Genomic DNA, 57,671 nt, shown 5'->3' with positions numbered 1-57,671 from the left:
AGCAGAACGCAGCACTCGTGGAAGAGGCGTCGGCGGCGAGCAAGGCGTTGGAGCAGCAGGCGCAGGGCCTGGTGGCGCAGGTCGGCCAGTTCCGTACTCGCGAATCCTCAGGTGCGCAGGTCAAGCAGGGCGTTCACACCGTCAAGCCTGCTGTTACGCCGTTGCGCCGGCCGGCGAAACCATCGCGTTCGACCGGGAGCCAACCCAGTGCGCCGCTCGCGAAGGCGAGCGGTCACGACGCTGCCTGGCAGGAGTTCTGAAGCACTGCCGCTTGTCGACAAATCAAACGCGTGACATTGGGACGTGTCACGCGGCGCGAACTAACATCGATCATGCCCAGTTGACAGCGGCAAGCGAGGCGTGCTGAATCGCGCGTGACCTACATCCTCAATGTTTACTCACGGAAGGAGTTGCATCATGAACCGATGCCGAGGATTCACCGTCGCGTCGCTGTCAGTCGCTTGCGGCCTGTCCTGGCTCTCGCCGGCAAGCGCTCAAGAAATATCGCCGACGCAGGATGCCGAACGTCACTTCGACGCGCGGCTCGATCTCAACCGGGGCTTCACCGCGGGTCGATCCACCGACGCCATTCAGCCTGAATCGATTCAGGGACTGATAGCCAATGTGGAAGAGCTCACCGTGGAATCCAATGACACCACCGGCGCAGTGAGCTCGCTGTCCAGCCAGCGCGGCTATCTCACGGGCAAGGCGAGTGGCCGGCACATGGATCTGGCGATGGCGTTCATTCGCAGCAACGTCGCTGCGCTGGGACTCGAGCCGTCCGACCTGCAGGGATATGCGGTGTCGGACGTCGTGTACTCGCGAGTGACCGGCGCCACGCACATTTATTTGCAGCAGCGTCACGCCGGCATCCCGGTGTACAACGCGCAGCTGCAGATCAATGTGAATCGCGACGGCCGCATCATCAGCGTGAACAATTCATTTTTGCCGGGATTGGCGCAGTCGGTGCGTTCGCTGCGTCCGAGGATGCAGCTCGCCGAAGCAGTGAGTGCGGCAGCGAAGTTCTCGAGCATGAGCGGCGTCCCGGTGAAGCCGCCGAAGGGCCGCCTGATGTTGTTGCCGATCCGACGAGGCGAGGCGCGCCTGGTGTGGAATTTCCAGATCGATACGCCGGATCAGCAGCACACCTGGGACTTTACCGTCGACGCCGACACGGGTCAGGTTTGGACGCGCTTCGATGGAACGGTCGCCGACCAATATCGGGTGTATGCACAGCCGGTGGAGAGTCCGACGCACACGAGCCCGCTGCCTCCGTCCGATGGCCGAACGCTCGTAGTGAATCCCGCGAACAGCCTCGCGTCGCCGTTCGGATGGCACGACACGAATGGAGCGGCGGGCGCGGAGTTCACCACGACCGAAGGCAACAACGTCTCGGCCTACACCGATACGGATAACAACAATTCGCCAGACGCAGGCTCCAGTCCGAGCGGCGGTGCGGCGCTCAACTTCGACTTCGCGATCAATCTCTCGGGAGCGCCGAGCACGTATCGTCCGAGTGCGGTGACCAATTTGTTCTACTGGAACAACATCATTCACGATGTTCAGTATCAGTACGGCTTCGACGAGGCGGCCGGTAACTTTCAGGTCAACAACTATGGCCGCGGTGGGGCGGGCAACGATTCCGTGAGAGCCGAAGCTCAAGACGGCGGCGGCACCAACAACGCCAACTTCGCCACACCGGCCGACGGCTCGCGGCCGCGCATGCAGATGTATGTCTGGACCAGTCCCAATCCGGATCGCGATGGCGACCTGGATGCGGGCATCGTGGTGCACGAGTATGGCCACGGCATTTCCAATCGTCTGGTCGGCGGACCGTCGAACGTCAACTGCCTCACGAATCGTCAGCAGCCCGGCGAAGGTCTGTCGGATTGGTGGGCGCTTGCATACACCGCGCGAGCCAGCGACACGGGAGCCACTCCGCGTGGCATGGGCACGTATGCGCTAGGCCAGGCGACCAGCGGAGCGGGCATTCGCACGCAGCGTTACAGCACCGATCCGGCCGTCAACACCTGGACGTATGCGAGCATCAACGGCATGGCGGTTCCACACGGCGTCGGCTCAGTGTGGGCGCAAGCAGCGTGGGAGGTGTATTGGAAGCTCGTCGATCAATGGGGCTTCAGTTCCAATCTCTACAACGCTGCCGGCGGCGCGGGCAATCAGCGCATGATGTTGTACGTGAACGAGGGATTGAAGAACACGGCGTGCAATCCGACCTTCACTCAAGTGCGCGACGGCATCATCCAGGCGGCAATGGATAACCACGGCGGCGAAGATGTTTGTCGTGTGTGGGAAGCCTTCGCGGCATTCGGTCTCGGCGCGAACGCAGTCAGCGGCGGTTCGGGCAGCACCGCTCCGACCAATGGCTTCAACGTTCCGGCTTCGTGCCAGGGCGGCGGCGGCACGGTCGTGTTCGAGGATACCTTCGAGACCAGCTTGGGTTGGCAGACGAATCCGAACGGCACGGATACCGCCATCTCTGGAGCGTGGGAACGCGGCGATCCTGAAGCGACCGATTCCAGCGGCGCCAAACAACTCGGCACGACGACCAGCGGCAGTAACGATCTCGTCACTGCTCGGCTGGCAGGGGCAAGCGCAGGGGTGAACGACATCGATGGCGGCGTCACTTCGATTCGTTCACCGGCCATTGCCTTGCCGGCAACGGGGACGCTGACGCTGACGTTCAGCCAGTACCTTGCTCATGGCAGTAACGCGACCAGCGCGGACTTCCTGCGGGTCAGCGTCGTTGGCACATCGACGACCAGCGTGGTGTTTCAGCGGCTCGCATCGGCGACCGATGTCGATGGCGCATGGTCCACGGCGTCGGCCAGTCTCAATGCGTTTGCCGGGCAGACCGTGCGCTTGTTGATCGAAGCAGCGGATGCAGGCACGGCGAGCCTGGTCGAAGCGGGCATCGACGACGTGCGCATCACGCAACAGTAACCATTGTCGACCCACAGCGCGGGCCCATCCGGGCCCGCGCTGCTATTCTCACGCTATGAAATACCATCACGCTCTTGTTCCGCTGCTGCTGGCCGTCGCGCTCGTCGCCTGCAAGTCGGGCGGTGCCGCTGCCTCTCATGCAGCGAGTCTCGATCAGGAAGTTCAGTTGGCGCCGAAAGAGCAGGCTGTGTTCGATCCGCACGGACTCACCGTGCAGTTCGTGCGCGTCGTTGAGGATTCGCGCTGTCCGACCGATGTGACTTGCGTCTGGGCGGGCGAGGTCAAGGTGCAACTGTCGACCCGGATCGATGCGGCCGCAGCCGACCAACATGAGATCACGGCTGGACAGCATGCGACGGTTGGCGATTTCCAGTTGTTCGTAGTGAAGGTCGAGCCCGAACGCATCTCGACGCGCGAAATTTCCGCCGACGAGTACCGCGTTACTTTGAAAGTGGCGCATTCGAGATAAACGGCAGAATCTTTGGATCCAAGTCGCTCGGCTTGGATCAATACTTGCGAGATATATGTGCTCCAATTTGTAGCGCTCGTTGCAGCCACGCATCGCGCACGCGTCGTTGACTAACAATATCCATACAACGACTTAGTGGCTCTGCTCGAAAAAAATCCTGTCTACGCACCGACTTCGCGCGTCGGTTCCGGTTTTCTGCAGCTCGTATACAGCCGAATCGCCGCGGCAATTTAGCTTTTAACGACCAAATTGCAGTTGTATGCTCGCGACAAGACCGAGCCAATAACGATGGGGGAGTTCAAAACAACAGCTCTCAGGAGGAGATCATGTTGAGCAGAAACACACTCGCGATAGCGGTGAGGCATGCGCTTGCGGTCAGTGCCACTGCACTGATGGCGAGCAGTCCGGCGTTGGCCCAGAGCACGGGCGGCAGCGTGTTCGGACAGGCAGCCTCGGGAGACACTGTCATAGTCGAGGGTGAGGGGACAGGATTCCGCCGAGAAATTTCCGTGGGGGCCGATGGTTCTTATCGCGTGCCCGCCTTATCGCCCGGCAGATACCGGATCACGCTGCGTCATGCAGACGGTACGACGGTGGTCCGCGACAGCGTGCTGGTCAGCGCTGGCACGGGGACGCCGGTGACTTTCGTCACCGCCTCCGATGGCGCCCTGACGTTGGAAAACATCGTGGTCACCGGAGTGCGCGTCAATCCGATCGATGTTTCTTCGGTGGAGTCGGTCACCATCCTGTCCGCCGATCAACTGTCGAAGATTCCTGTGCTGCGCGATCTCACGTCGGCGGCGTTACTGGCTCCCGGCGCCGTGCGCGGCGACTTCGCGTTCGCGGACGGAAAGTTGCCGTCGTTCGGCGGTTCGTCGGTCGCCGAGAATCAGTACTACGTGAACGGCTTCAATGTGACGAACTCGTTCCGCGGCCTGAACTTCTCCAAGATTCCGTTCGAAGCGATTGCCGAGCAGCAGGTGAAAACGGGCGGTTATGGCGCAGAATTCGGCCGCTCGCTGGGCGGCGTCGTCAGTCAGACGACCAAGCGCGGCACCAACGAGTTCCAATCGGGTTCCAGCATCTACTGGACGCCGGGTTCGCTGCGCGCCAAGACCAGAAATGCCATCTACTCCAACCCACTCGAGCCGAGCAGCCTGGGCACGGTGCGCTCCATCAACGCCGAAGAGGAGACCGGAGAGTGGACTGCCAATGTCTGGGCGAGCGGCGCGCTGGTGAAGGACAAGCTGTTCGCCTTTGCGTTGATCGGCTACAGCGAGCACGAAGAAGACCGCTGGGGCAACGTCACGCAGGCCAACAACACCAACGACAAGACCGAGCGGCCGAGCTGGCTGGTGAAGCTCGACTGGCACATCAACGATGCGAATTCGTTCGAGCTGACCGGCTTTTCCGACCAGGAAGAGACCACCAGCAAGGTTTATCTCAATACGCTCGGTGCGGCCAATCGGCTCGGCTTGATCGGCACGCAGTACGAGGAGAATGGCGGCACGAATGTGGTCGGCAAGTACACGAGCTACATCACCGATTCGTTCACGGTGTCCGCCCTGTATGGCTATGGCGAGTACTCGCGAGGCTTGCACCTCACGACGGCCGACGGCCGGCGCGTCGCTTACAGCGGCGATCTCAACACGCCAGCCAGCGGCTGTCCGGTCATCGTCGATGCTCGCGCAGCAGATCGACGCGCGGCCACCGGCACATATGCGAGTACGTGCAACATCACGGCGACGTTCCCGAACCTGGGAAACATCGAGCGCGAGGACGCCAGGGACGAGCGCAATCAGTTGCGCATCGATGCCGAATGGGAGCTCGGTGCGCATCTGCTGCGCTTCGGATACGACCTCGATGACTTCGAGTCGGTCGCGGGCGAATCGATCGAAGGCGGGCGCCAGTGGCGATACTCGACGGCCACCATTGGTGGAGTACGCCGGGACACGGTGCGCGAGCAGATCGTCAATCAGGGCGCGACTGTCGAGGTCAAGCAACGCGCGTTCTACATCGAGGACAATTGGAACATCACCGAGAATTTCCTGCTCTCGGCCGGCCTGCGCTGGGACAGTTTCGAGAACTTGAACGGTCAGGGCGAGACCTATGTCGAGATCGACAACCAGTTCGGGCCGCGCCTCGGCTTCTCCTGGGACGTGAAGGGCGACTCATCGATGAAGGTCTATGGCAACGCAGGCCGCTATGCGCTGCCGCTGACGGCGAGTGTTGCCATTCGCGGCGCGAGCGCGTCGTTGTTCACGCGCGAGGATTACTTTTTCACGGGAGTCGATCCGGTGACGGGGACGCCCCTCGGCCTCGTGTCGCGAAACAACTTCCGGTACGTGAACGGCGAGTTCGGCGAGCCGAAGAACGCGCAGACGATCGCGTCGAAGAACCTGGACCCGATGTATCAGGATGAATTCATCCTCGGTGTGCAGATGCGCATCACCAATCATCAGAACATCGGCGCGCGCGCCATCTATCGCGAGCTGAAAGCCGCCATCGACGACAATTGCGACTACACCGCGATCCTGACGACCGAGGGCTTCACGCTCGATGAGGAGGAGGGCGTCTGGTTCGACGCCAACGGCCGCGCGGCCGATCTGCCGAATGCCGGCTTTCCGTTCTGCCGGATGTTCAACCCCGGCGAGGACGCGATCTTCCTGACCGACCTCTATGGCGATGGCACGCTGAAGCAGACGACGGTCGACGGCGATCTGCTCTCGCCGAAGGCACGGCGCACCTACAAGGCGCTCGAGCTGTTCTGGGACGGCAACTGGGACCGCACGTTCATGCAAGCCACCTACACGCTGGCTTACAGCAAGGGCAATACCGAGGGCGGCGTCAAATCCGACATCGGCCAGGATGACACCAACGTCACCCAGGACTTCGATTACAAGGAGCTCGCCGTGGATTCGTACGGCTATCTGCCGAACGATCGCCGTCACTCGCTGAAGCTGTTCGGCAGCTACTCATTCACCGACGAGTTCGCGGTGGGCACCAACCTGCTGGTGCAGTCGGGACGACCGAAGAACTGTCTGGGCGTGCTGTATCCCTATCACGGCGATATTCACCCCTACGGTTCTTCCTTCTTCCGCTGTGGCACGACGTTGGCAGGCGGACAGGCCGGCCCATCGGAGCCGCGGCCGCGGGGCACGGCGGGCCGATTGCCCTGGACTTATCAGGTCGACCTGAGCGTTGCTTACACTCCGACCTGGGCCGAAGGATTGACGGCGAAGATGGATGTATTCAACGTCTTCAACAAGCAGGAAGCCATCGCTGTGGACGACCGCGCGGAGGATGGCGCCACGGGCGCGCCGGTGAGCACCTATCTCGTGCCTCGAGCATTCCAGTCGCCGCGCGAGTTTCAGTTCTCGTTGGTTTATCACTTTTGAGCGAAAGGAGCGAATCTGCTTCATACGGCCGCCAGCAGGCGGCCGTTTCTCATGAGGTCCAGTCGATACTGGCGAGCGCGGAGGCGCTGGCTGTCAGGCGGGAGTGGGACGCAGCCATCGCAGCGTACGAAAAGGCTCTTGCGCTGACGCCGGACGATCCTTATACGCTCGTGCAACTGTCGTACATGCATTCGCTGCGAGGAAATTATCGTCGCGCCGAAGGTTTCGCGCTCGCCGCTGCGCGAACTGGGACGACGGATGCAAAGATCCTTGCCGAGCTGCTGCCGCGCCTGCGGACGTTCAACAGGGCGCCGGAGCTGTTGGCGTGCATCGAACGGGCAGGGCCGCCCGACAGAATGTCCATTCCGCTGCTGATCGCCGCCGGGGCGCAGCTGAGTTATCTCAATCTTCCGGAGCGCGCCATCGAGTATCTCGACGAGGCGCGGCGGGCCGATCCCGACTATCCGACGACGCTGCTGGCTCGCACGCAGGTTCTCACCTACCTCGGACGATTCGACGAGGCGGAACAGGATGTGGATCGTGCCATCCGCCGTGCTCCGGAAATCGCGCAGGGTTATTGGCTGCGAGCTGGGCTCCGGCGCCAGACGCCCGAGCGCAATCATGTCGATGCAATCAGGCGGGAGCTTGCGCGTTCGGGACGATCTACGGAGGACATAGCGTTGCTGTCGTTCGCGCTCCACAAGGAGCTCGACGACCTGCAGCGATATGACGAGGCGTGGCATGCATTGATGCAGGGCTGTCGTGCGAAACGATCGCGTCTGAATTACGACCCGCGCATAGCGAAGCATCTGTTCGATGTGTTGCCGACATTCGAGGGGAGCGGCACGGTCCATGACGATCGGGGGCCGACGCCGATCTTCATAGTAGGGATGCATCGCTCCGGCACGACATTGTTGGAACAGATGCTCGCCGGGCATCCGCAAGTCGCTGCGCTGGGCGAACTGTATGATTTCACCAGCGCGATGCGATACACGACGGATCGTCATTGCAAGGGAGTGATCGATGCGACGCTGGTCGAGCGGGCGCGAGGCGTCGACCTCAGTATTGCTGGCGAGCGCTATATCGATGGCGTTCGATGGCGGCTGGGCGAGGCGCCATTCTTCACCGACAAGCTTCCTTCCAATTTCCTCAACATCGGCTTCATCGCGCATGCTCTGCCGCAGGCAAAGATTCTGCACATGGTCCGCGATCCGGTGGAGACTTGCTTCTCCAATCTGCGCGAGCTCTTCTCCGATGCGAACCCGTACAGCTATGACCTTCGCGAGCTGGCGGACTACTACCGGTGGTACGCCGGCTTGATGAAGCACTGGCACGCGCGGTTTGCCGGTCGAATACTCGACGTGGAATATGCGCAGCTCCTGACGGATCCGGAGTCACAACTGCGGCGCGTGACAGAGTTCTGCGGTCTGTCGTTTGATCCGGCGATGCTGGAACTCGGCTCGCGACGCCGTGGCGTCGTCACCGCCAGCGCCGTGCAGGTACGCGACGGCATTCAACTCCGCGATCGCCCCAAGTGGACGCCCTACGAACGCTGGTTGTCGCCGATCGCTTTGATGGCGCGGACGATCGGTTCGATGAAGGGACGAAACGCGTAACGCAGTATCCATCCGGGCAGAAACTGGCCACGCTCTTCCTGTGCTACCCGGGCGCGCGGGTGATCCAGCAGGCGCACCTTCGCACGATAACCATGCTCGTCCGCTCGCAGCTCGAGGCGGCTGAGATGTTTGGCATTCTTGTATCCATAGTGCGCTGGGGCAACGAGCCGGATCGGCGCACCGTGTTCCACCGTGAGCGGTTGACCGTTCAGTCGATCGGCTAGCAATACGTCGGCGGCGATCAGATCGGCCAGCGGCAGCGCCGTCCGGTAGCGGTCCTGGCAGCGAAGCACGATCAACTTGATCTGCGTGGTAGGGCGCGCCTTGGGCAGAATCAACTGCTCCCAAACATCCTTGAATCGAACGCCACTCCATTCGAGGGCCCGATGACTCCAGCCGGCGGCGCAATGAAAGTCGGCCCGCTGTGTCACGCGGGGTAGCGTGGCGAGCTCGGAGGCTGTGAGGACGATCGGTTGCTCGATGGCGCCAACAACTTCGATCCGAACTTCGGTCGCCAGCAGCGGTTGCCTGGCATAGGCAACGATGCCGAACCGAGGAAAATCAGGGCGGACCCGTTGGCCCGGCGGGAGGGCAAAGTCATCGGAGGTCGGCTGCATGGTTGAATACTGCGTGCGCAGTGTTCATTCCTCAACCTGCAGAAATCGGTGAAAGAATCGACGGGGCAGAACGCCCGCTCAAGCCGATTTTGCGAAAGCCAGCTTGATGCCGAGCGCGACGAACAGGCCGCCGATGCAGCGGTTCATCCATGCAGCCGCTCCGCTGTTGCGCAGCTTGCCGCTGGCTTGCGCCGCCGACCAGGCGACGAGCAGGTTCCATAGCATGCTGTTGAAATTGAAGACGGCGCCCAGGAACAGGAACGCGGCCGCTTTGTCGGTGGCGCCGCTATTGATGAACTGAGGTACGAAGGCCAGAAAGAACAGAGCGACCTTCGGGTTCAGGGCGTTGGTCAGGAAACCCTGCAGAAACACCTTCCGGCGTCGGGTCGGTACAGCTGCGGGGCTGGCAGCCGCCGCTGGCCGTTGGACCATCAGCGAGACTCCCACATAGATCAGATAGGCGGCGCCGCAGACTTTCAGAACGGCGAAAGAGGTTGCGGAGGCCATCAAGAGCGCGGACAAGCCGAACGCCGCGGCCGTGATGTGTATGAAGCAGCCGGCGCTGATGCCCAAAGCAGCGACCGCGCCCGACTTCCAACCCTGTCGCATGCTGCAGCTCGCGATGTACAGCACGTCGGGTCCCGGGGTCACGTTGAGTAGCAGCCCGGCGACGACGAACACCATGAGATCGTGCGTTTCAAACATGCGCGCAGGATAGGGTAAGCCGAGTCGTAGCGACAGGGCCTTGCCCGAATTCGGTCACAGGGTGAGTTTTGTGAGTGTTTGGAGTCTTGGGATCCAACAGGGTATTCAGTTGCCGCGCCGACTGCCGCACAATGCGCGGGCCCTTCGGACAGACAGGCCCGCCGCATGAAGCTGCAAGCTCGATGTTTTGTATTTATTTTCACCCTGATCGTCGCGCCGTTGTGCTCGGGCGCCGGCATGCAGCCCGAGCGGGCCGACCATGGCATGGTCGCGAGCGTACATGAACTTGCATCGCAGGCCGGCGTCGACATGATGAAAGCGGGCGGTAACGCGATCGACGCGGCTGTCGCGACCGGATTCGCGCTCGCGGTCGTGCATCCGGCCGCGGGCAATCTCGGCGGCGGCGGCTTCATGCTCGTTCGCATGAGCTCGGGCGAAACGCACTTTCTCGACTTCCGCGAGAAGGCGCCCGGCAAGGCCACCTCGACCATGTATCAGGATGAGCAGGGCAATGTGGTTCCGATGCTGAGCCGTGTCGGCTACAAGGCCGTCGGCGTGCCCGGCTCGGTGAAAGGCATGGTCCACGCGCAAAAGAAGTACGGCAAGCTGACGCTGCAGCAGGTCGTCGCGCCGGCGATCAAGCTGGCGCGCGAAGGGTTCGAGCTCGATTGGGCCGAGGCGCGTGCGCTCACCAACGACAAGCACATGCCAAATTTCCCGGATTCCAAGCGCATTTTCCAGAACGACGGTAAAGGCTGGCGTCAGGGCGATGTGCTGAAACAGCCGGAGCTGGCGCGCACGCTGGAGCGCATCGTTGCCAATCCCGATGAGTTCTACACCGGCAAGATGGCGCGCGAGATCGCCGAGTTCATGCAGCAGGGCGGCGGTCTGATCACGGTGCAGGATCTGAAAAACTACGAGGTCGTCGACCGCGAGCCGGTGCGCGGCACGTATCGGGGTCTGGAGGTGATCAGTGCGCCGCCGCCGTCCTCCGGCGGCATCGCGCTGGTCGAGACGCTCAACATCCTCGAAGGGTTCGATCTCACGAAGGCGGGCTTCGGCTCGGCGGAGGCGATTCACTTGATCGCAGAGAGCTACCGTCGCGCGTTCTACGATCGTGCGCAGTATCTGGGCGATCCGGAATTCAGCACGCTGCCGGTCATCGAGCTGGCGGATAAAAAATATGCCGTCGATTGGCGCGCATCCATCGACCCGCAGCGTGCCAGCGCGTCGACGCGCCTCGAGCGGCCGCAAGTGTCGAAAGCACTCGCCGAGTACGCGAAGAAGAAGCCGGTGAAGACGGCGCCCGAGTCGACCCAGACGACTCACTATTCGGTCGTCGACAAAGATGGCAACGCAGTCGCCGTGACCACCACACTCAACGGCAGCTACGGCTCGAAAGTGACCATCGGCTCGCTGGGCTTTCTGCTCAACAACGAGATGGACGATTTTTCAGCGAAGGCCGGCGTGCCCAACATGTTCGGCCTGATCCAAAGCGATGCCAACCTGGTCGGGCCGAACAAGCGGCCGCTGTCGGCCATGACGCCGACCATCGTGCTCAAAGACGGCAAGCTCTGGCTGGTGCTGGGCTCGCCCGGCGGCCCGACCATCATCACGACGGTGGCGAACATCCTGATCGGCGTCGCCGACTTCGGGCTCGATATCCAGCAGGCAGTCAACGCGCCGCGCTTCCATCATCAATGGCTGCCCGATCGGATCATCATGGAGCGCAATCGCTTCTCGCCCGACACAGTCAAGCTGCTCGAAGCTCGCGGCCACACGGTCAGCTTCGGCCTCGGCGGCGACGGCGAATGCATTCAAATCGATCTCGCCACCGGCCAACGGCTCGGCGCGAGCGATGGGCGCAACGAGCGAGGCAGGGCGGTCGGATATTGATCCCGTGACTACTGAGGCAGGCAACCGCTTTGTCCTCGAGGTCGTCGATCCGGCGACGGGGTGCATTGTCTATGATGCGGAAGTTCATGACCTGTTGAAGCTGTGCAAAGTTCTCGATCTTGATCCCGCCGAGATGGAGCCCGGGGCAGACTATGAGTTTGATGCGGCTCAGATGGCCCTGATCATAGGTGCCCTCGGCCTGGAGCACGCGGCGCTTGGGATAACCGGTGTTCTGCGACCCTGGGGCCGTTTAGACCAGTTGCCATACAAGGTGCATACAAACAGGGAGCTGCTGATGATGCTGGCGGGCACAAAACCGCTTGCTGTTTTCCACGACTGCCACCCAAGTCGCCGGCCTCCCTTTGAAGTCATTCCAGAAAACTTCTATGCGCCTTACGTGGAGTCGGGGCGCTTCATCATGCGTGAGGTGATCGCACCTTCGACCGATCCGAGGACGACCTTGGGGGTGCGTACCGTCCTCTATGCGCTACCGACAGAACAATGGCGGATAGATGCCTATCTGTTGCTCCGCCAAACGGGTTTCAAGTATGGATGGAGTGAGACGTGCGAACGGATGGAAGGCTCATTGCTCGGGTACACCGACGAGCAGAATGATATTTTCATCGAAAGGATCTACCGAACGAAGGTCTGATCCAGAGCGACGCCTACCTGGCCGGCCCGAGGTCATGTATTCGTTGCGCGTGCCGGCGGCAGCATCCGGTCTCTGATCAACAAGAATGGCCGCTCGACTGCTGCCCAGAGCACCGCCCCGACCGCGATGCTGCTTACAAAGTAGAGCGCAAAGCCACCGACGCCGTTCATCGACTCCTTGCCGAACAGGAGCTCGGTGGCGTGCGAGCTCAGCTTGTGTGTGAGATAGATGCTGTACGACAGGATCGCGATCGTTCCAGCGCCGGGCACACGCCAGGCGCCGAAGGCGCGCTCCCACTCGAGCGATGCGGCCAACACGCACGCACAGCCAAGCGCGAGCAGAGGATAGCCAAAGACCGCTCCGACCAGCGTCAATGTCGGGCCACGAAAGCCGGGCGTGGCGGGATAATGAAAGACGAGGACGGCGAGCGCTATCGCGACCATCCCCGCGACCAGCGTCCAGCGCGGGTCGGCGTAGCGTCGCCATAGATCGGGTTTGAAAGCCTTGAACGCAGCGAGCAGCGCTCCGAACAGCAAGCCATCGAGCCGACAATACGTCGGATAGTAGATCGCTTCGAGATAAGCGGGGGCGAGGCTGGCGGTCGCATTGTCAGCCAAGGGCGCCGACATGGCGTCCTCCCACAACGCTGCCCGCAGCAACATTCCTCCGAGCAGCACGCCGCACGCCAACACCAGCGTCCACCCACCCCAGCGCAGCCGGCTCAGGAGCAGCACCAGCACTGGGAAGACCAGGTAGAAATGTTCCTCGACGCAGAGTGACCAGGCTTGGGTGAATCCGCCAGTCGCCCGATAGTCCAGCCCGAAGTTCATCGTGAAAGTCAGAAACCGCCACGGCGCTTGCATCGTCGGGTTTTCCCGGAGCGCCGGCAGAAAGACGTACACGGCCAGCACGACGAAGAACGCCGGCAGGATGCGAAGCGCGCGTTTCAGATAGAAATCCCGGAAGTTCACTTTCTGCCCACGCGCTACCTTTGCGAGCAGCTGAGTGCCAATCAAATATCCGCTCAGGACGAAGAAAAGGTCGACGCCGGTCCAGCCGTACTGCTTCAGCCCTTCCAGCATCGCTGGAGTGGCGGGCCGGGGAAGATGCCAAAGCATCACGAGCAGGATGGCGAGCGCACGCAGGAAATCGGGCCCAGCGGCTCTGGACGAGACAAGTCCGGAAAGTGTGGTTGACGCAGCCTGGCGAACCCAAGCCACTCCTGCCGCGCGCACCGACATTTCCATAGTGAGCCGTCCGTGATGTGGCTGTGATCAGGCGATCATAAGCCACATCACGGTGCGCGTAACGTTTCGTCTTGCGCTGGCCCGACTAGTCGCGCGCAAGAGCGGCCGCCGCCTCCTTGTCCATGTCGACGTACGACTCCTTGCTGATGTCGATGCCGACGCCGAGGATGGTGCCGCCAGTGAACCGGGCGGGGTTCTTGTACTCCTGGCTGACGTTGTCGCCGCTGTCGTAGCCGACGCAAAGTCCATCGCCCGATAACGTGAACTTGCCTACTTGCGCACGCATGGGGCCCTCGGCCACGACCTGGCCGTCGACGTAAAGCCTGGCCTTGCCGACCGACTCGTGATTCTCGCCGGCGGATTCGCGCACGAATTCCACACCGAGCGAATGTTTGCCGCTCGGCAACTCCGGCGAGACGAACTTCTGCTCCGGCTTGATGCCGAGGAAGTTGTAGACGTAGCAGAGCTTTCGATCCTTGATGAACAGCGAGTGCCCGCCGAAACGCGAGCCGTGCGCGAAGATCACGCCGGCCGCCTTGTCGGTGAGGTCGACATCGGCAATCACCTTGTATGAGCGGCCGCGAATATTCACGGCGACGCCTTCGGGAATCGGGGCAGTGCCTGGGAAATACACGTAACGCGTTCGCGGCACTTCGGCCTGCGGGCGCTCGATGGTCAGCAGCTCGGTAGCATTGCGATCGTCCAGCGGCAGGACGAAATTTTTCTCGGCCTCTTCGAACCAGGCATCGACCAGTGCCGCCAGCTTCTCGGGATGTTGGGCGGCGACATTGTCGGCCTCGGCCCGATCCTCGTCGACGTGATACAGCTCCCACTGATCCTTGTCGAAGTGGCCGACACCGCTGAGCGGCGCGTGCATCGCAGACGCCTTCCAGCCGTTTTCCCAGATGCCGCGGGTGCCGAGCATCGCATAATACTGACGTTTCTTTTGCGTCGGCGCATTGGCCTGGTCGAAGCTGTAGCGCATCGACACGCCGTTCAGCGGATACTGCTCGACGCCGCGATAGGTTTCCGGCATCTCCAGTCCGGTGACGTCGAGAATGGTCGGGACGATGTCGGTGCAGTGGTGATATTGGTCGCGGATCTCGCCCTTGGCCTGGATGCCTTTGGGCCAGTGAATGACCAGCGGACAGCACGTGCCGCCGCAGTATTGCGAGTAGCGCTTGAACATTTGATAGGGCGTGCTGAAGGCCACGGCCCAGCCGGTCGGATAATGGTTGTAGGTGTCGGGGCCGCCGAGCGTCTTCAGATATTTCAGATTCTCGGCGAGCTCGTCGGGATAGCCGTTGAAGAACTTGTTCTCGTTGACCGAGCCGTTCGGGCTGCCCTCGCCGGACGCGCCGTTGTCGGAACAGTAGAAGATGATGGTGTTGTCCAGCTGCCCGCTGCGCTCGAGGTATTCGACGATGCGGCCGACCTGAGCGTCGGTGTACTCGGAAAAGCCCGCGTACACTTCGGCCATCCGGGCGAAAAGTTTCTTCTCGTCCGCGTTGAGAGTGTTCCAGGGACGCACGGCGTCGCCGGGCACGGAATTCTGCACGTCCTCGGGCATGGGATTGAGCGGCGTCAGCTTCGTGCCCTTTGGCAAGATGCCTTTCTCGATCATGCGCGGCAGCGCCCATTCGCGATATGCCTCGTAGCCATCGTCGAACTTGCCTTTGTACTTGTCGGCGTACGCTTTGGGGCTGTGATGAGGCGCGTGGTTCGCGCCGGGACAGAACCACATGTACCAAGGCTTGGACGGATTGCTTGCCTGCTGGTCGCGCAACATCTTGAGCGCCTGATCCGCGAGATCTTCCGAGAGGTGATAACCCTTCTCCGGACCGTACGGTTGATCGATGAAATGATTGTCTTCGACCAGATCCGGATACCAGTTGTTGGTCTCGCCGCCGAGGAAGCCGTAGAAGCGATCGAAGCCCTTGGCCAGCGGCCATTCGGAGCGGCTGCCGCCGCCCGCGATGTCCTCTTCGGGCACGTTGTGATTCTTGCCGAGCCAGAAGGTGCTGTAGCCATTCTCCTGTAACACCTGGCCAATGGTCGCGCACTCGGCCGGCAAGCGGCCCGCAGCGCCCGGAAATCCGTTCGATGCTTCGGTGATGCAGGCACTGCGGTTCACGTGATGATTGCGGCCGGTGAGAAAGGTCGAGCGCGTGGGCGAGCACAGCGCGGTCGTATGCCACTGCGAATAGAGCAGACCGTTGTCGGCGAGCCGCTGCAGCGTCGGCATATTGATGCGTCCACCGAACGGCGACCACGCGGCCTGGCCAGTATCGTCGTAGAGGACGACCAGAATGTTCGGCGCGCCTTTCGGCGCACGTTTCAACTCGTAAGGTGTCCAGTCCGCTTTGGAGTCACGTACATCGAGTTTGATGACGCCCTGAAACTGCTCGGCCATGGTTGCTCCTCGTCGACAGCGGCAACGGTGATGCTGCAAGGAAGGATTCGAGTAGACGCATCCCTCGAACGCCGGGCATCGTGGCAACGGGCAGGGGCTATCGCCTCATGCCTCAGCCATCGTCCATTCATCCAACCGAGCGCTGAGTCGTTCAAGAGATGGCCGGGCGGATTCTTCAAGACTGGCGCCATGAACTCGAACATTGTCGCCGGCCCTCGACGCTCGCGCGCCACGATCATGGAAGAAGTGGCGAAGGTGCTGCGCGCTACCGATGCGAGTACAAACATCGAGGCGGCGATCTCGAGGTCGAGAGTTTCGATGCAGGAAGTCGCCGACACATTCGGCGGCAAGCGCGAATTGCTGCTCGCGATGGTCTCAGAGCTGTCGGATGCCATGTCCGCCAGTCTCAGCACCGATCCGACACAGCCAGAGTTGAGAACGCGGCTGATCGAGTACGGTCAGTGCGTCGCGGATATCTATGCCACCTCGCACTTGCGCAGCCTGTATCGGATCGCCATCACGGAATCGATTCGGCATACGGGCCTGGGCCGTGATTTTTATGACGTCGGCCCGGGCCGCCTGACGCAGCGCCTTGCGGATTTCTTCAAAGCCGCGCAAGCCAGCGGCGAGCTGCGTCGAGCGGATCCGCAGTTGTTGGCAAGCCATTTCCTGTCATTGCTTCGGGCCAACGTGGACATGGTGGAATTCTGTCCGCGCGAGCTTGCGGCCGATGTTTTCGCCGTGGTCGATGTGTTTTGCGACGGCGTCAATGGGGAGCATCGCCATGTCGAGCCTGCTTAGCCGCGCAAGATTGGGCGGCGGTATTCCGAGGGGAACGCGGGACGGCCGGTCTCATGTCGAAGGCGTTCCCGACGAACTGGCCATCGAGATCGATGCGGACGGCTCGCCGGTGAGCTTTCCCGCCGCCGACTGGTTCATTTGTTTCGTGCCCGGCCTGCAGAAGCAATGGTGGCATCGTTTTGTTCCGGGAAACTATCAGCACGTGTTCGCGATGCGCATGGTGGACGACAGCAGTTGGATTCTGGTCGAGCCGTGGTGGACCCGAATGCTCATCAACGTGCTGACGCTGGATGAAGCGGTCAAGTTTCTGCGCTGGGGAGCGGCAGGAAACATTCTGCAGATTCGCGAGTCCATTCCCGGCTGTGGCAATCAAGCGCGCGGGTGGTCCAATTGCGCGGTCCTGACTTCGTTCCTGTTGGGCCGGCGTTATTGGACGTGGACACCGCATGGTTTGTATCGTCGCCTGGCAGCCGAGCCGGGCGCGCGTCCCATCGATTTCGCCCACTGGCTCGCCAACCATATTCGTGAAGTGGCCAGTCGCAATGTCGATCGGGCCCTGGCAGGAATCGAGCGCGGCGGAGGCCAGCCGGTGCAGGCCGCTCTGATCCAACTCGGCAATGCAATCATGGGCGCCTTGATGTCGCGGTCGGGACTCGGCCTCTACAAAGTGGCCATCTCGGAATCGAGCCGCTTCGGTGCTGCGGCTGATGCGTATTGGGAATATGCGCCCGAGCGGGCCATCGAAGCCGTTCGCAAAGTATTGGAGCAGGCCCAGTTGCGAGGTGAGATCAACATCGAAGAGCCTGCGGATGCCGCACGGCAATTCTTCTCGATGCTCCGTGGAGATATCCACCTGCAGATGCTATTTGGCCTGAGAGAGCGCCCCGATCCGACCGAGATTCACGCTCGCGTCACTTCGGCGGTCGATCTCATCTTGAATGGCGCCTTGGCTGCGCCCAGCCAATATGCATACCCGCAAGCGGCGCGTCGTCCTCAAGGCGTCCAGGCGCCGCCGAGTGCTTTATAGACCGCGACCCACTGAGTTCCCAGCTGAGTGTTGCTTTGACTGTAGGCGCGTTCGGTTTGCAATAACGTACGACGCGCATCGAGCTCGGCGAGGTAGTTGATCATGCCGTGGTTGTAGCGGACTCGGGCGATTTCATACGCGTCGCGGCTTTGAGCGAGCGCGGTCGCGAGCTCGCTATTGCGCTCCCGCTCGGCACTGTAGCCGCTCAAGGCATTCTCGATCTCATGCCACGCACGCAACACCGTTTGCTGATAGGTCACAGCGGCCTGCTGTTGATCGAGCTTGCGAAGCTCGACCGACGCGCGCCGACGGCCGCCATCGAAAATCGGCAAGCTCAGGTTCGGCCCGATGGACCACTGTCGAGAGCCCCATTCGGTGAGATCCGAGCCGTGCAGCGACTGTTGGACGAAGCTGCCGGTCAGCGTGAAGCGTGGATATAAATCCGCTACCGCGACACCGATCTCAGCCGTGGCCGCCTGCAGCTGTGCTTCGGCCCGTTGAATGTCCGGACGGCGTCTGGCGATTTCCGAGGGCACGCCACCAGCGAGCGCGGAGGGCACGGTGAAAGTCGGCGGCGTCGCTACGAGTTGCGCATCGAGAGCACCGGGCTGCACGTTGAGTAGCACCGCCAGCGCACTCACGAGTTGCGTTTCCTGCTGTCTCAATTGCGGGAGGTTCGAGCGCGCTTCGGCAAGACGTGCGCGCTGGGTGGTGAGATCGAGCTCATCGACCAGGCCGCCTTTGACGCGATACTGCGTAAGTTCCACCAGATCCGCGCTGGCGGCCACATCCGCATTCGCGATGCGCAGCTGGTCTTGAACACCCCGCAACTCGAGATAGCCGCGCACCACTTCGCCAACCAGAGAAAGTTGAGCGTCGCGCAAATCTTCTTCGCTCAGCCGCGCATTCGCGTCGGCCGCTTCGACCGAGCGGCGCACGCGTCCCCACAAGTCCAGTTCCCAGCCGACGTCGAAACCGCCTTGGAAGACACTGAAGGGTTCGCTGAGCAGCGAGACGATCTGGTCGCGACCGCCTGCCGGCGCGATCAGGTCGATCATTCGGGTGGCGGTGCCGTTCTCGCTGGTTCGTTCGCGCGAGTAGGCGGCGTTGGCATTGACGACTGGCCAACGCGCGCCGGCCTCGACACGACGGACTAAGCGGCTCTGCGCCACCCGCAGCGTCGCGATCTGCACCTGAGCGTTATTCGCCAGCGCGCGTGTGACGAGATCATCGAGCGTCGGATCCTGAAATTGTTTCCACCACTCGCGCTCGACCGCATCGTTCGTCGCCGTGGGGGCTCGCCACTGTTGCGGCAGGTCGGGTTGCGGCTCCTTGAAGTCGGGGCCGACGGCGCACGCGCTCAACAGCGCCGAACTGACGATGATCCAGATCTTGCTTCGCATGACGCACCTAAACGAGCCGGTGTCTGAACAACCACACCGCGGCCGGCAGGGTCACCAACGCGATGATCACCAGCGGCCACATGTCGTGGAGCAGATAACCGAAGCTTGCTCCTTCGAGATACACACGCCGCACCAGGTCGATGGCATAGCGCAGCGGATTGGCATAAGTGAGGTATTGCATGGCCGACGGCATGTTGCTGATTGCCGAGGTCAGGCCCGACAGCAGCATCATCGGCATCAGCAGAACGAATGTGTACAGCATCGCCTGCTGCATGGTCTTCGAGAACGCCGAGAGCGCGAGGCCAATGCCGACCGCCGCGGTCGTGAACAGCAGCAGGCCGGAATACAGCGTGAACAGCGATCCTTGAAAAGGAATGCCGAACCAGAAACGCGCGATCAGGAAAATGATGGACGACTGCACCAGCCCGATCAGAATCGGCGGCACCGCTTTGCCGACCATGATTTCCGTCGGGCGCAGCGGCGTGACGAGCAACTGATCGAACGTGCCCTGTTCGCGTTCCCGCGCCACCGACAGCGCCGACAGCATCAGCACCTGAAGCATGCTCAGCGCGCCGATCAGGCTGGGAATCATGGCCCAGCGCGTTTCCAGGTTCGGGTTGTACCAGGCGCGCGTTTCAATCCGCAGCGCCGGTGTCGGGCCGCCGCGCAGCTCGTTCCACTGCGAGTTGAAACGATCGACTGCGGCTGTGACATATGAGGCGGCGACGTTGCCGGTGTTCGAGTTACGGCCGTCCGCGATGACTTGCACGACCCCGCCGCGTCCCGAAACGATGTTGCGCTCGAAGTCCGCGGGCAGATGAATGACGATCAGCGCGCGCTTCTTGCCGATCGTCTCGCCGATCTGTTGTGCGCTGCTCAGGTTCGCGACCCGATCGAACACGCCCGAGCCGTCGAGCAGGGTCACGAACTGGGTCGAGGCATTGCTGCGATCGGTATCGAGCAGCGCATAGGGCACCTCGTTCAGATCGAAGGTGGCTGCATAGCCGAACAGCAGCGATTGCAGCACCACGGGCATGATCAGCACCAGGCGGCTGCGCGGATCTTTCAAGATGGCGATCAGCTCCTTGCGGATCAGAATCGCGATCCGATGTAGTGTCGCGTTCATACCAATTGTTTCCGTGTGTTGATCCGGATGAGCACGAACAGCACGACGGCCGCCGTCAGCAGCACGGCCGTGTCTTTGATCAGCAGGCCGGGCACGTTGCCGGCGAGAAATAGCGTCTGCAGCGCTTCGACGTAGTAGGTCGGCGGCAGCACGGTGCTGATGGCGCGGACGATCGCGGGCACGCTGCGCAGATCGAAAATGAATCCCGACAGCATCAGCGCCGGCAGAAAGCTGGTGATCAGGGCGATCTGCGAGGCGAGGAATTGATTCTTGGTGGCGGCGGAGATCAGCAAGCCCAGGCTCAACGACACCAGCAGGTAAAGCATCGAGATCAGCACGATCAGCAGCAGCGAGCCGCGGATGGGGACAAAGAACATGAACTTGCCCGCGAGCAGGCACATCGTGAGGCCTGCCAGGCCCACGCCGAAGTAGGGAATGAGCTTCGAGGCGATCAGCTCGCCGGTATTGATCGGCGTGACGAACAACGACTCCAGCGTGCCTCGTTCCCATTCACGCGCCATGACCAGCGACGTCAAGAGCGCGCCGTTCAGCGTCATGATCAGCACGATGAGCCCGGGAACCAGAAAGTGCGTGCTGGTGTTCGCCTCGTTGAACCACAAGCGGGTTTCCAGTCTGACCGCAGGCGCCGGAGCGATGCTGGCGCCGGACACCGCACGTTTGTTGCTCCACTGCGCGATCGCGCCTTGCGCGAAGCCTTCCAGCACACGTGCGCGGTTGGCGTCGACGCCGTTGACGAGCACTTGGATGGTTGCGTCGCTCGCGGCCAGTCGACGGGAAAAATCGGATTGCAGATAGACGATCGCCTCGACCTCGCCCGCGCGCATCAAGCGCTGCGCCTCCTCCATGGAGTGCAACCGGGTCACGGTGAAGTAGGGCGACAAATAAAATCCGGCGACGACATCCTGGGCGGTGGGCGAGGTGTCCTGCGAAACGATGGCGACGGGCGCGTTCTTGATGTCGAACGACAAGCCATAGCCGAACACCAGAATCAGCACGAACGGCAGAAACAGGCCGACCATCAGGTTGCTCTTATCACGCAGCAACTGACGGGTTTCTTTCAGGGTGAGCGCGCGCAAGCGCCGCCAGGACAGACGAGATGTGTGAACGTCGCTCATGCCGCGTGCTCCTGTCGCTGCGCCCGTTCCCGGCCTTGTTCGACGATGCCAATGAAGGCGTCTTCCATGGAGTGCGCGGGTTCGCCGCCCGAGCCGGCCTGCCTGCGTACTTCTTCCGGCGTGCCGATCGCCAGCATCGTGCCCGCGTCCTGAATCATGATCCGATCGCAGTACTCGGCTTCTTCCATGAAGTGGGTGGTGACCACGATGGTCGTGCCGTGATCGGCCAGCGAGCCGATACGCCGCCAGAATTCTCGTCTTGCCAAAGGATCCGCGCCGCTCGTCGGCTCGTCGAGAAACACGATGGCGGGCTCGTGCAGCAGGGCGGCGGCCATTGCGAGGCGGCGTTGAAAGCCGCCGGGCAGCGAACCGGCCGTCGACGACGCGCGCTGCTTGAGCTCGAAATTATCGAGCGCCCATTCGATGCGCTGTGCCGCTCGCGAATTACGCAAACCGTAGGCGCCGGCGAAGAACTGCAAGTTCTCGAGCACGCTGATATCGCCATAGAGCGAGAATTTCTGCGCGACGTAGCCGATGTTCTGTCGCGCCTCGGCGCGTGCACGCCGCAGGTCGGCGCCAGCGACTTTCAACGTTCCCGAGGTTGCGGGCAGCAGACCACACAGCATGCGAAAGGTGGTCGTCTTGCCGGCGCCATTCGGGCCGAGCAGCCCAAACACTTCGCCGCGCTTCACTTCGAAGCTGGTGCGGTTCACCGCCGTGAAGTCGCCGAACTTGCGCACCAGATCGTGCACTTCGATGACGACCTCGGAGTGATCCAGCGAATCCTTCCTGGTCAGCTCCAGCGCTGCGTTTGCGGCCGGCTGCTCGTCCGTCTTATGACGCAACAGCATCATCAAGCTGTCTTCGAGGATGGGCGACGTCGGTTCGAACGTCACGTCCTGTAGCGACAAGGGCTCGCGATCGCCCAGGACCACCCGCACCTGGCCGCCGTGAGGCACGGCGTCGATCACGTCGGGGCGATCGATGAGATCTGCTTGCAGTTTGCGCGCTGGAGTTCCCCGCTGTGACATCGCCAGGAAAGAATGACCGCTCGCGCGCGACATCAACTCTTGCGGGGTACCGCTCGCCAACACGTGGCCTTCGTGCAGAACGACGACGTGTGCGCAACGTTCCGCCTCGTCCATGTAGGAGGTGCTGACGATCACGGAGAGACCTTCGTTTTCCACGAGCCCGCTGACGATGTCCCACAGCTCGCGTCGCGAGAGGGGATCCACGCCGACCGTCGGTTCATCCAGCAACAACAGCTCCGGTGAGCGCACCAGCGTGCAGGCGAGACCGAGCTTCTGTTTCATGCCGCCGGAGAGTTTGCCGGCGAGCCGGTCGAGAAACGGCGCCAGTGCCGTCATTTCCATGAGTCGCGGATAACGCTCGGCGCGCTGCTCCGGGGTGACGCCATGGAGGTCCGCATACAGATCGAGATTTTCCTGCACGCTCAGGTCCTCGTAGAGACCGAAGCGCTGAGGCATGTAGCTGATGCGATCTTGAATCGCTTGCGGCTGTTTCGCCGCGTCCAGGCCGAGCACGGTGAGCGAGCCCTCATCGGCTCGCATGAGCCCCGCAGCGAGACGCAGCAGGGTCGTTTTGCCTGCGCCGTCCGGACCGACCAACGCAGTCAATGCGCCCGGCCGTGCGCCAAACGACACACGGTCGAGCGCCGTAATAGTGTCGAGCTTCTGACGTTCGAATCGTTTGGTGAGGTTGTCACCGCGAACGATGAAGTCGTCGGCGGCGTTCATCTTCCGGACTCGCGCACGTTCGCTTGCTGCTGAGTCGGCGTGATCGTCACCGTCGCGGGCATGCCGAGCCGCAGCCGGTCTTCGGGATCGTCGACGAATACGCGAATCTCATAGACCAGGCTGGTGCGTAGCTCCTCGGTCTGCACGGTTTTCGGCGTGAACTCCGCGGTGGAGGAGATGAAACCCACTTTGCCCTCCAGCGGATTATTCGGCGCACTGTCCATCGTCACGCGTGCCGGTGCGCCCAATGCGACTCGGCTCAACTCGACTTCGGACAGATATGCGCGAACCCACTTCGGCGTCGTGATTGCAATCGCGAACACCGGGCGCTGCGGAGTGGCCAGCTCGCCCGGTTCCATGAGCCGATTGCGAATCACGCCGTCGGTCGGCGCGAGCAAGTCCGCATCGGCGAGTTGTCGCTTCAGCAGGGCGAGATCGGCTTCGGCCGCATCGAGTTGCGCTTTGGCTTGATCGATCTCTTCCTGGCGTGGGCCGGCGAGCGTCAGTTCGAGCGCCTTGCGCGAGCTTTCGGCCTGGGCTTCGCTCATGCGGGCCGCCGCGATAGCTGCTTCGAGATCTTGCGGGCTGATGGCGCGTCCTTTGGATTCGTCGCTGATACTGCGAAGACGCTGCAATTGGCTGGTGGCATTCGCTGCCTCCGCTTGCGCCGCTGCCAGCGCCGCTCTGGCTTGAGCAACTTCTTCCGGACGCGCGCCATTACGAAGTTTCCTGAGCACTTCGCGTTGCGCGGCGGCGCGAGCTTCGGCCTGCGCGACGCGGGGCAGGAGTCGGCCGGTATCGAGTCGCGCCAGCACCTGACCGGCTTTCACCGTGGAGCCTTCCTCCACCAGCACTTCGGCAATGCGCTCGCTGTCGTTGAAGGGCAGCTCGATCTGGCGCAGGTCGACATTCCCCTGCAGAACGATGTGCGAATCGTCGTCGTTGCCGCCGAACACCCAATAGCCGAGCGCGGCGAGTGCCAGCAGAGCGACGACGGCGAGTGCGATACTTCTTTTTGACACGGCCAGTCCCCGAGCAGGGTTGCAAACTGCCGTCAGTCTATTCAAAATCAAATTTGAATTTCAACTCCACATGAGCCCGCGCATGCGTCCCCGCAAGACCGACAGGACCGCCTCGAAGCCACGGCGCGCAGCCAAGCGTCCGCCGGCACGAGCGGCGGCGCGCGAGGACGGCGCGCAGACGAGGCAACAATTGCTGGAAGTCGCGGGACGCGTGTTTGCTGAACGGGGCTATGTCTACGCGACCAGCAAGGAGATCTGCGAGCGAGCCAATGCCAACATTGCCGCTGTGAATTATCACTTTGGCGGCAAGGACGGTTTGTATGCCGCCGTGCTCGAGGAGGCGCATGCAAGGTTGGTCAGCATAGACATCGTCACGGAGATCACGCAAAGCGCCGCCAGCGGGGCGGACAAGCTGCGGTTGTTGCTACGGAAGATCGTCGGCGAGGTCGCCAAGCGTGACGAGGGCGCGTGGGAATTGCGAGTGTTGAGCCGGGAGTTGATGGCGCCCACTTCGCTCATGGACAACATGATGAAGAATCAGGTCATGCCCAAGGCCCGGCTGGTGACCGGAATGATAGGTGACATTCTCGGCGTGCCACCCACTCATCCCGCGGTGAGCCGCTCGACCGTGAGCATCGTGGGCCCGTGCCTGTTCATGTTGATCGCGAGCCCGGAGTGGCAAAAGAAAATATTTCCAGCGCTGCTGGTCGACACCGACTCGCTGATCGATCACATGGTCGCCTTCGCCCTCGGCGGCTTGCAGTCCATCGCGGCTCAATTACGCGGCGCATCGCGCAAGTAAGAAATATATGTAGTGGGCGGGGGCGCCGACTATTTCGCACATTGTAGGGAGTTCGCGGGCTGAGCTTGGGGATTCTCTGCAGTATTTTGTTGCCTCCGCACCTAAGAACGTGCGGGGAGGGGACATGCAGAACGCCTCGAAGCAGACGTCGCTGTGCCGCGCATTCATTCCGATTGTCGTTCTATGCATGGCTGGATGCGGTGGTGGTGGGGGCGGAGGTCGTACCTCCGGTCGCGCTTCGAATTCACCCCCCGTGCTTGGGGCAGCCGATTTCTCGACCAAGCTGAATACCGATCTGCAAGGCCAGGTGTCTGCGACCGACCCGACGGGCGATGCGCTCACGTTCTCGGTGGCCGCCAATCCTGCGAGCGGCGCTCTCGTCAGCTTCAGTCCCAGTGGCGCATTCGTTTATCGTCCCGCTTCGGGATTCCTCGGCGACGATAGCTTTCGTGTTCAGGTAAACGACAGCGCCGGCAACTCTGTCCCGGGAACCGTCAACATCAACGTGCATCCAAATCGCGCGCCGGTCGCGGCAAACGACGCCTTGCGTGCGGACGGCTCGGCGCTAGCAAACATCGCGGTGCTGGCGAACGATACAGATGCCGATTCCGATCCGCTCACCGTGACGATCGAAGAGGGGCCGCTCGCGGGCAGTGCCGCCGTCAACACGGACTCCTCGATCGGCATCAGTGGACTGCCGGGCGGATTCAAGGGAGTGACCCGCTTCAAATATCGCGTCACCGATTCGAGCTCCGAATCGGCCATCGGGACTGCCGCCGTCTTTGTGGGTGTCGAACCGTTTCGGATCGTCCTCGCGGGCGATCCGGCGGCGAATGGCTCGCCTGAGCTTTATATGAGCGATTTCGCTTCGGCGCCCACTGCACTGACGGCGGCGACCGAAGGCAACATGCGGCTGCGTGGCTTCGCCGCTTCCCAGAACGGCGCAACCGTCGTCTATCGGCGGGAGGATAGAACCAACGCCGCGACTGTCGATCTCGGGTTCGTGCGCACGGCCGCGCCGATTCAGAGGGGCACGGTGCCTTTGCCGTCGGGCGCGACGCTGCCTCTCAATACCAGCAACGCGGAGCAGTTCATCGTCAGTCCTGACGGTCAGTGGATCGCGCTGATCGCACGCGTCGGCAGCGTCGACTCCGTGTATGTCTTCAACGCGGCAACCCCGGCGGCCTTGGTCAAGGTCAGCCCGACGAATGCAGTGTTCGCAAGTCGACTGCGCTTCTCGCGCGACTCGCGGAATCTGTTCTTTCTGGCCTCGTCGGTTGCGGGGGGCGGCACCAAGTCGCTCTACACCGTGACGCCGGAGGGTCCTAGCCCGACTGTTGCAGTTTCTGCGATCAGCGATCCGGCGACCAGCGACGACGTGCTGGATTATTCGATCGCTGCCGATCAAAGCGCGATTCTGATTCGAGCAAATCGCGGCGGCCGTCAGGGGCTGTTCTATATCGACGCGCGCCAACTGCGGGTCGAAACTCAGGTGAGCCACACGCTTGCATTCGGGGAGTCTGTTGGCGCGAGCACGATTTCATTGACGGGCGGGACGATCGGCGGCGGCGTAGGGCGGCGCGTGGGTTACACAGTGGAAACGCCGTTGCTGCCGAGTCGAGCCTACGTGGCAGAAATATCGGCAACTCCCAATCCACGCGAGGTGGCCACGGCCGCGGAAGTGGTGGGCTTGCGACCGGACGACGGTGCAGTGTTATATCTGAAGAGCGGCCAGATCCATGAGCTGGATCTCGCCAGCAACGGGGCCGACACGATTGTCGCAGCCGGCGGCACGGCCTGGTACGACTCGACAGGTAACATCGTGCTCGTACAACAAGCCCGGTTTGTTGACGGCACCCCGTACACAGTCCTCGGCGTGACGACTCGCGGTGCATTCGGCGACACTCAACTCGTCGGTACGCCGGCGCAAGTGACTCGGTTCAGCGAGGTGAGCGGCTTCGACCGAGGCGTCGCGCTGCTGGCCGAAGGATCGCCGGGCGGCACGGCGCCCACCCGTGCACGGGTCGCACTTGTAAATGCACTCGCGCCCGACCGGCTGCTCTATCTCGCCGATTTCGAAACACCGCTGCAGCTCACATCGCCTCCGGTGCAGGTGGTCGCGCACTGATTCGGACCGGATGACGACTACGTCATGGTTTCATACCGAAATCGTTGACGTAATGTGACTTGCAAAGCTAGCGTCCCCCGCCCGTTACTTAACGGATGAAATAAACAAACTCAGCGGAGGACGGAACATGGGTCGGAACAGGTGGGTTCGAGGCGCGCTGGCGTTCGGCATTCTGGGAGCGAGCGTGTTTGCAGGCGGCTGCGCTTCCATTGTCCATGGCGGCAACCGGGAGATTTCGATTGCTACGCAACCGCCGGGCGCTACCGCGTCGGTGCGCAAGAGCGGCGGCGATATCGCGGATATCGTGGCGGTGGAAAAGACCCCGTGCACGGTTTCGCTCGACCCCAAGAAGAGCTACTTCTCGGGCCAGAGCTACACGCTGCGACTGGAGATGCCCGGCTACAAGGTCACCGAAGTCGAGCTGACCCCGAAGATGTCCGGCTGGTACTGGGGCAACCTGCTGGTCGGCGGTTTGATCGGCATGCTCGCGGTGGATCCGGCCACGGGCGCCATGTGGAACATCACGCCGGACAAGATCGATCGCAAGCTGGCGAGCGGCCAGGCCGCGCTGATCAAGAACAAGACCGGCTTCGTCGTCGTGCTCGAGTCCGAGCTCACGCCGGCGGAACGCGTCGCCATGGTGCGCGTGAACTGATTCATCGTTTTGTTTGCACCCGCCGGGTCGGCTGCCGAGGTGGCCGACCCGCTTCGTCAATGCCGGCGCGGGATCCTGACGGGCAGCGATCGGAAGCCGTGCACGAAGGTCGAATAGACACGTTCGGGCGGGCCGACGACTTCGACCAGCGGAAAGCGTTTCAAGATTTCTTCCCAAATGACCTGCAGCTGCAGCTCGGCGAGCCGATTGCCGACGCAGCGATGAATGCCGTAGCCGAATGAAATGTGCTGGCGCGGCCGCGCGCGATCGATCAGGTACTCGTGAGGTCGCTCGATGACCGTCTCGTCGCGATTGCCCGAGAGATACCACATGACGACCTTGTCGCCCTTGCGAATCAGCTTGCCCCCGAGCTCGACATCCTGCACGGCGGTGCGGCGCATGTGAGCGAGCGGGGTTTGCCAGCGGATGGTTTCGGACACCATGCTGGCAACGAGCTCCGGACGCTCGCGGAGTTTCTGATATTGATCCGGGTTCCGATTCAACGCGAGCACACTGCCCGTGATGCTGTTACGGGTCGTGTCGTTGCCGCCGACGATGAGCAGCACCACATTGCCTTGAAACTCATACGGCGGCATGTTCCGAGTGCCGGCGCCGTGCGCCAGCATCGAAATCAAATCGTTGCCCGGCGGGCGAGCCGCGCGTTCGTTCCATAGCGCCTGAAAGGTGCTGAAACATTCCGACATTTCTTCGACCCACTGCTCGGGCCGGTCGATCACGCCACCGCCGGGAACGGCCGTCGCCACGTCGGACCAGCGAGTCAGCTTGCGTCGCCGCTCCTGCGGAAAATCCATCAGCGTCGCCAGCGTCATCGCGGTCAGCTCGACCGACACCTTGTCGACCCAGTCGAATTCGACGCCGATGGGAAGCTCGTCGAGGATCGCAGCGGCGCGGCTGCGAATCAGCGGCTCGAGATTGCGCAGGTTGGTGGGTGCAACGATGGGTTGTACCGCGCGCCGTTGTTCATCGTGCTTCGGTGGATCCATCGCGATGAACATGGGTAGCGGGCTGCTCACCGTGTTGATCGTGATGCCGCCAAGCGCCGCCTCGGAAGAGAACTGCTGGTGATTGGTATCGACCGCCATGATGTCGTTGTAGCGGGTGATCGACCAATAGCCGCCGAACGTCGGGCTCACGACGTAATGAATCGGATCTTCCCGGCGCAAGCGCTCGAAGTAAGGCTCCACGAGATCGGCATGAAACAGCTTCGGATTGGCGACGTCGATCTCGGCCAGCGGTTGCGAGTACGCGTGCGCGCGAGCGGCTTCGAGCGTCGGCGGCGCGTCCGGAAACACATCCAAACTGTAAGTGACTGGAGGCCCGGAGCGAGAGGCGAGGGTGTCAGTCATAGGAGGGATCTAGTGTTGAGATTCCGGAGTGTGGACGACGATGCCATCGAGCTCGTCGCGCATTCGGATCTGGCAGGCAAGGCGCGAGTCCTCGGCGGCGCCATCCGCAAATTGGAGCATTTCCCGCTCCGCATCCGAGGCGGGACCGACCTTGCCCAGCCAGTCCGCAGCGACATGAATGTGACAGGTGCCGCAGGCCGCGCAACCGCCACAATCCCCATCGATTCCAGGCACTCGATTGTCGACCGCGCCCCGCATCAGCGACTCGTCTTCGGCCAGCTCGATGGTGTGGCGGGCGCCGTCGTGCGCAATGTATGTGACTCGTCCCATGGTTCAGCGCTTCTGTCTGAATGCGTCGCTCAGCAATGGGCCGGCGAAGGCGTCGCCGACGTTGCCCTCGGTCGCATACCGATAGAGTGCCGCCGAGTAGACACCCTGCAACGCTGCCTGCACAAGAGCCAGACCGACCACAGCGAGCACGACGATGCTCAGGACGGCAATGAATAGCGGGCCGCTGCCAGTCTGCGAGACGCCCAGTATGAACACCACGCCGAGGCCGAGTGCGCCGAGATAGAACAAGAAGAATACCAGGCCGATGCCGACGTTGCCGATGATGTTCTTGCCCCAGGTCTTTTTCAGCAGCGCCGCGCTGTCTTTCACAGCATCCATGGGGCCCACATCGCGGCTGACCAGAACAGGCACGGCGAGGAATGTCGCCGCCGTGAACGCCACGCCAAGTAAGCCTGCGATCCAGCGGCCGATGAAGCCGGCGCGCTCTTCGATGAGGCGCAGGATCATACCTACAGTCGCGGCGATCGCTGCGTAACCGAGAATTTGCACGATGCGCGAGCGGGCAATGCGCAGGCCGTCAGCAACCGTCGGGTCGCCGCCGTCGAGCCGGATCATGGCCGCGCCCACCAGCGCCGAGTTGAAGAAGAAGATGACGAAGTACTGGACCAGATAAAACAGGAACAGGACCAGCAACGAGGTCGCGTCGTTCGACCAGCCGCGCAATCCGTCGAGCGTGCCGGTGAACAGCAGCGGGACGAGGAAGCTCGCTGCCACGAGCAGAGTTGCAAGGGCCGAGAACACCGGGAACAGCAACAACTCTTTGTCCTGTTGTAGGACAGTGCCGCTCGCCTTCACCAGCTGCCAGCTACGGGAGAATCGCGCGAACATATATTCCCTTAGTTGTTATGGCCCGTCGCCCACCCGCGGACGACAGCCGCTACGGTACCCGAGCCCGGCAGTCGCGACAATTACCGTTTGTCGAGCAGGGCCCGTCCCTGCAGCGCCGGCCGTGTTTCGGGATGCCCGCCGCCGCTGATCGTTGTGATGCTGTTCTTGAATTCGACCTGCACGCGGTCGTCGTCGAAGCGGCAGGTCACGACGTCATGATGTGGCGTTCCATAGAAACGCCATTGCATCTGGAGAGTGTTGTCGTCCTTCCAAATGCCCGCCGCTGCGACCTTCACTGGCGGCTGCTCGCCGACGGGTAAGCCGACCAGTCCGCTGATCTCCGGCGGCGTGCCGGGCATGGACGTAACGCCGTCGGCCCAGCGACCGATGCCACAGTCCACGTCGAAGCGACCTGCAGCGGTCGTCAGTTCGAACTTGCACGCATCGCGCTTGAAATGAAACGCAACGTGTTTTGCGCCGAGGCTGTTCGATTCCAGCTCGAATCTGCGCCCGTCGATACGCGCGCTCGTGGGAGATGTGTGTGAGCCGGAGGGCAGGGGCAACGTCAACGCGGCGAGTTGTTCCTGCAATTGCGAGCTTGCCGATGCATCGGCCGGCAGCGGTTTGTCCCGCAGGGCGGGCAAGAGATGTTCCCAAACCAGATTCAGCAGGCCTTGCATGTCGCCAGTGGCGCTGGTGATTGCAATCACCGCATCCTGCTTCGGCAGCACGATGCAATACTGTCCGAACGCTCCGTCGCCACGAAACGCATCGTGGCGGCAGCGCCAGAACTGATATGCGTACCCCTGGTGCCAATCGCTGGTCTGTTTCAGTTGCGCGAGATCGGTTCCGGGCGCGGTGGCGGGCTGCTGTATCTTGAAGGTCGTCGCTTCCTGGACCCAGGACTGCGGCAACAGTTGTTTGCCGTTCCACTGACCCTGCTGCAGATACAGCCGCCCGAATTTCGCGAGCGTCTCCGTGGTCGCACTCAATCCCCAGCCGCCCGCGTCGATGCCGAGCGGACACGTCGCCCATCGAATCGCACTCACCTGCAACGGCGCGAACAATCGCGGGCGCAAGTAATCGCTCAGTTTCTCGCCCGTCACTTTCTGCACGATGGCGGACAGCATGTAAGTGGCGCCGCTGTTGTAGACGAACAGGCTGCCCGGCGCATGTTCGATGGGTAACGATAGGAACGCCTTGACCCAATCCTGTTCGCGGGTGACCAGCGGTGTCGGATCCTTCGCATGTCCCGCCGACATGGTCAGCAAGTGCTGGATGCGCAGCGCCTTCAGATTGTCGCTGACGGTCGCCGGCGCCTGGTCGGGAAAGAAGTCGAGCACGCGATCCGTGACCTTGAGCTTGCCTTCCGCGACGGCGAACCCCACCGCGCTGGATGTGAAACTCTTGCTCAGCGAATACAAACTTTGCGGCGTGTCGGCGCGGTAGGGCCGCCACCATCCCTGCGCCACATTCTGGCCATGGCGCACGATCATGAGGCTGTGCATCTCATGCGATGAGCCCGCGACCGCCGCCAGGAATGTGCGAATCGACTGTGACGAAACGCCGGATGCTTCCGGCGTAGCGCGTGCATCCGCGAACGCTCGCAACGGCGGGGCGCCCATGCCGAGGGCTGCCGTCGCCAAGCCCGCCTGCTGCAAAAACGACCGACGATCGAATTTCGACATCGCGCGCTATCCCTTCCAATGAGTGAGTGGTTCTTGCGATACGATAGCCAGGTTTATCGTGAAATCAATAGCTTACAGCCATCGATAACAATTATCAGCCGGGAATGGTTCGCATTTGGCCCGAGTTGACGGTATAACGAGCGCTCTTTCCTGGGATGGTCGTCATGCTGAGCTCGTCCGCAATTCGGCGTTGGTATTGGGTGCACAAGTGGACCAGCCTGGTGTCCACGCTGTTTCTGCTCATGTTGTGCATCACCGGTCTGCCGCTCATCTTCTATCACGAGATCGATCACGCGACCGGCTACTCGGTGGAGCCGCCGGAGCTGCCGGGTGTCACCAGCAGGGTCAGCCTCGACGAGATCGTGTCGGCGGCGCGCGCCAAACGGCCGCAGGATGTGGTGACGTTCGTCTTGCGCGATCCCGACGAGCCGGAGGCGTGGTTCGTCTCCATGGCCGAGACGCCGCAGTCGCCCGACTCATCGGCGTTTTATATGTTCGACGCACGCACCGGCGATTTCCTGCACGAGTATCCGTTGAACCAGGGCTTCATGAATTTCATGTTCCGCCTGCATTACGACATGTTCACCGGGCTGCCGGGCACCTTGTTCCTCGGATTCATGGGATTGCTGCTGGCCGCGTCGCTGGTGTCGGGCACCGTGGTTTATGGGCCATTCATGCGCAAGCTGCCGTTCGGCACCGTTCGGCACGGTCGTTCGTCGCGGCTGAAGTGGCTCGATCTCCACAACCTGCTCGGCATCGCGACTCTGATCTGGTTGCTGACGGTGGGCGTGACAGGCGTCATCAACACGCTGGCGATTCCGATTCTCGGCGTGTGGCAACAGACCGAGATGAGCGAGATGACCGCGAAGTACAAGAACGAGCCCGCGGTCCAGCACCTCAGCTCGGCCGACGACGCGGTGAAGAAGGCGCTCGCGACGGTGCCTGGCACCGAGCTGAGCTTCATGGCCTTTCCCGGCACGAATTTCTCCAGCCCGCATCACTACGTCGCCTTCATGTATGGAGCGACGCCGCTCACCTCGAAATTGCTCACGCCCGTGTTGATCGACGCGAGCACCGGCGAGTTCATCGATAGCCGCTCGTTGCCGTGGTACGTGAAGGCGCTGCTGGTGTCGCAGCCGCTGCATTTCGGCGACTACGGCGGCATGGTGCTGAAGATTCTCTGGGCGCTGCTCGACGTTCTCGCGATCGTGGTGCTCGGCAGCGGCGTCTATTTGTGGATCAAGAAGCGCAACGTGCCGATCGAAGCACGATTGGGCGCGCTCGCCGCGGAAGGGGCTGCTCCGTGAGCGCGAAACCTGCTGTTCGCGTTTGGACCGCGCCCATCGTTCTTGGTGTGCTGACAGCAGTCGGGCTCATCTCCGCGCTGGTGTCGGATTCCGCAGGCGATGTGCTTGCGTGGCTTACCGTTGGCGCGCCCGTGGCCGTCGTCCTTTGGTATCTGCCACGACGTCAGCGTTTGTCGCCGACGTCGCAGCCCACGGATTGAACCCTTAAGCCGATTCTCGAGCGCAACGTTCGAGACTCTCGATCGGGCGGATCTCGATGCCGCCCGCCATCATGTCGCCCAGATGCGTGCCCGGATGCAGGCGGGCGATGCGGACGGCTTCGTCCATGTTCTCGGCCTCGACGATGAAGAAGGCGCCGAACGGCTGCCTGGTCTGTTCATAGGGCCCGGGCTCATCCGTCACGGCGCCATTCTTCTGCGCGCGCAAGGTCCTGAAGTCATTCGGCAGGGAGAGCGAGCCGATCAGCGAGACTTTCCCCGACGCCTTGAGGCGAGCGTCATGCGGCGCGCAGATTTCGCCGAGCTTCTTGAAGTCCTCGGGCTGGAATTTGGCGAAGGCGTCGAGGTCGTAATAGCAGGCACACAGGAATTGCATGGCGGGCTCCGTGGGGCTTAACTGGTTGCACTCTGCAAGCGGTTGCGACTCTAGCCATTCCAGTTGCACAATGCAACCGGTATGAGTGCCAAGATCGACAGCGCCGCACTGGCCGTGAAATCCGGCTGCGCCATCAATCTCGCCACCGAGGTGCTCGGCGATCGCTGGAGCCTGGTGGTGCTGCGGGACATGATGTTCGGCAATTACCGGCATTTCCGGGAGCTGTTGAACAACAACATGGAGGGCATCGCCTCCAACATCCTGTCGGCGCGGCTCAAACATCTGCAGGAAGTCGGGTTGATCAGCTGTGCGCCGGATCCGAGCCACAAGCAGAAGTTGATCTACAGCCTGACGGAGCCTGCCATCCAGCTGGTGCCGGTGATGGCGACGCTTGGCGAATGGGGGCGGCGGCATCTGCCTGTGACTCATGAGCTCAGCGTCCGCGCGCGGCTGCTGTTCGAAGGCGGGCCGCAGATGTGGGAAGAATTCATGGAGGAGTTGCGCGAGCTGCACCTCGGTCGACGCCGAGTGGTGCGCGCAGGCGCGGGGCCCGGCGTATTGCAGCGTCTGAACGATGCGTATCTCGCCGCGTCGAAAAAGACTCGATCACGGTGACGAGATGCTGAACGCCTCCTATTCAATCGCCGTCCGTTCCTACGGAACGCAGAGCACTGCGGACACTCACGACTTCTCCCAACTCGTGTTGCCGCTCGCCGGCGAGCTGTCGATGGATATCGCGGGGCGCGAGGCGATCGTCGATCGAACGGTGGTCGCGTATGTCGAGGCAGGCTCCCGACACGATCAGGTGAGTGAAGGCCTCAACCGTTCGCTGATCCTCGATCTGCGTGCTCGCGACCTCGATGCTCGAACTGCCGATCGTCTGGCCTCGCAGCCTTTCATGTCGGTGACGCCGGAAGCGATCAACCTGATCGATTACATGGGCGCGCTGCTCGCGAAAGAGCGGCTGCTGCCCCACAAGTTGAATCTGTGGGTGCCGCTGCTGGTGGATGCATTGCTGGGCGATGAGCCGCAATTGCCTTCACGACTGGCCGGGCTACTCGCCACGGTTGAGGCAAATCTGTCGAAGGATTGGACCGTGGAGAACATGGCGGAACGGGTCCGCATCAGCGCCAGCAGGCTCCATGCGATTTTTCAAGAGAATCTCGGCAAGTCGCCCCGCGTGTGGCTCACCGATCTGCGCTTGGAACATGTGTGTCGGCTGCTGAGTAGTACCGATCTGTCGATTGCCGAACTGGCGTATCGCTTCGGCTACGCAGATCAAAGTGCGTTGACCCGCGCCATGCGCAAGGCGACCGGGATGACGCCCGCGGCCTACCGGCGGCAGGCAAGAGCCCGGGACTAAACCACGAGAGCATCGGTCAAGACCGAGTGTCCGCCGTAGACATACCCTGCGCGTGTCGCGGAGGCATGCATGCGGAATGATGGGCGGACAATTGCGGGTGTCGCATACGGCATCGGGGCGGGCGCGCTGTGGGGGCTGGTGTTCCTGGCGCCGGAGCTCGTGCCGGAGTTCGGCCCGCTGCAACTGACGATCGGCCGTTATTTCTTCTACGGCCTGTTCTCCCTCTGCCTGCTTGCGCCAATCTGGCACAAACTCAAGCCGCTGCTGGGCCGACGTGAGTGGCTTGCGTTGGGCTGGCTGGCGCTCACTGGCAACGTTCTCTATTACATCCTGCTTGCGAGTGCCGTTCGCCTGGGTGGCATCGCAATGACATCTCTGGTCATTGGCTTTCTGCCGGTTGCCGTCACCATCGTCGGCAGCCGCGACAAGGGCGCAGTGCCGTTGCGCCGTTTAATCCCATCACTCGCGCTCAGCGCACTCGGCGCGGTCTGCATCGGATGGCAGGCGCTCGCTGGGCCGGCTTCCGAGTCCGTGTTGAAACAAGTGGTCGGATTGCTTTGTGCCGTGGGAGCGCTGATTTCCTGGACGTGTTACGCCGTCGGAAATAGCCGCTGGCTGATGCGCCTCGACCACGTATCGCCGCATGAATGGAACATGCTCATCGGTGTGGTGACGGGTGCCCAAGCCGTTCTGCTGATTCCCCTGGCGTTGGCGCTTGCTACCGAATCACATGCCGCGCTCGCTTGGATGAAACTCGCCGGCGTTGCGGCCGCTGTCGCAATCTTGTGTTCGATGGTCGGCAACGCGTTGTGGAATCGCATGAGCAAGCTGTTGCCGCTCACGCTGGTCGGGCAGATGATTCTGTTCGAGACGCTGTTCGCGCTGATCTACGGTTTCCTGTGGGAGCAGCGCCTGCCCACCGCGCTCGAGTATGTGGCGTTTACGCTAGTGGTGCTCAGCGTCGTTTCATGTCTTGCCGTGCATGCGCAGCCTCGCAGTAACGTCAGCCACGCAGCAGCGCCGCCATACTCCGACGCTCATTCCCAAAAGGGCTCATGATGGCGTGCGCCGTCGATTGCGAATCTGACGACAGGCAATATTTCGTGAACGTCGCCAGCGTTCCTGCGGGCCCGACATCGATGTAACGGTGCGCGCCTCGTTGTTCCAGCGAGGCGATCGTGTCTTTGAAGCGGATCGGTTCGCGCACGACACGCCAGAAGAAATCGTTCGGCAGCTCGGTCAGCAAGGTCGCTTCCCGACAGGAGGCCAGCGGCAGCGTGCCAGGAGTACCACGAATCGAGCTCATGAAAGACTCGAAGGGCGCGCGAGCCTCGTCGATCCACTGCGAATGAAACGCGTACGAAACCGGCAAGCGTTGGTAAACCACCTCGCCCTCGCCGAGCGAGCGTTCGATCGGTGCCAGATGAGCCTGCGGCGCAGAGACCACCATGTGCGAAGAGAAGTTAATCGCGGCCAACTCGCTCTGCTCGCGAAGGTACGGCTGTGCATATAGCGTCTGGTCCGCCAGCACTGCGATCATTCCGCCTCGATCGCAGCAAGCTTCGAATGCCGCAGCCTGTTGAACCACGGCTGCCAGCGCATCTTCGACTCGCATGAAGCCTGCCAATGTTGCCGCGGCAAACGAGCCCAGGCTGGCGCCAAGAGTGATGTCGGGTCTGAGGCCGGCCTGAATCAGGCTCTGCGCCAGCGAATACTCGACCATGAATATCGCCGGATGCGTCTGCAACGTGCGATCGAAGGTCTCGCGATCTCTCGGCGAGTAGATGGCGTCGACGACCCGCTCGCCGCAGAGGGAGGACGCCAGATCGTCCAGGCGCAGCATCCATTGGCGAAATACCGGGTCGTGTTCGAACAGGTCCTGGCCCATTCGAAAGTAGTGCGAGCCCTGGCCGGAAAACATGAAGACAGTCTTGCGCATCGCGAACTCCCCGCGATTGACAGTACACATGATCGGCGGATGACGCAGCTACTGTCATTCTTTGCAGGCGGCGTCTCAGGCCAGTTGGGCTACCTTTTCCTCACCAACAAGAAAGCCGTTACCAGCACGTGACGGGGCGGAGCCTGCGCCAAACCCAAGGAGTTCATTGCGCTCTCAAACTGCCGGAGTAGGAGGAGTTATGAGCATGCATGCGTTCGACGAGTTGAGTGAGGAAGAACTGGACCGGATGGAGCGTCGGGTGGCCGCGGCTACCGTCGGGCCCTGGCTTCCCGACAGCGCCGAGGCGGTCAACGTCAGCGTCATCGAGTTGGGCTTGTGCAACGAGCTTGGCACGTTCAAGTCGATCGAACTGGTCGGCGCGAGCGCGGCCGACCACGAGTTCATCGTCAATGCCAGGCAGGACGTACCGCGGCTGCTCCAGGAAGTGCGCCAGCTGCGGGCGCGGCTGCAATCGCTCAACACGTCGCTGGACGATCTCGAGCCACACATGAGAAGCGCCGGTGAGGAAGCGTTTCTCCTGTCGCCATCGATGTAGCGCCTCACACACTCGGGCAAGGGAACTCAGCTGGGGAGCACGTCATGGATATGCAGCTTGACGACGACATCGAGACCGCGGAGCACGACTACTGGCGTGTATTGCGGCTGTTGAGGAGCTTGCCCGATCAATGCGCCCTGGATGTCGGCGACCTCGCCGACCAGATCGGCGCGGACAAGCTGGAGCTGATCCAGTGGGTCAGGGCGGACATTGCGTTCGCGCGCCTGATCGAATCCAAAGTCACGAAGTAATCGCGGCGGCCGGTCCCGGCCATCGAGAGCATCCCCATGATCGATAACGAGCAGCTGGTTGAGCTGACCGAGTCCTATTTGAAGTCGCTGGTACGGGCGGCGATCGGCTCGATGGGCGCGGATTTTCCTTCGACAGCGCCGTTCGGCGAGCTGGGCATCGATTCGTTTCGCGTCCTGAAAATCATCAAGGCGCTGGAAGCGGACTTCGGCCGGTTGCCAAAAACCCTGCTGTTCGAGAACTTCAACATCGCCGACCTGGCGCAGTACTTCGTCGCCAGGCACGAGAAAACATTGCGCGCGCGGCTGTCCTCGCAGTTGAAACAGCCGGTCGAAGCGCGTGCGCCGGCTGTTATCGCGGCGGCTTCTGAGCCAGTCGTAAAGCAGAAACAACCTGCAGAACTAGTGCAGGTACGGCCCGTGGCGCGGCCCATCCTTTTGCCGGAGAGCGATGCTCACACGCATCCCGAGCTCGGGCCGGTAGTTCGAAGCATCTTCGAGCAGTACAAGAACGAAGGGTCGGTGTCCCGCGGCACGAGGAACATCGCGCCGAACTTGTTCATCGGCAGCGAGCGTCGCGGCTTTTTCCATTACAGCCGCAGCAACGACATCATTCTCGCCTACACGTACACGGGCCCAAGAGATTACTTCCCCGCGCTCGCAAAGGAGCTGTACGAGCACTGCGCCAGCCGGAAGCTCAGCGTCAACATCGTGTACGACGAAGAGACGCCTTCGATCTGCGGCGTCCCGTTCTCCTCGACACCGTTCGGCGCTCTGCAACGCGTTCTGGGCTTGCAGCAGTTCACGCTCGACGGAAAAGCGATGCGCCGGCTGCGCTATCAGGTCTCGAAGTTCGAGAAGGCCGGCCACTGCCGCACCGAAGAGTTTCGCTGTGGCTCCAACGACGAAGTGGCTCGCGCCATCGCCCGCGTCATCGATCAATGGTGCGCGGCGCGGACCATGGTCAATCCGCTCATTCACATCGTCAAGGACGAGATCCTCGCCGGCACGCTGGATCCAAAGCATCGCATCTTCGTGAGCTATTTGGATGACGCGCTCCAGAACGCGATCCTGATCTCGCCGTTGGCGACCGGACAGAACGGCTACTTGATGGATCTGGAGTTCTATCCGGACAGCATGCCGCTGGGCGGCCTGGAATTCACGATCGTCAAGATCATCGAGCGGCTGGTCGCAGAGGGCTGCGACGTGTTGAGCCTGGGCGGCACCTACGGCTGCAAGCTCGCAGACTCGAGCGTTCCGGACGCCGCGGTCGAGCAGATCCTGGACGATCTGCGCAAGCAGAACATCTTCAACGACGAAGGCAATCTGCAGTTCAAGAACAAATTCCGGCCCGAGAACAAGCCCATCTATCTGTGCCGGCCGCAGGGCCAGCCGAACGCCGATGAAGTCCTAGATATCATCATGATGATCGCGGACCCGATGAAGATGCAGACGTCCGATGCCGAGAATCAGCTGGGCGCCGACGCTGCCGCCACTGTCGAAGGCGCGTTCGTCATCGAAGGCGAAGCTCGATCCGCCGATCTGCTCCAGTGCGGTTTCAACCCGCTCAATCTGCTGCCGCAACAAGTCGAGTTCGACCTGAAGACGGATTCGTGGGCGCAGTTGCGCCTGCCGGCGATCGACAATCAGCGCAGGCTACTGAGCGCGCAGTTGAATCAACGCGTCGATCTCGGCGCGACGCTGGCCGAGCTGTTCCCGTTCGCTCACTTCGCCCTGACCACGTCCGGGCGGACGGCGGAGAGCGTGTTCTGCAGCGTTTGGCCGCGCAAGGGCGTCGTTCTGCAAAACCTGCTGTTTCCGACCACCATCTTTCACCAGATGGACAACGCTCTGGTGCCGACAGAGCTGCCGCACGCGGAGGTGTTTCGGCTCGATTCGTCGCACTTATACAAGGGCGATATGGACTGGGCGGCGCTGCAAAGGGAAGTTGTGCGAGATCCGGCAGCGATCGCGTATGTCTGCATCGAGGTCAGTGACAACGCGGCCGGCGGTCATCCTGTTTCGGTCGAGCATCTGAAGCGAGTCAAGCAACTTCTCAAGGACGCGTCCATTCCGCTGGTGCTGGATGGCACGAGGATCATCGAGAACGCTTATTTCGTCATCGAGAATGAGCCGGGTTATGCCGGACGAACGGTTTGGAGTGTGATCCGCGAGATTTTGGGATACGCCGACGCGGTCCTGCTGAGCTTTGGCAAGAACTTCTGTGTCACGGGCGGCCTGATCGGCGTGAACGATGCGAAGTTGTTCCAGCAGTTGCAGGATCGTATCCGCGCGCAGGGCTGCGGCTTGAGCGGTGTCGACAGGAAGCAGCTCGCGCTGGCGCTCCGCAAGCGTGAGTACATCGAGAGCCAGACCTCACGTCGCAAGCACTCCGTGCGACGGATCTGGGATGCGTTGAAGGAGCGGGGCATTCCGGTCGTGCAGCCTGCCGGGGCCCACTGCATCTTGATCGATGTCAAGCAAGTGCCGGAGTTCCGGGACTTCAAACATCCGGTCGCGTCGTTCCTGGCCTGGATGTTCCTCAACACCGGCATCCGTGGCGGCGCGCACAACGCCGGGATGCAGAGGAACACGACGATCAACGATCTGGTTCGCCTGGCGATTCCGGTCGGACTGGCGACAGAGCAAGTCGACTCCATCATTGAGCGGCTGGTGGATCTGTTCGCTCAGCGCAAGAACATTCCCGAGCTCGCTTCGGCGCAAGATTCCGCGGAGGCCGTGGGCGATATCCACGGACGATACAAGCTCGTTCAGTATCACAATGCGGCGGGGCCGATTGTCAGTGGGGCTGCAACTCCGGTGGAACCGGCAGTTCCGGCGCCGTCGCATGATGTTTCGACTCAAGACATCGCCATCATCGGCATGGCGGGCCGCTATCCACAAGCGAACAACTTGCAGGAACTGTGGCAGAGCCTCCTGGCAGGCAAAGACTGCATCGAGTCCATTTCCGACGCACGCTCGGCCCTTCGCTCGCCAAACACTTCAGGCGAGAAGTATCGGGGCGGATTCATCGCGGACGTCGACAAGTTCGATGCTCGCTTCTTCAACATCTCGGCTCGCGAGGCGGAAGTCCTGGATCCGCAGGAACGCTTGTTCCTCGAAGTCGCCTACGAAACGCTGGAAGATGCGGGCTACTACCCAGAATCATTGACCCGCGAGACCAGCCGCGAAGTCGGCGTGTTCGTCGGCGCCGTGTGGTCGATGTACCAATTACTCGGGCTCGAGGAGCGCATCGGCGGAAACCTCGTCAATCCAAGCTCCTTCTTCTGGAGCATTGCTAATCGCGTCTCGCATTGGATGAACTTCTCGGGCCCGAGTTTGACTGTCGACACTGCTTGCTCCGCGAGTTTGACCGCGCTTCACCTTGCTTGCGAGGCGATCCGACGCGGCGAATGTTTTGCCGCGCTCGTCGGCGGTGTGAACCTCGATCTGCATCAGGCCAAGTTCGACCTCAACTCGGCGGGCGGATCGTTCTCTCGCGACGGCGTCTGTCGCTCGTTCGGCAAGGGCGCGAACGGTTACGTTTCCGGCGAAGGCGTCGGAGCGGTGCTGTTGAAGCGGCTGGATCAGGCGATCGCCGATGGCGACAACATTCATGGCGTCATCAAGAGCGTCGCCGTCACGCACAGCGGTCGTACCAGCGGCTACACCGTCCCCGGTCCGCAATCGCAGAGCAAGCTGATACTGAAGGCTCTACAGCGCGCCGATATCGATGCGCGCAGCATCGGTTACATCGAGGCGCACGGGACAGCAACGGATTTGGGAGACGCCATCGAGATCGCAGGACTCACTCGCGCCTATCAGGAATACGGAGTCGCGAAGCAGAGCTGTCCCATCGGCTCCATCAAGACCAACATCGGTCATCTGGAAGCTGCGTCCGGCATCGTCGGCATGCAGAAGGTGCTGTTGCAGATGAAGCATCGCACGCTGGTGCCCTCGCTGCATTCTACTGAGCTGAACGAAGGCATCGACTTCGCCAACTCGCATTTCTATGTCCAGCAGCGGGTGGAGGAGTGGGCGCCGAGAGAACTGGATGGCAAGCGATTCGCGCGACGCGCCGGCATCAGCGCTATCGGCGCCGGTGGGACCAACGCTCACGTCGTTCTCGAGGAGTACGAGAACGCGCCTCGGCTCGATCAGGGTGACGGTCGCCGGTACAGGATTTTTCCGCTTTCCGCAGAGAGTGAAGACCAACTGTGCGAAGCAGTAGTGCGCTTGCATGGGTTCCTGGCTAAAAGCCAAGGGTACGACGCTGACGATGTAGCGCATACGTTGCAGGTGGGCCGGAAGTCCTTCGATTTCCGTCTGGTCGTCATCGCCGGCGATCTGCACGATCTGGCGATCAAGCTCAATGCCTACCTGCAAGGGCGGCATGACGATGCAGTGATGAGCGGGTCAGTGAAGAACGCTGCCAGTGTCACCGGGCTGCTGAATTCCACAGAGAAGCAGGAGTTCATCGAGCTGCTGGCTCGCAGTGGCGATCCGCGCCGCCTGGCGCGGCTGTGGTGCGATGGTGTGATACCGGAATGGCGGGGCTTGGCCATCGCGCAAGTGGGCAGGAAGGTCTCGCTGCCTACGTATCCGTTTGCAGGCCAACGCTACTGGCTCACAAAGCAGGCGGACGCACCCGTGAAGCCTGTCGACGCCGAGCCTGCCGCCAAGATCAAGCGCACCGAGAAATATCACTTCTCTTTCGGCGCCGAGTCTCCGCCGGCCGGAAGTCTCAAGCTTGGCATCGACGACAAGGTGCGGCTGTTCGTCCGGCATCTGATCGCCAATCAACTGCGCACCGGCATCGATGAGATCGACGACGGCCGTCATCTGATGGAGACGGGCATCACCTCGTTGGACATGGCGGAGATCACCCAGTCGATCAAGCTCGGCGTCGACGAAGAGTTCTCTCCGATCGTATTCTTCGAGTGCACGACCATCCGATCGTTCGCGGACTTGCTGGCTCAGCGATACGGCTCAGCCTTCGAGAAGTTGACAGTCGCGCGATCGACCGTCGATGAGGACGACACGGTCGTGCCGCTGAGAAGGAAGGTCGAGCCGTCAAATGCGGTGTTCAATGCTCCGGCATCCTCTCACGTGCCTCTGCACGTCCATGATGCGAATGCCGATCTTGCCATCGGCGATCTGAAGACGCTCGTGCCGGTGCATCAAGGAAAGGCGCAACGATTGTTTCTCACCGGCGCCACCGGGTTTCTTGGCATCCATGTCCTTGCCGAATTTCTGGCTGCGGATCCAGATGTGACGGCCTATTGCCTGGTGCGTGCGGCGACCAAGGAGCAGGGACGACAGCGCATTCTGAAGCAGGCTGACAAGTTCGAGCTGGAGATCGACGAGTCGCGCATCACCGTGGTGTGCGGTGATATCGGGCAACCAAAACTCGGATTGTCAGCGGAGGATTGGACGCTGTGTTCCCGTGAGGCGCAGCAGATCGTGCATGCCTCGGCGCGTGTGAACCATATCGAAGGTTACGCGACCTTCCGGGATTCCACGCTCGGCATGAAGGAGATCATCCGTCTCGCCAGCAGTGACCGGCTGAAACTGATCCAGTTCGTCTCCAGCATCGCCGGCTGCGCGCTGAAGATTGGCGAAGAGTTCTCGATCTTCGAGAAAGAGGAGTTCGTCGACGCCGGCGCGCAGGTGTACGGCGGCTATGGCCAGTCCAAGTGGGTACAGGAAGCGCTGCTGAGGCGCGCGGCCGAGAGCGGTGTTCCCTATGTCATCTATCGATTCGGCGAGCTGTCTGGCTCGACCAGGACCGGGCTCGGGCAGACCGATGACATCGTGCATCGTCTGCTGCAGATGAGGCTGGCGGTCGGATGCAGAGAGAAAGTATCGAACGATGTGCTCGACATGCTGCCCGTCGACTTCGCCGGACGCCTCATCGTGAACACGGGCGACCAGCCAGAGTTGTGGAATGCCATTCTGCACGCGACTCACCTGAAGCCATACAGCTTCGCGAACATGTATCGACGTGCTCAGCACCACGGGCTGCAATTCACTCCGGTGACACGCGCCGCTTACCTGTCACGATGCTATGACTTCGTCAGGTTCATTCATTCCATCAATCCTGTGAACGGCTTCGTGCTGGAGTGCGTGCTGCGCGACGCGGAAGGATCGGTGCGCAGTCGTAAGATGATGGATGCGTACTTCTCCGTGATCTTCCCCTTCGCTCAAGACAACTTCCGGCGCGCGTTGCAGACACTGGAGCTGTCGCTGCCCGAGTGGGGTGAGTTGATCGACTCGTATTTCGACCGCTGGAGCCGGGAAGACTGCGGCTTCATGGCAAGAGTCTCCGAGTACCGGCGCTGGGCGCAGATGGATGCCAAGGGCAAAGCGGTGAGCATGAGCGCCGCTCAGGAAGAATTGTTGCTGGGAAAAGTCAATGAAGCCTAAAAAAGTTCTGGTCACCGGCGGCAACGGCCATGTCGGCAACACCTTGGCCAAGGCGCTCAGCGAGCGCGGCTATGAAGTTCGCGTGACCGTGCGCAATCCCGATGAGGTGAGGTCGGCCGAAATATTCGCGGGCTACCCGATCGAGCTGTACCAGGCCGACATCAGGAACGAGGCGGCCATTGCCAAGGCCATGCAAGGCGTCAGCGGCGTTTTCCAAGTGGCCGCGCTCTACAACTACGATGAGCAGAGCCTCGGCGAGGGCATCGTTGCAAACAACACGGCCGGTAGCCAGGCAGTACTGCGGGCTGCCAGTGCTTGCGGCGTCGAGCGGGTCGTCTTCACCAGCAGTATCGCTGCCGTCGGATTTGGCGGAACGCAGGAACAACCGCTCACCGAGCAGAGCTGGAGCGATCCGGCAGATCCGTACTGTCGTTCCAAGCTCGAAAGCGAGCAGGCCGCGTGGGACTACGCTCAGGAGCAGGGCCTGGATCTGGTCGCGCTCTGTCCCAGCGTGGTGCTCGGTCCGAACTTCTACAAACATACGCCGAGCACGATCAACGTCGGCGCATGCATCAACAACCAAGTCCCATTCCGCTTGCCGATGCAGTTCTCGGTCGTGGACGTGCGTGACGTCGCGGACGCCCACATTCGTGCGTTCGAGAGCAAGCGCGCCTCGGGACGCTATCTAGTCACAGGAACGAACGTTCGCGACCTGATGACCGCGCTGAAGGAGATCGAACCGGAGATGGTTCTGCCTGAGCGCACGTTGACCGTCGATGAAGCGAAGCAACTGGCCGAGAAAGCGGGCATGCCCGTCGAGCTCGTCGGCCAGCCGTACATGTACTGCGACGAGAAGATTCGCGCCGAGCTGGGCTGGCAGCCGCGGCCGCTGACCGAAACCTTGCGCGACACCGTCGCATGGATCAAGGCCCGAGACCTGTAACCCCTGCCTTTGGAGACGAACATGTCCGATCGGGAATATGACGTCATTGTCGTGGGGTCGGGAACCTGCGGCGCGACTCTTGCGCGCGAGCTCACGCGACGGAACAAGAAAGTGCTGATCCTCGAGCAGGGTCAAGACAGTGTGCTGCGCGAGTCGTTCGGATCGATGGCTGCGATCACGAAGGAATACTCGGTCGGCGACGATTTGAAAGCGGCGACGGCGGCCACGGTCGGTGGCTCGACCAGCCTGTACTTCGGCGTCTGCAAGCTGCCGACCGCAGAAACCTACGCGAGCCTCGGTATCGATCTTTCGGCTGAGGTGGCGGAGGCGAAGAGGGAACTGCCGATCGCCGAGCTACCCGATCAGTTCCTGTCGCCGCAATCCCTCGTCTTGCGCAAGAGCGCAGCGGAGCTGGGCTACAAGTTCAAGAAGAACCTGATGCTGGTCGATCAATCGAAATGCGCATCGGGCGGCTACTCGTACGACGCTCGTTGGAAAGCCAAGACGTATGTCGAGGAGGCCATCGACTTTGGCGCCACTCTGATCACGCAGGCGACCGTCACCAGAGTGCTGGTCGAAGGCGGCCGAGCCATTGGCGTGGAGTACAAGCATAAGCAAGGCTTCATGCGCAGCAAGCTCTGCACGGCGCGGGGCAAGCGAATCGTATTGAGCGCCGGTGCGCTGGTTACACCGAAGCTGCTGATCGACTGCGGAATCAAAAACATCGGCGATCGCGGCTTCTTCTGTAAACCGGCGTACATGGTCTGCGGCACCGTTCCCGGCCTGGGCGCGACCGATACGTTCGTCGGCAATCAGGACATCGAGCTCGGCAAGGGCTTCTCGCTGGGCGACGGCGCCATGAGCTCGCTGTTGTTCAAGCTCGTGATGCTCGCCAATCTAAGGTGGCGCTATCTCTTCTCCTTCTCGAACATTCTGTCGATGGGAATCCTGATCTACGACTCGATGGGCGGCGTGGTCGGCAAGGATGGCAGCTACCGCAAGCAATTGCCCCCCGCGGAACTGCAGAAGCTGCAGGAAGCGGAGCAGATCGCCGTAAAGATCTTGGAGAATGCCGGCGCGAAGAACATTTTCCGCACCAAACTGATGGCGGGCATTCCCGGCGGCACGATCCGGATCAAAGAGCATGTCGATGAGAACATGCAGACCGATATCGGCAATCTGTATGTCTGCGATCATTCGCTGATGTCGGACGTGATGATCACGCCGACGTTTACGCTCATCTGCCTGGCCAAGCGGCTCGCCAAGCACCTCACGGCCTCGCTCCAGGTCCCGCCAGCCCGGGCCCCGCGACGACTCGAAGTCGTGGCTCGCATGCGCAGCCGCTGACAGCGGCTAGCCATTGATCATTCGCACTGTTCCATTCGGAAGGGAACCATGAAAGCTCTATTTGCCAAGATCGGTCGGGGGATACGCAAAGCCTTCCTGCCCACCGTCGTGACGCTGACCGTCGCATTGACGATCGCTCATTTCGCCTGGAAGTACTCGGGATCGAATGAGTGGGAGCTCAAGAAGGACGAAGGCGGCGTGAAGGTGTACACCTTGAAAACGCCGGGCTCCACGCTGCTGAAGATCAAGGCCGACATGCAGGTGGCGACCAGTCTCACCAGCGCCGTGTTCCTGTTGCGCGGGGATGAATCCACTTCCGATGACTTCGGCGGCAAGGATTTCACCGTCGTCGAGCGCATCGAGACGCCGAAGCTGTTCATGGCCTGCTATTCGGCGAAGCATCCCATGCCGCCGCCGTTTCGCACCAAGGAAATGGTCGTAATGCTCAACTATGCGCAGGACCCGGCGACCAAGAAGGTCGAGATCAACGTACAGGCCGCGCCTGGCCGCACGCCGCCGAGCCCGAACACTTCGCGCGTGACCCATCTGAACAACATCTTTCGTCTCACGCCGCTGGCGAATGGTTTGATCGATTGGGAGATCACGCTGGACGTGGACATGGGCTTGTTTTATCCGCTCGCCAATCTGTCCATGCCGGAGTACCTGTTCAATGACTTGAGCTATCACAAGAAGCTGGTGCTGACGGAGAAGTATCAGAAGGCGCGGCTCATCTCCGTCGAAGAGCCGGGCAGCCCGCCGCAGGCGCTGACCTCCAGTCTGCAAGAGTCACTTTAAGGAAGCTGCCCGATGAAACTGCTCAAACGCGTCTGCCTCTCGTTGGGCGTCCTGCTGGTCGCGCTGTTCGGCGCTCACATCGCGTGGACCAACTCCGGCTCCAACGAATGGAAACTGGTCAGCGATCAGGACGGCATCAAGATCTCGGCGTTGAAGTCGCCCGGCTACCGCCTGATGAAATACAAGGTCAATGTGCGCTTCGACTCGGAGCTGCCCGAAGTGCTGTTCATGCTGACCGATCTCGACACCGGCAAGGACTTCGGCGCCTCGGACATCAAGCGCATCGAGGAAGTCGCGACGCCGTCGCTGTTCTACGCCTATGACACCTACAAGCTCACGTTGCCGAAGCCTTTCGGCCAGGTCGAAGTGGTGCTGCTGAACCAGTGCTACGAAGACCCGAAAACCAAGCAGTACCACATCAATATCTATGCGGCTCCGAACAGGATTCCTCGCGCCGGCGATATCCGTCGCGTCGTTCACCTGAGCAACAACTGGACGCTGACGCCGGTGACCGGCGGCGTGGACGTGGAGTCCGTGTCGGAGATGGATCTTGGACTGCCGTATGTGCTGGCCAACCTCGCGATGCCCGAGGTGATCGGCAGCCAGATAAAGGCGATGCGTGAGGTGATGAAAACGGATCGCTACAAGAACGGCAAGCCGGTGTTGCTCAGCTCCTCTCAGACGCCGTGAGCTTTCCAGGGAACCGTTGACCATGGATGACTTGCACGTCGTCGCCGCGGCTGCGGAGTTGAGCGAGCGTGGCTATATCGTTCGGCCTGCCGCCGAGAGCGATCTGCCCCGCCTGATTCAACTCGAAGAGTTGTGCTGGCAGCACACACGCACCTCTGAGCAGCAGCTTCGAGCGCGCTTGCAGCGCTATCCCGAGGGCCAGTTCGTACTGGAGAAATCCGGTCAGGTTCTCGGCGTCGTTTACAGCCAGCGCATCAAAGACGTCGCCGCCTTGTCGAGCCGGAGCGCCGTGGACGTGCATGAACTGCACGATGCGTCGGGATCGGTCGTCCAGTTACTGGCACTCAATGTCGATCCTGCGGTCCAGAACCTGAGCCTGGGCGATCAGCTGCTCGAGTTCATGCTCCAGCGATGCAGCTCGATCGACCGCGTCGACCGCGTGGTCGGCGTCACATTGTGCAAGCGGTTTGACGCGGCCCACGGGGTCTCGTTCGATGAGTACATCCATCGGCGAGATAATCAGCAGGATCCGGTGCTGGCCTTGCATTGCTCGCATGGTGCGACGGTCGTCGGATCGATCGCGAACTACCGGCCCGAAGATGCAGCCAATGAGCATAACGGCGTGCTGGTGTCCTACGACATCCACGGTCGGCAGGCTCGACTGTCAACAGATCAGACGGATGCAGCCTTTGCGTTTGACCAGAAAGAAGTCGAGCGCTTCGTGCGAGCCGAAGTCGCGCGGGTCATCGGCGACGAGCAGGGCCTCGATACCGCCCGCCCGTTGATGGAGATGGGCCTGAGCTCCGCCGATCTGTTGCAACTCCAGTTGCAGATGGAGCGGCGGTTTGGTCGCACGCTTCGCCCGGGATTTTTCTTCGAGCACAACTGCGTCGACAAGGTCGTTGCCTATTTCTCCAAGGGGCCGGCAACGGCCCCCGAGAAGCAAGCCTCACGGCCGGCTTTGAAATCATCCAAGGACATTGCGATTGTCGGCATGTCGTGCCGGCTGCCTGGCGGTGTCGAAACGCCCGATGATTTTTGGGAAGTGTTGGCGGCCGCGGAGTGCGTCATCGGCTCCTATCCGAAGACGAGAGGAAACTGGCCCTCGGCGACGGAGTATCCGGGAATCGATCAGGGCGGTTACCTGTCGGACGGTGATGCCTTCGACGCGTCGTTCTTCCGCGTATCGCCGGCGGAAGCTCAAATTACCGATCCGCAGCAACGCATCCTCCTCGAGCTTGCCTGGTCGTGTCTGGAAGACGCCGCTGTGTTGCCCGCCCACCTGCGTGGCACGCGCACGGGCGTGTTCGTCGGTGCGAGCAACTGCGACTACAGCCGGTTGATCCAGACCGCGGGCGTCGAGACCGAAGCTCACCACGCCACCGGAAGCTCGCTGGCGATCATCGCCAATCGTCTCTCGTATTTCTTCGACCTGTCCGGTCCGAGCATGCTGATCGACACAGCGTGCTCGTCATCATTGGTGGCGCTTCACACTGCCGTTCAATCTCTGCATGCGGGCGAATGCGAGAGCGCGCTCGTCGGTGGTGTCAATTTCATCTGCCATCCGGACTTGAGTGTGGCCTATCACAAGGCCGGCATGCTCGCGCGCGATGGCCGCTGCAAAGTGTTTGACGCACGCGCGAACGGCTATGTGCGCGCAGAAGGCGGCGTGATGCTGCTGCTCAAGCCTTTGAGCGAGGCCATTCGCGCACAGGACAACATTCATGCAGTCATCAGAGGCAGTGCTGTCAATCACGGCGGCCTCAGCGGCGGCCTGACGGTTCCCGATCCGAAGAAGCAGAGGGAGCTGCTGATTGCGGCTTGGAATAGCGCGGGCATTTCACCGCGCGAGCTGAGCTACATCGAGGCTCACGGGACGGGCACGTCGCTCGGCGATCCTATCGAAGTCCAGGGCATACAAACGGCGTACTCCAGCCTGGCCGGCATCAGCACCGACAAGACCTGCGCGGTGGGCTCGCTCAAGAGCAATCTCGGGCATCTGGAATCGGCCGCGGGAATCGCCGGTGTCCTGAAGGTCGTGCTGTCGATGAAATATCGGCAGCTGCCAGGACAGCCGACGTTCGACAAGCTCAACCCGAAAATTACTCTGGACGACAGTCCGTTCTACGTTGCCGAGCGCCGCCAGGGCTGGCCATCGAATCAACACCGACTGGCAGGCGTAAGCAGCTTCGGGTCTGGCGGTGCGAACGCACACTGTGTCGTTCAGGAGTATGTGGCCGAGACTCAGGACATTGCTCGCGCCGCGGATGACGATCATTTGTTCGTGATCTCGGCAACCGATGAAACACGGCTCCGCGCCTGTGCGAGAAAGATCGTCGATTGGCTGGATACGAACGAACTTGGCGAGCGCTTTGGCGACGCGATCTATACCTGGCAGGCTGGCCGCACGGCCATGAAGCGACGTCTCGCGATCAAGGTCGGAGATGCGGCGGAGCTGCGTGCCAAGTTGCAACAATGGTTGAGCGAATCGAGCTGTCCCGCCGATGCGTGGCTGGACGAGGTGAATTCGCGCGATCCCGGCGCCAGTCGCTTGTGGCAAGAGGAAGAGGGGCTGCAACTCGTCGCGCGAGCACTTGCGGAGCGCAATCTCGGCCAGCTCGGCGCTTTTTGGACGTCGGGTGCCGATGTCGATTGGCAAAAGCTGTACTCGGCCGAGCCACGACGCGTCAGCGTGCCGACTTATTCGTTCGCGAGAGAGAGCCACTGGATCGACCTTCCGGAGATCGAGACAAACGAGCACGCAGTTGCATCAGGCCGTCTGTTGGTGGCGCCAGTTTGGGAGGCGGCATCGTTACACGACGACGCGCGAGGTGCTGGATTCAGCGAGCATCGGATACTGCTGTGTGAGTTGCCGGAAATCGATGCCGAGAAGATTCGGACGTTGACGCAGTCGAATCATTGCTTACATCTGCGATGTCATTCAGAGTCGCTAGAGAACCGCTATGTCGACCACGCTCTGGCATGCTTCGAGGAAGTGAAGCGGATACTCACCGAAAAACCTCGCGGCCGAGTGTTGCTCCAAGTCGTCGTTCCTCAACAGCAGGGAGCGTTGCTCGCCGGCTTGTCCGGGCTGCTCAGCACGGCCACGCGCGAGAATCCAAACCTCATCGGGCAGATGATCCTCACGGAAGCTGGGATCAACTACGACGCGCTCGCCGCGCAACTGCGTCGTGAGAAGGACTCATCCAGCGCTACGCTCATCAGGTACTCACAAGGGCAGAGACACATCCTGCGTTGGCAGGAAGTCGGTCCGACAGATCCGTCCTTGCTCGCGTTCAAGCACGACGGCGTGTACCTCATCACCGGCGGGCTGGGCGGATTAGGTCGGGTGTTCGCGAAGGAAATCCTTCGTCACGCCCCGCAAGCCCGAGTGGTTCTGACCGGCCGTTCCGCTCTGACTGAGAAGCGGCGGCGGCCTCTCGACGAGCTCGCGCGACTGGCTGCTGAGAGCGGTGGACGTGCGCCCGAGTATCGGCAGTTGGATCTGACGGACCTGACTCACACACGATCGGTCATCGAAGCAGTCGCGAACGAGCATCGGCGCATCGACGGCATCATCCATTGCGCCGGCATGATTTCGGACAGCTTCATCCTGAAAAAGACCGCGGAGGAGTTCAAGCGAGTCCTCGAACCCAAGGTGGTTGGCACTAGCAACCTGGACGCAACGAGCAAGGACCTGCAGCTCGACTTCCTGGTGCTGTTCTCATCTTTCAGCAGCGCCGTGGGCAATGTGGGACAGGCGGACTACGCGGCGGCCAATGGGTTCATGGATCAGTTCGCCGCGTATCGAAATCGCCTGGTCGATGCCGGACAAAGACACGGCCACACGCTGTCCATCCATTGGCCGCTTTGGCAGGAAGGCGGAATGGCGATGGACGCGGAGAGTGCGGAAACGCTCCGCCAGGCAATGGGCATGGAACCCATGCAGACCGCCACTGGAGTGCGCGCGTTTCACGACAGCCTGTTGTCGAGAAAGGCGCGAACGATGGTTTTGGAAGGCGATGTAGAAAAGTTGAAGCAGACGCTCGCGCGCGCGAACAAAATCCAGCCGGCGAGCACACCTATCACGACATCCGTCGCGCCAAGCTCGAACTTGCTGCGCGAGGCGACGCTGAAGAAGATCAAACAGCTGTTCGCCGAAGTGCTCAAGCTGCCCGCGGCGAAAGTGGACACCGACGAGCCGTTCTCGAGCTACGGCATCGATTCCATCCTGATCAATCAGATGAATCGCAAGCTCGCCGAGGTCTTCGGCGATATCTCGAAAACACTGTTCTTCGAGTACAAGACACTCGCAGAGCTCACGGCACACCTCGTGCAAACGCATGAGGCAGGTTGTGTCGCGTGGACGGGCTCGACGGCGGTCGGGACGGTGACTCCCTCGCGCCGAAGCGCGACGGTGAAACAGCAGCTTCCGCCGACGAGCACGTGCCGGCGAGAGCCCATCGCAATCATCGGCATCAGCGGCATCTACCCGCAGGCCCCGACACTCGAGGAGTTCTGGAAGAACCTCGAGAGCGGCCGCAACTGCGTCAGCGAGATTCCGCCGGAGCGCTGGTCGCTCGACGGCTTCTATGTGCCGGACGTGGAGCAGGCCATTGCACAAGGCAAGAGCTACAGCAAATGGGGCGGATTCATAGAACAGTTCGCGCAGTTCGAGCCGCTGTTCTTCAACATCTCGCCGCGCGAAGCGCTGAACATGGATCCGCAGGAGCGCCTGTTCCTGCAGGAAGCCTGGCGGGCGATGGAGAACGCCGGCTACACGCGCAACGATCTGAAACATCGCTTCCAGCGCAAGGTCGGCGTCTTTGCCGGCATTACCAAGACGGGATTCGAGCTGTACGCGACGCCGGCAGCGTCCATCGACGATGGATTCTTCCCGCGCACCTCGTTCAGCTCCGTCGCAAATCGCGTTTCTTATTTCCTCGACATCACCGGTCCCAGCCTGCCGATCGATACGATGTGCTCGTCGTCCCTGACGGCGATTCACGAAGCTTGCGAGCACATCAATCGCGGCGACTGCGAACTGGCCTTTGCGGGGGGTGTCAACCTCTATCTGCATCCGGCGACTTACACCTGGCTGAGCTCGCAGCAGATGTTGTCTCGTGACGGCTTGTGTCGCAGCTTCGGCGCCGGGGGCAACGGCTACGTGCCCGGAGAGGGCGTCGGCGTCGTGATGCTGAAGTCCTTGTCCAGCGCACTACGCGACAACGACAACATTCACGGCATCATTCTGGCGACGCATGTCAATCACGGCGGCAGGGCCAACGGTTACACCGTGCCGAGCCCGAGAGCGCAAGCCGAGCTGGTCAGCCGCACGATCGAGAAGGCCGGAATCAAAGCTGACGACGTCAGCTACATCGAAGCCCACGGCACCGGCACGGAACTGGGCGATCCGATCGAGATCTCGGGGTTGCAGCAGACGTTTGCAGGTACTACCAGGCCCTGTTCGATCGGCTCGGCCAAATCCAACATCGGACACCTCGAGTCGGCGGCCGGCATCGCGGGGTTGACCAAGGTGCTGCTGCAGATGAAGCATCAGTCCATCGCGCCCAGCCTGCATGCGGCCCAGCTGAATCCGAATATCGATTTCGACAAGAGCGCATTCCGGGTCAACCGCAGCCTGTCACCTTGGCAGGTCCGCGGCGAAGACGGAAGGGCAGCTCCACGCATCGCAGGCATTTCATCTTTCGGCGCTGGCGGCTCCAATGCGCACATCATCGTGCAGGAGTTCCAAGCCCCAGCAACGTCTTCGAACACTCACGAACCGCACGCCGTCCTGCTGTCCGCCGGTACTTCGGAACAGCTGAGACAAAGAGCGCGGGACTTGCTGGCTTTCGTTCAAGCCGAACGAGGGGCATTCGACCTTCGATCCGTGGCCTACACCCTGCAAGTGGGGCGGGAGGCGATGGAAGCGCGCCTCGGAATGCTCGTGAGCTCGGTAGATCAGCTGGTGGACAAGCTGCAGGCGTTCCTTGCCGGCGAGCAGGATATCGAGGACGTCTATCAAGGCCAGGCGAAAAGCAACAAAGAAACATTGCGACTGTTCGGCGGCGATGAAGATTTCCAGGCCACCCTGGATCGATGGCTGGCGCGCCGCAAGTTCTCCAAGCTGCTGGAACTCTGGAGCAAGGGATTGGATGTAGAGTGGGACAAGCTCTACGAATCGGACCGGCCGCGACGGATAGCGCTGCCCACGTACCCATTCAACAAGGAGCGATACTGGATCGACGCCGTGGAAGGTGTGCGAGCGTGGGACGCACCCTCTGCATCTTCGGTTGCGGCTGCAGTTCATCCTTTATTGCATGCGAATACATCCAATCTCGATCGGCAAAGCTATACGTCTACCTTTACCGGCGAAGAATTTTTCCTGCGCGATCACCAGGTTCGAGGCAACAAGGTATTGCCGGCCGTCGCCTATCTGGAAATGGCGCGCGCTGCGGTCGAGCTGGCGTCGCCCAAGCAGGCCCCGGGACGCATTCTGGAATTGCAACACACGGCCTGGCTGCAGCCGATTGCCGTGTCTTCGTCCAAAGAAGTCACCATCGCTCTATCTCTGAACGAGAGCGATCCGACCGGGATCGATTTTGAAGTCCAGTCTGCCGACGCCGAAGCGATTCATTGCCAGGGCCAGGCTCGATGGGTGGACGGGCAGGCAGTCCCGGGCATCGATATTCAGCGCCTCAAAGCTGAGATGAGCCTGGGCCCCTTGGATGTCGAGGCGCTCTATGCCCGCTTCACGCAGAGCGGCATCAGCTATGGACCGGCGCACCGAGCGATCACGGGCATTCATCTCGGCGAAGGGCAGTTGCTCGCACAGTTGACTCTGCCCGGTGTCGTTGCATCGACGAGTCAGTCGTACGTGCTGCATCCCAGTCTGATGGACAGCGCCTTGCAGGGCTGCCTCGCCTTGATTGGAGAGTCCGAAGGCGGTCCGCTGCTGCCGTTCGAGTTGGATACGCTGCGCGTCGTCGCTCCGTGCACGGCAGAGATGTTTGCGTGGGTCCGTCGCTCGGATCCGCTCAAGTTCGATGTCGACCTGTGCGATCGCTTCGGCAACGTCTGCGTGCAGATGTCCGGCTTCGCTTCTCGTGCGCTAGATTCGGGGAGCACCGCGGACAAAGGGCAGTTGTATTCGCTGGCGCCGATCTGGAGCCGGTTGCGCACACAGCAAGCTGGCGAAAGTCTGTACTCACCGGAAAGCATTCTGTTGTTGGGCGAACAGGAAGCGCCGCTTGCCTGGTTGCAGAAGTCATATCCGCAGGCCGAGTTCGTTCAGCTCTCGGCGAATGCGAGCATCGAGACAATCCAGGCATTGCTCGAACCCCACGCAACCGAGCGCCTAGTGTGGGTCGCGCCGGACGTACTAGGGGCTGACGGCGAGGACGACATCGTCGCCGGCCAGGAACAGGGCGTATTGACGGTCTTCCGCATCGCCAAGGCGTTGGTGAATTTGAATCGTGCCGAGCGGAGCCTGCATTGGACGCTCATTACTCGCCACACACAGAACGTCAGAAAGAACGATCGAGTCTCGCCGACCCACGGTGCGCTCTCCGGCTTGGTGGGCAGCCTGGCGAAGGAATATCCAGAGTGGAATCTGCAGTTGTTGGATGTCGACGACCTGCAGTCCCTCGGCGCCGAACAATGCCTGACCCTGCCTGCCAACAAACAAGGCGATTGTCTGGCGCATCGTCAGGGAGAATGGTTCGTAGAAGGCCTGGCGCGTGTCGACGCGTTGCCTGAGTCGCCAGCGGCGTATCGGCAGGGCGGTGTTTATGTCGTCATCGGCGGCGCCGGCGGCATTGGCGAAGTGTGGAGCCGCTTCATGGTCGAGCACTACCAGGCCGAGTTGGTCTGGATCGGCCGGCGACCGCTCGACACCGCGATTGAAGACAAGCTGCAGTCGCTCGCCCAGCTTGGGCCTGCGCCACGGTATTTCAGCGCAGATGCCACGCGCCTGGATTCGTTGCAAGCGACGTTCGACCGGATCCGAGAAATCTATCCCAGGATTCACGGCGTCGTGCATTCCGCCATCGTCCTGCAGGATCAAAGTCTGTCGCGCATGGACGAGGCGACGTTCCGGAGCAGTCTCGCCGCCAAGGTCGACGTGAGCGTCAACATGGATGCGGTGTTCGGCGGCCTGGACCTCGATTTCATGTTGTTCTTCTCGTCGCTGATCTCGTTCACCAAGGCGCCCGGTCAATCCAATTACGCCGCCGGTTGCACCTTCAAGGACAGCTTCGCGCACAGCCTTGCACGGCGTCGCAGCTATCCGATCAAGATCATGAACTGGGGTTTCTGGGGCAACGTCGGTATCGTCGCGGCCGAGTTCTACAACCGTCGCATGCAGCAGATGGGCTTCGGCTCCATCGAGGCGCCGGAGGCGATGGATGCGCTGAAAACGTTGGTCAGTGCGGGCGTGAATCAACTGGCGCTGGTGAAGGCCATCGATGTCCGTGCTGTAGAAGGCATCAGCCGGCCGGAAGTCATCAGCTACGCTTCAACGCACGTGACTGATGTGCTGCCGTCGCTGCGAGAGCAGATCAGCGCGGGCGAGCCGCCGGCGGCGCTGAAAGAGAGCGTGCTGGCGCAAGATGTGATGGATCTGGCCGAACGGATTCTCGCTGCGAACCTCGAATCCTTCCAGAATGAGCAGATGCCCGATCCGCTGCTCGGTCGATGGCTCGATGCCAGTGTCGAGTATCTGAGGTGTCGAGGACGCACGTCGCTCGCGAACATCGACGAGCTCTGGTCATCATGGGCCGCGAACGAAGCTGCGTGGCAAGAGAACCCGAATACACGGCCGCATCTGGCGCTGCTCAAAGCCTGCTTGCAGGCGCTGCCGGAGATTCTTTCCGGCACGCGAAAGGCGGCGGACGTGATGTTTCCAGAGTCCTCGTTGCGCCTGGTCTCAGGCGTGTACGCCGGCAATGCGGTCTCGGATTACTACAACACAGTGCTGGCACAAACGCTGTGTGCGTGCATCCGGCAGCGGCGTCAGGCAGATCCGTCGAGCAAGATTCGTATTCTGGAGATCGGTGCGGGCACGGGCGGAACGACCAAAGCGGTCCTGCCGCTGCTGCGCGAGCTCGATGGCGGCATCGAGGAGTACTGCTACACCGATCTTTCCAAAGCCTTCCTGATACATGCCGAGGAGCACTATCGGCCTGGATTCCCTGCGTTGCGTACGGCGCTGTTCGATGCCTCCAAGCCGATATCGTCGCAGGCTGTGACGGCGAATCACTACGACTTCGTCATTGCGACGAACGTACTGCACGCGACGGCCGATATCCGGGAGACGATGCGCAATGCCAAGGGCTTGCTGAAGAAGCACGGCATCATCCTGCTCAACGAGATGTCCGAGTGGTCGCTGTTCAATC

Annotated in this window: 40 protein-coding genes (2 of these 40 only partly in view); 25 read left to right on the top strand and 15 right to left on the bottom strand. The window is 61.6% G+C overall.

Features of this window, described 5'->3' with window-relative positions:
• The 5 genes from GYH35_RS35225 to GYH35_RS05045 form a co-directional block, all read left to right on the top strand.
• Positions 1-260 carry the 3' portion of a methyl-accepting chemotaxis protein gene (locus GYH35_RS35225; RefSeq protein ID WP_161827803.1) on the top strand. It extends 1,453 nt beyond the left edge of the window, so the window shows 260 of its 1,713 coding nt (coding positions 1,454-1,713); the start codon falls outside the window, past its left edge; it ends in the stop codon at positions 258-260.
• 157 nt (positions 261-417) lie between these two features.
• Complete coding sequence (locus GYH35_RS05065; protein ID WP_202624088.1) at positions 418-2,961, top strand: M36 family metallopeptidase; 2,544 nt, start codon at positions 418-420, stop codon at positions 2,959-2,961.
• Between the two features lie 55 nt (positions 2,962-3,016).
• The gene (locus GYH35_RS05055) at positions 3,017-3,430 is read left to right on the top strand and encodes a hypothetical protein (protein WP_161827802.1); all 414 of its coding nucleotides are present in this window, start codon (positions 3,017-3,019) and stop codon (positions 3,428-3,430) included.
• Between the two features lie 326 nt (positions 3,431-3,756).
• The gene (locus GYH35_RS05050; RefSeq protein WP_161827801.1) at positions 3,757-6,828 is read left to right on the top strand and encodes a TonB-dependent receptor; all 3,072 of its coding nucleotides are present in this window, start codon (positions 3,757-3,759) and stop codon (positions 6,826-6,828) included.
• Positions 6,825-8,444, top strand: a complete 1,620-nt coding sequence (locus GYH35_RS05045) for a tetratricopeptide repeat-containing sulfotransferase family protein (protein ID WP_161827800.1) — start codon at positions 6,825-6,827, stop codon at positions 8,442-8,444. Before GYH35_RS05050 ends, GYH35_RS05045 begins: the two co-directional genes overlap by 4 nt.
• Here the strand turns inward: GYH35_RS05045 and GYH35_RS05040 are convergent.
• Together GYH35_RS05040 and GYH35_RS05035 are read right to left on the bottom strand one after the other, a co-directional pair.
• Positions 8,372-9,061, bottom strand: a complete 690-nt coding sequence (locus tag GYH35_RS05040; RefSeq protein ID WP_161827799.1) for a molybdopterin-dependent oxidoreductase — start codon at positions 9,059-9,061, stop codon at positions 8,372-8,374. The two genes, GYH35_RS05045 and GYH35_RS05040, sit on opposite strands and share 73 nt — an antisense overlap.
• A 78-nt stretch (positions 9,062-9,139) precedes the next feature.
• Entirely contained in the window at positions 9,140-9,766 is a 627-nt protein-coding gene (locus GYH35_RS05035) for a LysE family translocator (RefSeq protein ID WP_161827798.1), read from the bottom strand.
• 165 nt (positions 9,767-9,931) lie between these two features.
• Here GYH35_RS05035 and ggt point away from each other — a divergent pair, with 165 nt between their 5' ends.
• Positions 9,932-11,662: a gamma-glutamyltransferase gene (gene ggt, locus GYH35_RS05030; protein ID WP_161827797.1), complete on the top strand. Its 1,731-nt coding sequence runs from the start codon at positions 9,932-9,934 to the stop codon at positions 11,660-11,662.
• A 4-nt stretch (positions 11,663-11,666) separates the two neighbouring features.
• Positions 11,667-12,314, top strand: coding sequence for a hypothetical protein (locus GYH35_RS05025; RefSeq protein WP_161827796.1), 648 nt, complete (start codon positions 11,667-11,669; stop codon positions 12,312-12,314).
• Between the two features lie 32 nt (positions 12,315-12,346).
• On the opposite strand, the gene GYH35_RS05020 is transcribed toward GYH35_RS05025, so the two are convergent.
• A complete protein-coding gene (locus GYH35_RS05020; RefSeq protein ID WP_202624087.1) occupies positions 12,347-13,549 on the bottom strand; it encodes an acyltransferase family protein in 1,203 nt (400 codons plus the stop codon).
• Positions 13,550-13,646: 97 nt separating this feature from the next.
• Positions 13,647-15,974: an arylsulfatase gene (locus GYH35_RS05015; RefSeq protein WP_161814595.1), complete on the bottom strand. Its 2,328-nt coding sequence runs from the start codon at positions 15,972-15,974 to the stop codon at positions 13,647-13,649.
• 189 nt (positions 15,975-16,163) lie between these two features.
• Between GYH35_RS05015 and GYH35_RS05010 the strand changes: the two genes are divergently transcribed.
• Positions 16,164-16,775, top strand: a complete 612-nt coding sequence (locus tag GYH35_RS05010; protein WP_161814594.1) for a TetR/AcrR family transcriptional regulator C-terminal domain-containing protein — start codon at positions 16,164-16,166, stop codon at positions 16,773-16,775.
• Positions 16,759-17,802 (top strand): TetR/AcrR family transcriptional regulator C-terminal domain-containing protein, encoded by a 1,044-nt coding sequence (locus GYH35_RS05005; RefSeq protein ID WP_161814593.1) that lies wholly within the window; start codon positions 16,759-16,761, stop codon positions 17,800-17,802. The genes GYH35_RS05010 and GYH35_RS05005 overlap by 17 nt, the downstream gene beginning before the upstream one ends.
• On the opposite strand, the gene GYH35_RS05000 is transcribed toward GYH35_RS05005, so the two are convergent.
• From GYH35_RS05000 to GYH35_RS04980, 5 genes are read right to left on the bottom strand one after another with little or no spacing between them, the layout of a single operon-like run.
• Positions 17,769-19,205 carry an efflux transporter outer membrane subunit gene (locus GYH35_RS05000; RefSeq protein WP_161814592.1) on the bottom strand — a complete coding sequence of 479 codons (1,437 nt, stop codon included), beginning with the start codon at positions 19,203-19,205 and terminating at the stop codon, positions 17,769-17,771. The two genes, GYH35_RS05005 and GYH35_RS05000, sit on opposite strands and share 34 nt — an antisense overlap.
• A gap of 7 nt (positions 19,206-19,212) precedes the next feature.
• A complete protein-coding gene (locus GYH35_RS04995; RefSeq protein WP_161827794.1) occupies positions 19,213-20,331 on the bottom strand; it encodes an ABC transporter permease in 1,119 nt (372 codons plus the stop codon).
• Positions 20,328-21,467, bottom strand: a complete 1,140-nt coding sequence (locus GYH35_RS04990) for an ABC transporter permease (protein ID WP_161814590.1) — start codon at positions 21,465-21,467, stop codon at positions 20,328-20,330. Before GYH35_RS04990 ends, GYH35_RS04995 begins: the two co-directional genes overlap by 4 nt.
• Positions 21,464-23,224, bottom strand: coding sequence for an ATP-binding cassette domain-containing protein (locus GYH35_RS04985; RefSeq protein ID WP_161827793.1), 1,761 nt, complete (start codon positions 23,222-23,224; stop codon positions 21,464-21,466). The genes GYH35_RS04990 and GYH35_RS04985 overlap by 4 nt, the downstream gene beginning before the upstream one ends.
• The gene (locus tag GYH35_RS04980) at positions 23,221-24,246 is read right to left on the bottom strand and encodes an efflux RND transporter periplasmic adaptor subunit (RefSeq protein WP_161827792.1); all 1,026 of its coding nucleotides are present in this window, start codon (positions 24,244-24,246) and stop codon (positions 23,221-23,223) included. The genes GYH35_RS04985 and GYH35_RS04980 overlap by 4 nt, the downstream gene beginning before the upstream one ends.
• Positions 24,247-24,328: 82 nt before the next feature.
• On the opposite strand from GYH35_RS04980, the gene GYH35_RS04975 reads away from it, so the two are divergent.
• From GYH35_RS04975 to GYH35_RS04965, 3 genes are all read left to right on the top strand, one after another.
• On the top strand, positions 24,329-25,048 hold the full coding sequence (locus GYH35_RS04975; RefSeq protein ID WP_161814587.1) for a CerR family C-terminal domain-containing protein: 720 nt from the start codon (positions 24,329-24,331) through the stop codon (positions 25,046-25,048).
• Positions 25,049-25,172: 124 nt separating this feature from the next.
• Entirely contained in the window at positions 25,173-27,176 is a 2,004-nt protein-coding gene (locus GYH35_RS04970) for an Ig-like domain-containing protein (RefSeq protein ID WP_161827791.1), read from the top strand.
• A gap of 127 nt (positions 27,177-27,303) precedes the next feature.
• Positions 27,304-27,831 (top strand): peptidase associated/transthyretin-like domain-containing protein, encoded by a 528-nt coding sequence (locus GYH35_RS04965; protein WP_161814585.1) that lies wholly within the window; start codon positions 27,304-27,306, stop codon positions 27,829-27,831.
• A 56-nt stretch (positions 27,832-27,887) separates the two neighbouring features.
• On the opposite strand, the gene GYH35_RS04960 is transcribed toward GYH35_RS04965, so the two are convergent.
• From GYH35_RS04960 to GYH35_RS04945, 4 genes are all read right to left on the bottom strand, one after another.
• A complete protein-coding gene (locus tag GYH35_RS04960) occupies positions 27,888-29,198 on the bottom strand; it encodes a cytochrome P450 (RefSeq protein ID WP_161814584.1) in 1,311 nt (436 codons plus the stop codon).
• A gap of 9 nt (positions 29,199-29,207) precedes the next feature.
• Entirely contained in the window at positions 29,208-29,528 is a 321-nt protein-coding gene (locus GYH35_RS04955; protein WP_161827790.1) for a 2Fe-2S iron-sulfur cluster-binding protein, read from the bottom strand.
• Positions 29,529-29,531: 3 nt separating this feature from the next.
• Positions 29,532-30,377, bottom strand: coding sequence for a DUF6159 family protein (locus GYH35_RS04950; RefSeq protein WP_161827789.1), 846 nt, complete (start codon positions 30,375-30,377; stop codon positions 29,532-29,534).
• Between the two features lie 80 nt (positions 30,378-30,457).
• Complete coding sequence (locus GYH35_RS04945) at positions 30,458-32,065, bottom strand: serine hydrolase domain-containing protein (RefSeq protein ID WP_161827788.1); 1,608 nt, start codon at positions 32,063-32,065, stop codon at positions 30,458-30,460.
• A 167-nt stretch (positions 32,066-32,232) separates the two neighbouring features.
• On the opposite strand from GYH35_RS04945, the gene GYH35_RS04940 reads away from it, so the two are divergent.
• The gene (locus GYH35_RS04940; protein WP_161814849.1) at positions 32,233-33,372 is read left to right on the top strand and encodes a PepSY-associated TM helix domain-containing protein; all 1,140 of its coding nucleotides are present in this window, start codon (positions 32,233-32,235) and stop codon (positions 33,370-33,372) included.
• Positions 33,369-33,572, top strand: a complete 204-nt coding sequence (locus GYH35_RS04935; protein ID WP_161827787.1) for a hypothetical protein — start codon at positions 33,369-33,371, stop codon at positions 33,570-33,572. The genes GYH35_RS04940 and GYH35_RS04935 overlap by 4 nt, the downstream gene beginning before the upstream one ends.
• Before the next feature lie 4 nt (positions 33,573-33,576).
• Here the strand turns inward: GYH35_RS04935 and GYH35_RS04930 are convergent, their stop codons facing one another.
• Entirely contained in the window at positions 33,577-33,966 is a 390-nt protein-coding gene (locus tag GYH35_RS04930) for a YciI family protein (protein ID WP_161827786.1), read from the bottom strand.
• A gap of 81 nt (positions 33,967-34,047) precedes the next feature.
• On the opposite strand from GYH35_RS04930, the gene GYH35_RS04925 reads away from it, so the two are divergent.
• From GYH35_RS04925 to GYH35_RS04915, 3 genes are all read left to right on the top strand, one after another.
• A complete protein-coding gene (locus GYH35_RS04925) occupies positions 34,048-34,581 on the top strand; it encodes a winged helix-turn-helix transcriptional regulator (RefSeq protein WP_161814577.1) in 534 nt (177 codons plus the stop codon).
• 4 nt (positions 34,582-34,585) lie between these two features.
• Entirely contained in the window at positions 34,586-35,329 is a 744-nt protein-coding gene (locus GYH35_RS04920) for a helix-turn-helix transcriptional regulator (protein ID WP_161827785.1), read from the top strand.
• Positions 35,330-35,398: 69 nt separating this feature from the next.
• Positions 35,399-36,388: a DMT family transporter gene (locus tag GYH35_RS04915; RefSeq protein WP_161814575.1), complete on the top strand. Its 990-nt coding sequence runs from the start codon at positions 35,399-35,401 to the stop codon at positions 36,386-36,388.
• On the opposite strand, the gene GYH35_RS04910 is transcribed toward GYH35_RS04915, so the two are convergent.
• Positions 36,333-37,268 carry an acyltransferase domain-containing protein gene (locus GYH35_RS04910; protein ID WP_161827784.1) on the bottom strand — a complete coding sequence of 312 codons (936 nt, stop codon included), beginning with the start codon at positions 37,266-37,268 and terminating at the stop codon, positions 36,333-36,335. The genes GYH35_RS04915 and GYH35_RS04910 overlap by 56 nt on opposite strands.
• Before the next feature lie 199 nt (positions 37,269-37,467).
• Between GYH35_RS04910 and GYH35_RS04905 the strand changes: the two genes are divergently transcribed.
• The 8 genes in view from GYH35_RS04905 to GYH35_RS04870 are tightly spaced (at most 48 nt apart) and all read left to right on the top strand, a layout consistent with a single transcriptional unit that may run on beyond the window.
• Positions 37,468-37,824, top strand: coding sequence for a hypothetical protein (locus tag GYH35_RS04905; RefSeq protein ID WP_161814573.1), 357 nt, complete (start codon positions 37,468-37,470; stop codon positions 37,822-37,824).
• Between the two features lie 44 nt (positions 37,825-37,868).
• Positions 37,869-38,075, top strand: coding sequence for a hypothetical protein (locus tag GYH35_RS04900; protein WP_161814572.1), 207 nt, complete (start codon positions 37,869-37,871; stop codon positions 38,073-38,075).
• A 36-nt stretch (positions 38,076-38,111) separates the two neighbouring features.
• On the top strand, positions 38,112-44,498 hold the full coding sequence (locus tag GYH35_RS04895; RefSeq protein ID WP_161827783.1) for a beta-ketoacyl synthase N-terminal-like domain-containing protein: 6,387 nt from the start codon (positions 38,112-38,114) through the stop codon (positions 44,496-44,498).
• On the top strand, positions 44,488-45,441 hold the full coding sequence (locus GYH35_RS04890) for an NAD-dependent epimerase/dehydratase family protein (protein WP_161814570.1): 954 nt from the start codon (positions 44,488-44,490) through the stop codon (positions 45,439-45,441). The genes GYH35_RS04895 and GYH35_RS04890 overlap by 11 nt, the downstream gene beginning before the upstream one ends.
• A 21-nt stretch (positions 45,442-45,462) precedes the next feature.
• Entirely contained in the window at positions 45,463-46,788 is a 1,326-nt protein-coding gene (locus GYH35_RS04885) for an FAD-dependent oxidoreductase (protein WP_161814569.1), read from the top strand.
• 48 nt (positions 46,789-46,836) lie between these two features.
• Positions 46,837-47,583, top strand: a complete 747-nt coding sequence (locus GYH35_RS04880; RefSeq protein WP_161814568.1) for an SRPBCC family protein — start codon at positions 46,837-46,839, stop codon at positions 47,581-47,583.
• Positions 47,584-47,595: 12 nt separating this feature from the next.
• Positions 47,596-48,273, top strand: a complete 678-nt coding sequence (locus tag GYH35_RS04875; RefSeq protein WP_161827782.1) for an SRPBCC family protein — start codon at positions 47,596-47,598, stop codon at positions 48,271-48,273.
• Positions 48,274-48,295: 22 nt separating this feature from the next.
• A protein-coding gene (locus GYH35_RS04870) for an SDR family NAD(P)-dependent oxidoreductase (RefSeq protein ID WP_161827781.1) crosses the window boundary here: on the top strand, positions 48,296-57,671 show its 5' portion. 3,368 nt of this gene lie beyond the right edge of the window; the window shows 9,376 of its 12,744 coding nt (coding positions 1-9,376); the start codon lies at positions 48,296-48,298; the stop codon falls past the right edge of the window.

The sequence above is a fragment of the Steroidobacter agaridevorans genome (assembly GCF_009932555.1).
In the GTDB taxonomy this organism is placed as follows: Bacteria; Pseudomonadota; Gammaproteobacteria; order Steroidobacterales; family Steroidobacteraceae; genus Steroidobacter; species Steroidobacter agaridevorans.
This window is presented reverse-complemented; position numbering and strand designations above follow the sequence as displayed.

Excerpts from the sequence above, each read along its gene's own strand:
- GYH35_RS05065 (WP_202624088.1), top strand. The coding sequence starts at position 418 with ATGAACCGATGCCGAGGATTCACCGTCGCGTCGCTGTCAGTCGCTTGC.
- GYH35_RS05055 (WP_161827802.1), top strand. The coding sequence starts at position 3,017 with ATGAAATACCATCACGCTCTTGTTCCGCTGCTGCTGGCCGTCGCGCTC.
- GYH35_RS05050 (WP_161827801.1), top strand. The coding sequence starts at position 3,757 with ATGTTGAGCAGAAACACACTCGCGATAGCGGTGAGGCATGCGCTTGCG.
- GYH35_RS05040 (WP_161827799.1), bottom strand. The coding sequence starts at position 9,061 with ATGCAGCCGACCTCCGATGACTTTGCCCTCCCGCCGGGCCAACGGGTC.
- GYH35_RS05035 (WP_161827798.1), bottom strand. The coding sequence starts at position 9,766 with ATGTTTGAAACGCACGATCTCATGGTGTTCGTCGTCGCCGGGCTGCTA.
- ggt (WP_161827797.1), top strand. The coding sequence starts at position 9,932 with ATGAAGCTGCAAGCTCGATGTTTTGTATTTATTTTCACCCTGATCGTC.
- GYH35_RS05015 (WP_161814595.1), bottom strand. The coding sequence starts at position 15,974 with ATGGCCGAGCAGTTTCAGGGCGTCATCAAACTCGATGTACGTGACTCC.
- GYH35_RS05010 (WP_161814594.1), top strand. The coding sequence starts at position 16,164 with ATGAACTCGAACATTGTCGCCGGCCCTCGACGCTCGCGCGCCACGATC.
- GYH35_RS05005 (WP_161814593.1), top strand. The coding sequence starts at position 16,759 with ATGTCGAGCCTGCTTAGCCGCGCAAGATTGGGCGGCGGTATTCCGAGG.
- GYH35_RS05000 (WP_161814592.1), bottom strand. The coding sequence starts at position 19,205 with ATGCGAAGCAAGATCTGGATCATCGTCAGTTCGGCGCTGTTGAGCGCG.
- GYH35_RS04995 (WP_161827794.1), bottom strand. The coding sequence starts at position 20,331 with ATGAACGCGACACTACATCGGATCGCGATTCTGATCCGCAAGGAGCTG.
- GYH35_RS04990 (WP_161814590.1), bottom strand. The coding sequence starts at position 21,467 with ATGAGCGACGTTCACACATCTCGTCTGTCCTGGCGGCGCTTGCGCGCG.
- GYH35_RS04985 (WP_161827793.1), bottom strand. The coding sequence starts at position 23,224 with ATGAACGCCGCCGACGACTTCATCGTTCGCGGTGACAACCTCACCAAA.
- GYH35_RS04975 (WP_161814587.1), top strand. The coding sequence starts at position 24,329 with ATGCGTCCCCGCAAGACCGACAGGACCGCCTCGAAGCCACGGCGCGCA.
- GYH35_RS04970 (WP_161827791.1), top strand. The coding sequence starts at position 25,173 with ATGCAGAACGCCTCGAAGCAGACGTCGCTGTGCCGCGCATTCATTCCG.
- GYH35_RS04965 (WP_161814585.1), top strand. The coding sequence starts at position 27,304 with ATGGGTCGGAACAGGTGGGTTCGAGGCGCGCTGGCGTTCGGCATTCTG.
- GYH35_RS04960 (WP_161814584.1), bottom strand. The coding sequence starts at position 29,198 with ATGACTGACACCCTCGCCTCTCGCTCCGGGCCTCCAGTCACTTACAGT.
- GYH35_RS04955 (WP_161827790.1), bottom strand. The coding sequence starts at position 29,528 with ATGGGACGAGTCACATACATTGCGCACGACGGCGCCCGCCACACCATC.
- GYH35_RS04950 (WP_161827789.1), bottom strand. The coding sequence starts at position 30,377 with ATGTTCGCGCGATTCTCCCGTAGCTGGCAGCTGGTGAAGGCGAGCGGC.
- GYH35_RS04945 (WP_161827788.1), bottom strand. The coding sequence starts at position 32,065 with ATGTCGAAATTCGATCGTCGGTCGTTTTTGCAGCAGGCGGGCTTGGCG.
- GYH35_RS04930 (WP_161827786.1), bottom strand. The coding sequence starts at position 33,966 with ATGCAATTCCTGTGTGCCTGCTATTACGACCTCGACGCCTTCGCCAAA.
- GYH35_RS04925 (WP_161814577.1), top strand. The coding sequence starts at position 34,048 with ATGAGTGCCAAGATCGACAGCGCCGCACTGGCCGTGAAATCCGGCTGC.
- GYH35_RS04920 (WP_161827785.1), top strand. The coding sequence starts at position 34,586 with ATGCTGAACGCCTCCTATTCAATCGCCGTCCGTTCCTACGGAACGCAG.
- GYH35_RS04915 (WP_161814575.1), top strand. The coding sequence starts at position 35,399 with ATGCGGAATGATGGGCGGACAATTGCGGGTGTCGCATACGGCATCGGG.
- GYH35_RS04910 (WP_161827784.1), bottom strand. The coding sequence starts at position 37,268 with ATGCGCAAGACTGTCTTCATGTTTTCCGGCCAGGGCTCGCACTACTTT.
- GYH35_RS04905 (WP_161814573.1), top strand. The coding sequence starts at position 37,468 with ATGAGCATGCATGCGTTCGACGAGTTGAGTGAGGAAGAACTGGACCGG.
- GYH35_RS04900 (WP_161814572.1), top strand. The coding sequence starts at position 37,869 with ATGGATATGCAGCTTGACGACGACATCGAGACCGCGGAGCACGACTAC.
- GYH35_RS04895 (WP_161827783.1), top strand. The coding sequence starts at position 38,112 with ATGATCGATAACGAGCAGCTGGTTGAGCTGACCGAGTCCTATTTGAAG.
- GYH35_RS04890 (WP_161814570.1), top strand. The coding sequence starts at position 44,488 with ATGAAGCCTAAAAAAGTTCTGGTCACCGGCGGCAACGGCCATGTCGGC.
- GYH35_RS04885 (WP_161814569.1), top strand. The coding sequence starts at position 45,463 with ATGTCCGATCGGGAATATGACGTCATTGTCGTGGGGTCGGGAACCTGC.
- GYH35_RS04880 (WP_161814568.1), top strand. The coding sequence starts at position 46,837 with ATGAAAGCTCTATTTGCCAAGATCGGTCGGGGGATACGCAAAGCCTTC.
- GYH35_RS04875 (WP_161827782.1), top strand. The coding sequence starts at position 47,596 with ATGAAACTGCTCAAACGCGTCTGCCTCTCGTTGGGCGTCCTGCTGGTC.